At 71.2% G+C, this 47,233-nt stretch carries 42 protein-coding genes; 11 read left to right on the top strand and 31 right to left on the bottom strand.

The genetic code is table 11. The annotated features are described in order from the left end of the window. From ACO1X9_RS07345 to ACO1X9_RS07330, 4 genes are all read right to left on the bottom strand, one after another. A partial coding sequence (locus tag ACO1X9_RS07345; RefSeq protein ID WP_486350170.1) for a flavodoxin-dependent (E)-4-hydroxy-3-methylbut-2-enyl-diphosphate synthase occupies positions 1-247 on the bottom strand: 247 nt, incomplete at its 3' end. 37 nt (positions 248-284) lie between these two features. Further along, positions 285-1,349: an alpha/beta fold hydrolase gene (locus tag ACO1X9_RS07340; RefSeq protein ID WP_486350169.1), complete on the bottom strand. Its 1,065-nt coding sequence runs from the start codon at positions 1,347-1,349 to the stop codon at positions 285-287. Between the two features lie 14 nt (positions 1,350-1,363). After that, a complete protein-coding gene (locus ACO1X9_RS07335) occupies positions 1,364-2,197 on the bottom strand; it encodes an alpha/beta hydrolase (protein ID WP_486350168.1) in 834 nt (277 codons plus the stop codon). Continuing rightward, positions 2,194-2,946 (bottom strand): 3-hydroxybutyrate dehydrogenase, encoded by a 753-nt coding sequence (locus ACO1X9_RS07330; RefSeq protein WP_486350167.1) that lies wholly within the window; start codon positions 2,944-2,946, stop codon positions 2,194-2,196. The genes ACO1X9_RS07335 and ACO1X9_RS07330 overlap by 4 nt, the downstream gene beginning before the upstream one ends. 62 nt (positions 2,947-3,008) lie before the next feature. Here ACO1X9_RS07330 and ACO1X9_RS07325 point away from each other — a divergent pair, with 62 nt between their 5' ends. Beyond that, a complete protein-coding gene (locus tag ACO1X9_RS07325) occupies positions 3,009-3,923 on the top strand; it encodes a LysR family transcriptional regulator (RefSeq protein ID WP_486350166.1) in 915 nt (304 codons plus the stop codon). 4 nt (positions 3,924-3,927) lie between these two features. Here the strand turns inward: ACO1X9_RS07325 and ACO1X9_RS07320 are convergent, their stop codons facing one another. Then, positions 3,928-5,259: a M50 family metallopeptidase gene (locus tag ACO1X9_RS07320; RefSeq protein WP_486350165.1), complete on the bottom strand. Its 1,332-nt coding sequence runs from the start codon at positions 5,257-5,259 to the stop codon at positions 3,928-3,930. A 117-nt stretch (positions 5,260-5,376) separates the two neighbouring features. Between ACO1X9_RS07320 and ACO1X9_RS07315 the strand changes: the two genes are divergently transcribed. After that, positions 5,377-6,603 carry a serine/threonine-protein kinase gene (locus ACO1X9_RS07315; RefSeq protein ID WP_486350164.1) on the top strand — a complete coding sequence of 409 codons (1,227 nt, stop codon included), beginning with the start codon at positions 5,377-5,379 and terminating at the stop codon, positions 6,601-6,603. Between the two features lie 5 nt (positions 6,604-6,608). On the opposite strand, the gene ACO1X9_RS07310 is transcribed toward ACO1X9_RS07315, so the two are convergent. The 5 genes from ACO1X9_RS07310 to ACO1X9_RS07290 are packed head-to-tail and all read right to left on the bottom strand — an operon-like array spanning position 6,609 to position 11,030. Then, a complete protein-coding gene (locus ACO1X9_RS07310; protein WP_486350163.1) occupies positions 6,609-6,995 on the bottom strand; it encodes a VOC family protein in 387 nt (128 codons plus the stop codon). Then, positions 6,992-8,011: a DUF2330 domain-containing protein gene (locus tag ACO1X9_RS07305; protein ID WP_486350162.1), complete on the bottom strand. Its 1,020-nt coding sequence runs from the start codon at positions 8,009-8,011 to the stop codon at positions 6,992-6,994. Before ACO1X9_RS07305 ends, ACO1X9_RS07310 begins: the two co-directional genes overlap by 4 nt. Further along, entirely contained in the window at positions 8,008-9,093 is a 1,086-nt protein-coding gene (gene dxr, locus ACO1X9_RS07300) for a 1-deoxy-D-xylulose-5-phosphate reductoisomerase (protein ID WP_486350161.1), read from the bottom strand. Before dxr ends, ACO1X9_RS07305 begins: the two co-directional genes overlap by 4 nt. A gap of 2 nt (positions 9,094-9,095) precedes the next feature. Next, the gene (locus ACO1X9_RS07295; RefSeq protein WP_486350160.1) at positions 9,096-10,040 is read right to left on the bottom strand and encodes an FKBP-type peptidyl-prolyl cis-trans isomerase; all 945 of its coding nucleotides are present in this window, start codon (positions 10,038-10,040) and stop codon (positions 9,096-9,098) included. A gap of 24 nt (positions 10,041-10,064) precedes the next feature. Beyond that, positions 10,065-11,030 (bottom strand): FKBP-type peptidyl-prolyl cis-trans isomerase, encoded by a 966-nt coding sequence (locus tag ACO1X9_RS07290; RefSeq protein WP_486350159.1) that lies wholly within the window; start codon positions 11,028-11,030, stop codon positions 10,065-10,067. Between the two features lie 50 nt (positions 11,031-11,080). Between ACO1X9_RS07290 and ACO1X9_RS07285 the strand changes: the two genes are divergently transcribed. Continuing rightward, positions 11,081-12,157, top strand: coding sequence for a hypothetical protein (locus ACO1X9_RS07285; RefSeq protein WP_486350158.1), 1,077 nt, complete (start codon positions 11,081-11,083; stop codon positions 12,155-12,157). Between the two features lie 3 nt (positions 12,158-12,160). On the opposite strand, the gene ACO1X9_RS07280 is transcribed toward ACO1X9_RS07285, so the two are convergent. Further along, positions 12,161-12,631: an OsmC family protein gene (locus tag ACO1X9_RS07280; RefSeq protein WP_486350157.1), complete on the bottom strand. Its 471-nt coding sequence runs from the start codon at positions 12,629-12,631 to the stop codon at positions 12,161-12,163. 53 nt (positions 12,632-12,684) lie between these two features. On the opposite strand from ACO1X9_RS07280, the gene gabT reads away from it, so the two are divergent. Further along, positions 12,685-14,025, top strand: coding sequence for a 4-aminobutyrate--2-oxoglutarate transaminase (gene gabT / locus ACO1X9_RS07275; protein WP_486350156.1), 1,341 nt, complete (start codon positions 12,685-12,687; stop codon positions 14,023-14,025). A gap of 64 nt (positions 14,026-14,089) precedes the next feature. On the opposite strand, the gene ACO1X9_RS07270 is transcribed toward gabT, so the two are convergent. The 15 genes from ACO1X9_RS07270 to ACO1X9_RS07200 all read right to left on the bottom strand — a co-directional run bounded on the left by ACO1X9_RS07270 (position 14,090) and on the right by ACO1X9_RS07200 (position 38,352). Further along, the gene (locus tag ACO1X9_RS07270; RefSeq protein ID WP_486350155.1) at positions 14,090-15,046 is read right to left on the bottom strand and encodes an NADP-dependent oxidoreductase; all 957 of its coding nucleotides are present in this window, start codon (positions 15,044-15,046) and stop codon (positions 14,090-14,092) included. 70 nt (positions 15,047-15,116) lie between these two features. Continuing rightward, positions 15,117-15,929: an ABC transporter permease gene (locus ACO1X9_RS07265; protein WP_486350154.1), complete on the bottom strand. Its 813-nt coding sequence runs from the start codon at positions 15,927-15,929 to the stop codon at positions 15,117-15,119. Continuing rightward, positions 15,929-16,855 (bottom strand): ABC transporter permease, encoded by a 927-nt coding sequence (locus tag ACO1X9_RS07260; RefSeq protein ID WP_486350153.1) that lies wholly within the window; start codon positions 16,853-16,855, stop codon positions 15,929-15,931. The genes ACO1X9_RS07265 and ACO1X9_RS07260 overlap by 1 nt, the downstream gene beginning before the upstream one ends. After that, positions 16,855-18,051: an ABC transporter ATP-binding protein gene (locus tag ACO1X9_RS07255; RefSeq protein WP_486350152.1), complete on the bottom strand. Its 1,197-nt coding sequence runs from the start codon at positions 18,049-18,051 to the stop codon at positions 16,855-16,857. The genes ACO1X9_RS07260 and ACO1X9_RS07255 overlap by 1 nt, the downstream gene beginning before the upstream one ends. A 1-nt stretch (position 18,052) precedes the next feature. Further along, positions 18,053-19,264 (bottom strand): ABC transporter substrate-binding protein, encoded by a 1,212-nt coding sequence (locus ACO1X9_RS07250; RefSeq protein WP_486350151.1) that lies wholly within the window; start codon positions 19,262-19,264, stop codon positions 18,053-18,055. Positions 19,265-19,412: 148 nt separating this feature from the next. Then, positions 19,413-22,067, bottom strand: coding sequence for an FtsK/SpoIIIE domain-containing protein (locus tag ACO1X9_RS07245; RefSeq protein WP_486350150.1), 2,655 nt, complete (start codon positions 22,065-22,067; stop codon positions 19,413-19,415). An 87-nt stretch (positions 22,068-22,154) separates the two neighbouring features. Further along, positions 22,155-23,276, bottom strand: a complete 1,122-nt coding sequence (locus tag ACO1X9_RS07240; protein ID WP_486350149.1) for a double zinc ribbon domain-containing protein — start codon at positions 23,274-23,276, stop codon at positions 22,155-22,157. Beyond that, on the bottom strand, positions 23,273-25,582 hold the full coding sequence (locus tag ACO1X9_RS07235) for a transglutaminase-like domain-containing protein (RefSeq protein WP_486350148.1): 2,310 nt from the start codon (positions 25,580-25,582) through the stop codon (positions 23,273-23,275). Before ACO1X9_RS07235 ends, ACO1X9_RS07240 begins: the two co-directional genes overlap by 4 nt. Continuing rightward, on the bottom strand, positions 25,579-27,003 hold the full coding sequence (locus ACO1X9_RS07230; RefSeq protein WP_486350147.1) for a DUF58 domain-containing protein: 1,425 nt from the start codon (positions 27,001-27,003) through the stop codon (positions 25,579-25,581). The genes ACO1X9_RS07235 and ACO1X9_RS07230 overlap by 4 nt, the downstream gene beginning before the upstream one ends. Then, positions 27,000-27,971 (bottom strand): AAA family ATPase, encoded by a 972-nt coding sequence (locus tag ACO1X9_RS07225; protein ID WP_486350146.1) that lies wholly within the window; start codon positions 27,969-27,971, stop codon positions 27,000-27,002. The genes ACO1X9_RS07230 and ACO1X9_RS07225 overlap by 4 nt, the downstream gene beginning before the upstream one ends. Before the next feature lie 48 nt (positions 27,972-28,019). Continuing rightward, positions 28,020-33,917, bottom strand: a complete 5,898-nt coding sequence (locus ACO1X9_RS07220) for an Ig-like domain-containing protein (RefSeq protein WP_486350145.1) — start codon at positions 33,915-33,917, stop codon at positions 28,020-28,022. A gap of 3 nt (positions 33,918-33,920) precedes the next feature. Further along, entirely contained in the window at positions 33,921-35,351 is a 1,431-nt protein-coding gene (locus tag ACO1X9_RS07215; protein ID WP_486350144.1) for a serine/threonine-protein kinase, read from the bottom strand. Between the two features lie 100 nt (positions 35,352-35,451). Further along, positions 35,452-36,276: a PP2C family protein-serine/threonine phosphatase gene (locus tag ACO1X9_RS07210; RefSeq protein ID WP_486350143.1), complete on the bottom strand. Its 825-nt coding sequence runs from the start codon at positions 36,274-36,276 to the stop codon at positions 35,452-35,454. After that, positions 36,273-36,821 carry an FHA domain-containing protein gene (locus ACO1X9_RS07205; RefSeq protein WP_486350142.1) on the bottom strand — a complete coding sequence of 183 codons (549 nt, stop codon included), beginning with the start codon at positions 36,819-36,821 and terminating at the stop codon, positions 36,273-36,275. The genes ACO1X9_RS07210 and ACO1X9_RS07205 overlap by 4 nt, the downstream gene beginning before the upstream one ends. A 94-nt stretch (positions 36,822-36,915) precedes the next feature. Then, positions 36,916-38,352: an aminobutyraldehyde dehydrogenase gene (locus tag ACO1X9_RS07200; protein ID WP_486350141.1), complete on the bottom strand. Its 1,437-nt coding sequence runs from the start codon at positions 38,350-38,352 to the stop codon at positions 36,916-36,918. Between the two features lie 114 nt (positions 38,353-38,466). Between ACO1X9_RS07200 and ACO1X9_RS07195 the strand changes: the two genes are divergently transcribed. From ACO1X9_RS07195 to ACO1X9_RS07175, 5 genes are all read left to right on the top strand, one after another. Further along, entirely contained in the window at positions 38,467-38,931 is a 465-nt protein-coding gene (locus ACO1X9_RS07195) for an Lrp/AsnC family transcriptional regulator (RefSeq protein ID WP_486350140.1), read from the top strand. Positions 38,932-38,957: 26 nt separating this feature from the next. Further along, a complete protein-coding gene (locus ACO1X9_RS07190; RefSeq protein WP_486350139.1) occupies positions 38,958-40,364 on the top strand; it encodes an aspartate aminotransferase family protein in 1,407 nt (468 codons plus the stop codon). Continuing rightward, positions 40,349-41,719, top strand: coding sequence for an NAD(P)/FAD-dependent oxidoreductase (locus ACO1X9_RS07185; RefSeq protein ID WP_486350138.1), 1,371 nt, complete (start codon positions 40,349-40,351; stop codon positions 41,717-41,719). Before ACO1X9_RS07190 ends, ACO1X9_RS07185 begins: the two co-directional genes overlap by 16 nt. A 59-nt stretch (positions 41,720-41,778) precedes the next feature. Further along, positions 41,779-42,354: a YceI family protein gene (locus ACO1X9_RS07180; protein WP_486350137.1), complete on the top strand. Its 576-nt coding sequence runs from the start codon at positions 41,779-41,781 to the stop codon at positions 42,352-42,354. Between the two features lie 76 nt (positions 42,355-42,430). After that, positions 42,431-42,958: a TspO/MBR family protein gene (locus tag ACO1X9_RS07175; RefSeq protein ID WP_486350136.1), complete on the top strand. Its 528-nt coding sequence runs from the start codon at positions 42,431-42,433 to the stop codon at positions 42,956-42,958. Positions 42,959-42,961: 3 nt separating this feature from the next. Here the strand turns inward: ACO1X9_RS07175 and ACO1X9_RS07170 are convergent, their stop codons facing one another. Next, on the bottom strand, positions 42,962-43,921 hold the full coding sequence (locus ACO1X9_RS07170) for an aldo/keto reductase (protein WP_486350135.1): 960 nt from the start codon (positions 43,919-43,921) through the stop codon (positions 42,962-42,964). Positions 43,922-44,027: 106 nt separating this feature from the next. Here ACO1X9_RS07170 and ACO1X9_RS07165 point away from each other — a divergent pair, with 106 nt between their 5' ends. Further along, positions 44,028-44,576 carry a methylated-DNA--[protein]-cysteine S-methyltransferase gene (locus ACO1X9_RS07165; protein ID WP_486350134.1) on the top strand — a complete coding sequence of 183 codons (549 nt, stop codon included), beginning with the start codon at positions 44,028-44,030 and terminating at the stop codon, positions 44,574-44,576. Beyond that, positions 44,573-45,163: a DNA-3-methyladenine glycosylase I gene (locus ACO1X9_RS07160; protein ID WP_486350133.1), complete on the top strand. Its 591-nt coding sequence runs from the start codon at positions 44,573-44,575 to the stop codon at positions 45,161-45,163. The genes ACO1X9_RS07165 and ACO1X9_RS07160 overlap by 4 nt, the downstream gene beginning before the upstream one ends. On the opposite strand, the gene ACO1X9_RS07155 is transcribed toward ACO1X9_RS07160, so the two are convergent. The 4 genes from ACO1X9_RS07155 to ACO1X9_RS07140 all read right to left on the bottom strand — a co-directional run. Next, positions 45,160-45,900, bottom strand: a complete 741-nt coding sequence (locus ACO1X9_RS07155) for a YaaA family protein (RefSeq protein ID WP_486350132.1) — start codon at positions 45,898-45,900, stop codon at positions 45,160-45,162. The genes ACO1X9_RS07160 and ACO1X9_RS07155 overlap by 4 nt on opposite strands. 4 nt (positions 45,901-45,904) lie before the next feature. After that, positions 45,905-46,432, bottom strand: a complete 528-nt coding sequence (locus tag ACO1X9_RS07150; protein WP_486350131.1) for a P-loop nucleotide/nucleoside kinase family protein — start codon at positions 46,430-46,432, stop codon at positions 45,905-45,907. Positions 46,433-46,457: 25 nt separating this feature from the next. Beyond that, the gene (locus ACO1X9_RS07145) at positions 46,458-46,730 is read right to left on the bottom strand and encodes a F0F1 ATP synthase subunit epsilon (RefSeq protein WP_486350130.1); all 273 of its coding nucleotides are present in this window, start codon (positions 46,728-46,730) and stop codon (positions 46,458-46,460) included. Between the two features lie 2 nt (positions 46,731-46,732). After that, a partial coding sequence (locus tag ACO1X9_RS07140) for an ATP synthase beta subunit C-terminal domain-containing protein (RefSeq protein WP_486350129.1) occupies positions 46,733-47,233 on the bottom strand: 501 nt, incomplete at its 5' end.

The raw sequence follows: 47,233 nt of genomic DNA, 5'->3' as shown, positions 1-47,233 counted from the left end.
GCAGCACGTCGGGGTCGTCCTGCGACGGCACCGCGACGCGGACGATGTCGCAGCCCGACGCGGTGAGCTCGGCGATCTGCTGGAGCGTCGCGTTGATGTTCGTGGTGGGCGTCGTCGTCATCGACTGGACGCTCACGGGGGCGTCGCCGCCGACGAGCACCTTGCCCACCTTGATCTGCCGCGACGTCCGACGGGGGGCGAGGGTCTCCGGAGCCGCTTTGGGCATCCCGATGTTGACGGCGGGCACGAGTCCAGCTTAGGTCGCGTACCCGCCGCCCACCGGCTCAGTCGCCCGAGATCTGCCGCACGAGTTCCGCCACGAAGACGTCGGCCTCGTCGAGGTGCGGCGCGTGCCCGGCCTCGGGGAGGGCGACCTCGCGATAGGTGCCGCCGTTCGCGGCGTAGCGGTCGAGCACCGCGCGCGTCTGCGCCTTCATCGGCTGCGGCGGCGCGACCTCGGCGCCGGGCCAACCCGGGATGACCCCGACCTGGCCGAGCATGTTGAGGTCGAAGAACGACGCGTCCGAGACGATCGCGTCCTTGTCGCCGTGGATCCACAGGATCGGCGGCTTCGCGGGGAGGTCGACGATCCCCGAGACGTCGTGGTGCTGCGGCGCCATGGTGTTGAGCACGCCCTTCGTGCCCGCGGCGAAGCCCGGCCAGTTGTCGGACGCCGCGAGGTCGCCGGGATAGTTGTCGACGCCGGTCTTCGTCGAGAGCATCGACGCCACCCAGAGGTCCTCGAGCTCGGCCTGGGCCTCGGGCTTCGCGGTGTACGCGGCACGGAACACACCGCGCGGCGAGGTCTGCTCGACGCTGTCGGCATCCCCCGCCTCGAGGCGCGCGACGAAGTCGGGATTCGCTCCCCCGCCGCCCGTGCCCGCCCCGTCGGCGTCGTTGCGCGCCCCGTCGGGCCCGTGGGTGCCGCCGAAGCCGTACGGCGACACCGGCGCCTCGAGCGTGAGGCTCAGCACCCGCTGGGGTGCGTCGAGCAGCAGCTGCGTCACGACGCCGCCTCCCATGCTCCAGCCGACCAGGTGCACGGCGTCGAGGCCGAGCGCGTCGAGCACGCTCAGCACGTCGTCCGAGAAGTCGCGCAGCCCGCGGGTCGCATCGACGGGCAGGGTCTGCGAGTCGCCGAAGCCCCGCAGGTCGATCGCGAGCGCCCGCACGTCCGACGGCAGCGCGAGCATCGTCGGCTGGTAGAAGTGCGACGACGAGACGTTGCCGTGCACGAAGACGACGGTGCGGGCCGCCTCGCCCGTCGCGGGCCGCTCGAGCACGTTCGCCGTCAGGCGCGGCGTCTCGACCGTGTGGGCGACGATGCCCGGAAGCAGGGTGAGTGTCATGGCGGGTGTCTCCTTCAGCTGAGGGTGGAACGGACGGCATCGGCGACGGCGCCGGCGCCGCGATCGGTGAGCAGGATCGTGTAGTGGTTGACGTCGTCGACGTCGGTCACCGTCATCGTCGGCGCGAGCGGCGGATGTCGGGGCAGGTCCGGGTAGAGACCGCCCGGCTCGTCGAGCAGCCCCCGCGGCGCGCGCAGCAGCGGGGCGGGGATGCTCAAGCCCGCGAGGGCGGCCAGGTGCCACTCGGAGCCGTAGAGGTCGAGCGAGTCGGCCGCGATCGCCTCGAGCGTGCTGGAGGTGCGCAGGTGCGGCGGCTCTCCCACGAGGTCGTAGTCGGCGTACGCCGCGAGATCGGCGCTCACCTCGCCGCCGAACGCGGGATGCTGCCGCCAGAAGTCGCGGTACGCCTCGCGCGACGGGAACTCGCGCGCGAGCCGCTCGGCGATCGGGCCGAGCACGGTACCGGCCAGGTCGTCGTCGGAGACGCCGGGCGGGCGCGTGAGCGGGTAGCCGCCGTCGACGAGCAGGAGCGACGCCACGAGGTCGGGCCGGGCGGCGGCCAGGGCGACCGCGACGAACGCGCCCATCGAGTGGCCGACGACCGGAACGGGCCCGAGGGCGCGCTCGTCGAGCAGCGCGGCGAGGTCGTCGGCGTGATGGCGCAGCCCGGTCGAGGGTGCCAGGTCGCGGCTGCGTCCGCGACCCCGCAGGTCGGGGGCGAGGATGCGGCGCTCGGGGAGGGCCCGGGCGAGGGGCGCCCACACCCGCGACGACGAGGTGATCCCGTGGATCGCGAGCAGCGGCATCCCGTCGACCGGGCCGTACTCGTGCACGTGGAGCGCACTCATCGGGCCGACCAGCCGCCGTCCATGACGTACGACGCGCCCGTCACCATGCCGGCCGTCGGCCCGCACAGCCAGGCGACGAGGTCGGCGACCTCGGCGGGCTCGAGCAGTCGTTTGATCGCGCTCTCGGTGAGCAGGACCTTCTCGACGACCTCCGACTCGGGGATGCCGTGCACGCGCGCCTGATCGGCGATCTGCTTCTCGACGAGCGGGGTGCGCACGTAGCCCGGGTTGACGCAGTTGCTCGTGACGCCGTGAGGGGCACCCTCGAGTGCCGTGACCTTCGAGAGTCCCTCGAGACCGTGCTTCGCCGCCACGTACGCCGACTTGTAGGGGCTCGCACGCAGTCCGTGCACGCTCGAGATGTTGACGATGCGACCCCACCCGTTCGCGTACATCCCGGGCAGCACGGCGCGCGTGAGCAGGAACGGGGCCGTGAGCATGAGGTCGATCATCAGCCGGAAACGCGCGGGCTCGAAGTCCTCGATCGGGCTGACGGTCTGGATGCCCGCGTTGTTGACCACGATGTCGGCGCGCAGGTCGATGGTCGCGAGCGCATCGAGGTCGGAGAGGTCGACGGCCCAGGTCTCGCCGCCGAGCTCGTCCGCGACGCGTGCGGCGGCATCCGCATCGAGGTCGGCGATCACGACGTGCGCCCCGCGGCGCGAGAGCTCGCGGGCGACGGCCTCGCCGATGCCGCTCGCGGCACCGGTGATCAGTGCGCGCCTACCGCGGAGGCCGTCATCGGTCACGAGTGAACGCTATTGCAGCAATGTCGCGCACACGAGCGGTCGAGATGTGCGATTCTGCACACATGACTGCGCAGTTCTCGACCTCCGGCCTCGCCGCCGACGACCTGCTCGTGCTGCTCGCCGTCGCCCGCACGGGACGCTTCGCGACGGCGGGCCGCCAACTCGGAGTCACTCATACGACCGTCGCCCGGCGGGTCGAGGCTCTCGAAGTCGCGCTCCGCGGCAGGGTGCTCGTGCGCGGGAGCGACGGATGGCGCCTCACGCCGCTCGGCGAGCGTGCCGCGGCCGCGGGCGAGGGCGTCGAAGCCGCCGTCGGAGCCCTCGACGCGGGCGGCGGGGAGCTCACGGGCGCGATCCGGCTCTCGGCGACCGACGGATTCAGCGGCTTCGTCGCCGCGCCGGCCATGGCGGAACTGCGGAAGCGGCATCCGGGCGTCTCCCTCCAGGTCGTCGCGCAGACCCGCCAAGCCGCCGTGCACCGGTCGGGCGTCGATCTCGAGGTCGTCGTCGGACGACCCGAGGTGCGCCGCGCGCACGCGGTGCGGCTCGCGGACTACGAGCTCGGCGTGTACGCGACGCGCGAGCTGCTCGCGGAGCACGGCGAGCCGCGCGACGTCGACGACCTCACCGGGAAGCCGCTCGTGTACTTCATCGAGTCGATGCTGCAGGTCGACGTGCTCGACGAGGCGCGCGTCGCGCTCCCCGGCATGGTCGACGCGGTCTCGAGCACGAACGTCTTCGTCCACGTCGAGGCCACGCGTGCCGGGGCGGGCTTCGGGCTGCTGCCGTCGTTCCTCGCCGACCGGGAGCCCGACCTCGTGCGGGTGCTGCGCGACGACGTACGTCCACGCCTGCCCTACTGGCTCGTCGCCCCGCTCGAGGTGTACCGGCTGCCCGTCGTCTCGGCCTACCTGGAGGCGCTGCGCGCGCGGCTCGACGCCGTTCGACCGCAGCTGCTGGGCGAGGTCAGCCGGTAGGGCGTCAGCGCTCGAAGAACTGGATCGGATTGACGATGTCCGCGAAGATCACGAACACCGTGAGCAGTGCGAGGACGCCGGACACCGCCATCGTGACGGGCAGCAGCCGCGCGACATCCACCGGACCCGGGTCGGGGCGCTTGAACAGCTTCGCGATCCCCCGCCTGACGGCCTCGAAGAGCGCGCCCGCGACGTGCCCGCCGTCGAGCGGCAGGAGCGGCACGAGGTTGAAGAGGAAGAGCGCGAGGTTGAGCCCGCCGAGCAGTCCGAGCAGGCTCGCCGCCCGGTCGGCCACGGGCAGCGTCTCGAGGCTCGTGATCTCGCCGGCGAGCCGCCCGATGCCGACGACGCCCACGATCCCCTCGGGGTCGCGCTCCTGCCCGCCGAACGTCGACTGCCCGAGCTCCCAGACGCGCACCGGGAGCGTCGCGATCGAGTAACCGATCCGCTGGGCGCTGTCCCACACATAGGCCGGGACCGCCGTGACGGGCTGCTGCACGTTCTGGAAGGCGTACTCGATGCCGATGAAGCCGACGTCGCGGTAGACGAACTGGTCGCCGTCGAGCACGTACTCCCCGTCGGCGTCGACGACGGGGCGCGGCGTGAGCAGGGGCGTGACCTCGAGGTCGACCCGCTCGCCGTCACGCAGCACCGTGATCGGCACCGCCTCGCCGGCGGACGCGGTGATGACCGACGACACCGTGCGGTAGTCGACGACGTCCTGACCGTCGATCTCGACGATCGTGTCGCCCGGCAGGATGCCCGCCTCGGCGGCGGGTGCCGCGGGATCGCTCGGGCTGCACTCGTCGCGCCCGCTGTCGGCGGCGACGACGCACTCGTTGACGGCGGCGATCGTCGTCGACACCTGAGGGATGCCGAAACCGACGAGCACGATGCCGAAGAACACGAACGCGAGCACGAGGTTCATGAACGGCCCGCCGAGCATGATGACGATGCGCTTCGGCACCGGCAGCTTGTAGAAGACCCGATCCTCCTGACCCGCCGGGATGCCCTCGTGCGCGGCCGTGCGGGCGTCCTGCACGAGCGTGTCGAAGAAGCCGGTGGATGCCGTGCGCGGCTTGCCGCCGGTGCGTGCCGGCGGGAACATCCCGGCCATCGAGATGTAGCCGCCGAGCGGGATGAGCTTGAGCCCGTACTCGGTCTCGCCCCTCCGGCGCGAGAACACGGTCTTGCCGAAGCCGATCATGTACTGGCCGACCCGCACGCCGAAGAGCTTCGCGGGGACGAGATGGCCGATCTCGTGCAGACCGATCGAGACGACGAGCCCGACGAGCACGATGACGACGCCGAGTATGTACAGCAGGACCGACTCCACGGAGGTCACAGTACGGCAGGCGGACCGCACGGATGCCGAGCGCAGCCCTGTGAGGATGCTGGATGCCCGCCGCGCAAGCCCCCGCGTTCTCGGAGCACCCCGCGCGACGATGGCGGGATGGACATCGGCGACCTCCTGGACGATCGCTACGAGCTCCGGGCCCTCCTGGGCTCCGGCGGCACGGCGACCGTCTACCGTGCGCACGACCGCGAACTGGAGCGCGCGGTCGCGATCAAGGTGTTCGGTCCGACCTCCGAGCTCAGCGACCCGGGCCGCCGCCGCCTCGAGGCCCGCGCGCTCGCGACCCTGCGGCATCCCGCGATCGTCGCCATCTTCGACGCGCGCCTGGAGGCGGATCCCCCCTACCTGGTGCTCGAGTACGTCGAGGGGCCGACGCTCGCCGCGACCCTGACGCGCGGCCCGCTCGACGGCGATCGCGCGCGACGCATCGCCGCCGCGGCTGCGGCCGGCCTCGCCCGAGCGCACGCGGAAGGCATCGTGCACCGCGACGTCAAGCCCGCCAACCTCCTGCTCCCGCTGGACGGCGAGGTGGCGGCCCGGCTGCTCGACTTCGGGATCGCGCAGTCGCTCGGCGACCCCCGCCACACGACGGCCGGAACGGTGGTGGGTTCCGCGTGGTATCTCAGCCCCGAGCAGGCGCGCGGCCAGGACATCGGCCCCGCGTCCGACGTCTACTCGCTCGGACTCGTGCTCATCGAATGCCTCACGGGTCGCCCCGCGTTCCCCGGATCGACGCCGGAGTCCGTCGCGGCGCGGCTGCTCGCCGGACCACGACTCGCAGACCCTGAGCTCGCGGCGGAAGCGCCCCTCCTCGCGCGCATGACCGCCCTCGAGGCGCACGACCGCCCCGACGCCGCCGAGGTCGCCGAGTTGCTCGCCGCGCCCGCGCCGACCCGCGTGCTGCGCGCCGCCGCAGACGTGCCGACCGAGGCGCTCGCGCCGACCGAAGCGCTCGTGCCGACCGAAGCGCTCGTGCCGACCGAAGCCGTGCACGTCGCGACCCAGCGCGTTCGGGAGGCCGAGGCGCGGCGGGGCCCGAAGAAGCCTCGTCGCCGGATCCCTCGCGCCGCGATCATCGCGTCGGCACTCGGGCTGGCGGGGGTCCTCGTCGGAGCGGCCGGCATCGGGTCACTGCTCTCGGGAACCGGCACGACCGGCCCCGAGCTCAAGACGCGCCCGTCGATCGCGCCCGTCGAGGATGTCCCGCCGGACGACAGCGGTCCCGACGATCCCGGGCCGGGGAACGGACCGGGGAACGGGCCGGGCAACGGCAACGGGAACCCGGGCGACAACGGCAACGGCAACGGGCCGAAAGACGACTGAGCGCGTCAGTCGCCCTGGATCGCGAGGATGTGCACACCCTCCGGGTCGCGGATCCACCCGACGCGCTCGCCCCACGGCATGTCGGCGGCCGGCGCGACCGTCGCTCCCCCGTGGTCCGGCGCGGCGGCCAGCACGGCATCCAGGTCGTCGACGTAGACGCACAGGTCGACGGGATGCCCGCTCGTCGGAAAGGCCGACTCGCCGTAGGCGCTCACGCCGGTGCCGTCGGCGAGACCGAGTGTCGAGTCGCCGACCTGCAGCGTGAGGTAGACGGCGTCGCCCTCCTCCGGGAAGCGATAGGCCGGCGTGCCTCCGAGCACGTTCTCGTAGAACCCGGTCGTGGCCGCGAGGTCGCGGCAGGCCAGGATCGGGAAGAGCTCGCGACGGCTCATGAGCGCTTGGCCCCCACGATGCCGATCACGGTCACGATCGCGAGGCCCGAGACCACGAGGAAGCCGATCAGGATCCAGCCCACCGGGATGCCGAACACGCCGACGGGGACGCTCACGTGGTACTCGGTGCCGGTGGTCTCATCGCTCAGCGCGTCGCGGAACTCGAGGTCGCCGAGGATCTGGGAGGACGGCTCGGAGAAGTAGAGCTCGAACACCGTGAGATACGCGCCGAACCGATCCACCTCGGAGCCGGACACGGGCGCCGCCCACGAGGTGAACGACGAGTCGGGCTCGGCCCCCGAGCCGACGAACGAGACGCGCTGCCGGTGGTCGTCGAAGACATAGAGCCGCACCGTCTGGGGCGAGGTCGCGGCGCGCGAGAGCTCGAGTGGATACACGGGCTCCACGGTCTCGAACCGGAAGCGCAGCGGGTCGAGGTCGCCGTCGAGCGGCGCATCACCCGTCAGCTTGAGCGCCACGAAGAACCAGCCGCGCTCGACATAGCCCTGCAGCAGCGGCGTCACCTCGGGCGACAGGTCGTAGGAGTTCTCGGCGAGCCAGGTCTCGAGCCCCGCGGTGTCCGAGGCGGCGAGCGCCACCGCCTCGATCGGGCCGAGCTGCACGCGGTCGAGCACCTCGGGCGGCGCTCCGGCGGTCGCACCGTCGCCGAGCCCGTGGAACGTCCACCAGTCGGGCTCCTCGACGCGACGCGGGGTCGTCACGCGGTCGAGCGCCTCGAAGTCGCCGAGGTCGCCGAGCGAGACGGTCGCGGGCGACGGCGTCGGGAAGACGAGCCCCGTCTCGGTGCCGGCGCTCAGCACCCCCAGCAGGAGGTCGAGCTGCTGCACGCCGTCCCTCCAGGTGACGATCGCGTGCTCCTGGCCCACCGACACCTCGGACCCGGAGGGCGGGGCAGCAGCGCCGCAGGCGCACGCGGCAGCCGGTGCCACGGGCGCGATGACGAGCCCGAGCGCCACGAGCGTGGCGACCAGCAGACGACGGAGCCGGGCGGTCACCCCGCCAGCATGGCATCCGCGGTGCGTCGTGCCCAGAGCTCCGCGTCGAGCACGCCCTCGAGCGTGAGCTCGTCGGGCTCATGTGCGTCGACGACGCGCTCCACGGTGTCGACGATCGCGAGGTAGCCGATCCTGCCCGCGTGGAACGCCGCGACGGCCTGCTCGTTCGCCGCGTTGAACACCGCGGGGTAGGTCGCCCCGGCCGTGCCGACGCGCTTCGCGAGGGCGACCGCGGGGAACGCCGTATCGTCGAGCGGCTCGAAGGTCCAGGACTGCGCGCGCGTCCAGTCGATCGGAGTGCCGACGTCGGGCACTCGATCCGGCCAGCCGAGCCCGAGGGCGATCGGCAGCCGCATGTCGGGCGGCGAGGCCTGGGCGATCGTCGAGCCGTCGGTGAACTCGACCATCGAGTGCACGATCGACTGCGGATGCACCACGACCTCGATGCGCTCGTAGGGCACGTCGAAGAGCAGGTGGGCCTCGATGACCTCGAGTCCCTTGTTCACGAGCGTCGCCGAGTTGGTGGTGACCATGAGGCCCATGTCCCAGGTGGGATGCGCGAGCGCCTCGCTCGGGGTGACGTCGGCGAGCTCTGCCCGCGTGCGGCCGCGGAACGGCCCCCCGGATGCCGTCACGACGAGCCGCCGCACCTCCCCCGGGGTGCCGGAGCGGAGCGCCTGCGCGAGCGCCGAATGCTCCGAATCCACGGGCACGATCTGCCCGGGAGCGGCGGCGGCCTTCACGAGGTCGCCGCCGACGATGAGGCTCTCCTTGTTCGCGAGCGCGAGCGTCGCCCCCGCCTCGAGCGCCGCGAGCGTCGGGCCGAGCCCCACCGAGCCGGTGATGCCGTTGAGCACGACGTCGGCCGGCGTGTCGCGCACGAGCTGCACGGCCTCGTCGGCGCCGAGCGCCCAGCGCGTGACACCGGTCGCTGCCGCCTGCGACTCGAGCGTCAGCCGATCCGACCCCGCGGCGAGACCGACGAGCTCGAACCGATCCGGATTCGCAGCGATGACCTCGAGAGCCTGGGTGCCGATCGAACCGGTCGACCCGAGCACGATGACGCGACGCGGGGCGCTCACCGTCAGCCGGCCGACGACGTCTCGACGATGTCGATGAGGAAGACGAGCGTGTACGGCTGGAGCGGGTGGCCCTCCTGTGCGCCGTAGCCGAGCGCGGGCGGCATCGTCACGATCACCCGCGACCCCACCTTCTGCCCGATCAGCGCCTGCGAGAAGCCCTGCACGACACCCTGCACCGAGAAGGTCGCCGGCGTCTTGCTGTAGCTCTCGTCGAAGATCTCGCCCGTCTCCCAGGCGGTGCCGAGGTAGTTCACGGTGACCTCGTCGGCCGGTCCGACCACGGCGCCGTCACCCTCCTCGAGCACGGCGATCCGGAGGTCGGACACGGGGTCGGTCGCCGGCAGCGTGACGGTCGGCGCATCCTCCGTGCCCCCGACCTCCGGCAGGCCGGTCGTCCAGGCGGCGTCGCCCACGACATCCACGACCCACACGATCGAGTCGTCGGCGCCGAGCCCGAACTGCGAACCCGCCTCGCCGAAGCCCTCGTCGGCGGGGATCACGCTCACCACGCGGCTGCCGACGGCGAGGCAGCCGAGGGTCTTGGCGAAGCCCGGGTTGACGAAGTCGACGCTCGCGCGGAGATACTCGGCCGTCTCACCCTCGGCCCAGCCGAAGGCGTCGATGCGCTCACCGGTTGCGCCGTTGTAGAAGGCGTAGGCGATCTGGATGAGCGCGCCGGGCTCGGACTCGCCCGCGTCGATGAGGATGGCGCGCTCCGTCTCGTCGACGGCGAGCGGCCCCGTGAAGGTCACCTCCGGCTCGGAACCGAAGTCGCCTGCGACGTCGACGCTCTCGACGGCACCGCCCGTGGGCGTCTCGCACACCGCGGTCTCGGCGACCGGGTCCTGGCCCGAGTCGGTCGGGTCGGGCTCGGGCGCCCCCGCACAGCCCGCGAGCACGAGCGCTGACGCGAGGACGAGGGGCAGGACGAGAAGATTTCGGCGCACGGGGATTCCTTGTCGACCGCCGACTCAGGCCGGCGCGGATGTCGTGGCGAGGATGTCGACCACGTAGACCACCGTATCCGTCCCCGAGACGCCGGAACTGGGAGAGCCTGTGGAGCCGAATCCGTCGGCGGGAGGGACGACGATGACGACGCGCGAGCCCACGGTGCGCCCGAGGAGCGACGCGTCCACCCCGGGGAGCACCGTGAGGAGAGACCGGGGAGAGTCGCCCCAGGTCTCGTCGAACACCTCCCCGGTGCGCCAGTTGACGGCCTGCAGCTGCAGGAGGATCTCGTCGCCCGCGACGACGACCGCGCCCTCGCCCTCGAGCACGACCGCCGACTGCAGCGTCGACGGCGGGTCGACGTCGGGGATGCCGACCGTGGGGCGGCCGTCGGGAGCGAACCGGAGCCGTAGTTCGGGGAAGCCGGCCGGGAGCTCGGACGGGGTACCCGCCGCCTGGAGCGGAAGGATCGCGAGCACATCCACGACGAACACGACGTCGTCGCCCGGGCCGATCGAGAGTTCGGGCTGACCGGCGGTGCCGTAGGCCTCCTCCGACGGCACGACGCCCACGACGCGGCTGCCCGCCGGGGTGCAGCGGATCGTCGAGAGCAGCCCCGGCAGTGCGGCACCTTCCTGCAGCAGCACGCGGGCGTTCGCCGTGCCGGGACCCTGGTCACCGCTCGTCGCGTTGAGCATCGTGATCGTCACCTCGACGAGGTCGCCCTGCTGCGCGGTCTCTCCGGCGCCCTCGAGCAGCACGGTGCGCTCGACCCGATCGACCGAGAACGGGCCCTCGGCGGAGACCACCGGCGACGCGCCGAGTGCGCCGCTCACGCTCACGGCCTCGGACGCCGGGCCGGCGCTCGCGCAGACCTCGGCCGCGTCGGTCGGAGCGGGGGTCTCGAGGGTCGGCGGGGTGACGGCGCACCCGGCGAGCGCGAGCACGGCGAGCACCGCAGCGGACGGGGCGGCGAGGAGTCGGAGCACGATGATCCATCCTCCCCGACCGGTGCGCGGCGCAGCCGTAGGCTGCCGGTATGGGATTCAGCGTGCCGCCCGGGCTGCCGCCGTCGGCCGCCCTGCCGCTCGCCTCCGAGGAGGGGGCGCCGGCACCCGTGCCGCCTCGCCGACGACGGGTCTGGCCGGTGTTCGTCGGGCTGTCGGCGCTCGCGACCGCGGTGGCCGTCGCGGTCCCGATCGCGACCTGGACCCCCGCCGACACCCAGTACCTGCACGACACCTACGTCGCGTGGTCGCAACCCGTCTCCGACGAGGTCGCGGCGATCGCGCAGACGACGGGCATGAGCCGCGAGGGCGAGCTCGTCTACCGCGCGTCGCGGCCCTCCGTCGAGGACAGCGACGTCTTCAACGAGCACTGCGCGCTCGAGGGCGGCGCGGTGCTCGGCTGCTACGCCGCGGGCACGATCTACGTCTACGACGTGACGGACGAGCGCCTCGCCGGCACCGTCGAGGTCACCGCGGCGCACGAGATGCTGCACGCCGCCTACGAGCGGTTGAGCGATGAGGAGCGGGAGCTCGTCGACGCGCTCGTCACCGAGTACATCGCGACGATCGCCGACGACGACCCGATCTATCAGGACCTCGCGCTCTACGCCCCCGAGCAGCTCGCCGACGAATGGCACTCGCGGCTCGGCACCGAGTTCGCCGAACTCCCCTCGGGGCTCGAGGAGCACTACGCGCGCTGGTTCGACGACCGCGCGCTCGTCGTCGAACTCCACGTGCAGGCGAACGCCGCCTTCCGCGCGCTGCAAGACCAGATCGACGCTCTCGTCGTCGAGGTCGACGCGCTCGGGCCGGCGATCGACACCCGCATCGTCGCCTACGAGTCCGCCTCCGCGCAGTACGCCGCCGACGTCGCGTCGTTCAACACGCGGGCGGAGAACGGGTCGTTCACCTCCCAGGCGCAGTTCGACCGCGAACGCGGGGCCCTCGTCGCCCGGGGCGACGCGCTCGATGCCGAGGTGGCCGCGATCAACGCCCAGGTCGCGCACTACAACGACCTCGTCGCCCAGCTCACCGCCCTCGATGCCGACTACGCCGAGTTGTACAGCGCCCTCGATCCGACCGCCGACCCGGAGACCGTCAGCTCCTGATCGTCAGCCCGCGACCCGCGTGGTGGGCTCGTGACGCACCGGGAAGTTCACGCTCGACGCGATGAAACACAACCGGTTCGCCTCGGCGTGCAACGACTGCGCGAGCTCCGGGTCGCCCGCCCGGATCGTCACCACGGGACGCAGCACCACCTCGGTGAAGCGGCCCGCGCCGTCCGGGGTCGTCGTGAGCGTGCCCTCCGCGGCATCCTCGTACGCCGTCACGACGATCCCGTTCGCGACGGCGACGTAGAGGTAGCTCATGAGGTGGCAGCCGGCCAGGGCGGCGATGAGCTGCTCCTCGGGGTTCCAACGGTCGGCGTCGCCGTGGAACACGCGCGCCGCCGACGCCTGCAGATCGGGCTTGCCCGGCACCGAGACGACGTGGTCGCGCCCGTAGGCGCGCGTCGCCGACGTTCCGGAGCCGCGGTCGCCCGTCCAGACGAGGGAGGCCACGAAGCGGTGATCGGCGTTCATGGGCGGGGCTCCTCACACGGTGGGATGGGTCGGTGCGGTTCTAGAATCGGTGCATGACCGACACGCTCGCCCCCACCACGGTAGTTCCCACGGAACGCAGGGTGGTCACCGCGATCCCGGGCCCCCGCTCCGTGGAACTGCAGGAGCGGCGACGGGCGGTCGTCTCGGACGGCGTCTCCTCCGCCCTCCCGGTCTTCATCGAGAAGGCGCACGGCGCGATCCTCGTGGATGTCGACGGCAACGCCTTCCTCGACCTCGGTGCGGGCATCGGCGTGACGACGATCGGACACACCGACGACGCCGTGGTCGCCGCCGCTCGCGAGCAGCTGGGCGACGTCATCCACACGCTCTTCACGATCACCCCCTACGAGGAGTACGTCCGGGTCGCGGAGCTGCTGGCCGAGCACACCCCCGGCACGCACGCGAAGAAGACGGTGCTCGTGAACTCGGGGGCCGAGGCCGTCGAGAACGGCGTCAAGATCGCGCGCAAGTACACCGGCCGGTCGGGCATCGCGGTGCTCGAGCACGCGTACCACGGCCGCACGAACCTCACGATGGCGATGAACTTCAAGGCCATGCCGTACTCGGTGGGCTTCGGTCCGTTCGCCGGTGACGTCTACCGGGCCCCGAACTCGTACCCTCTGCACGACGGGCTGTCCGGCGCCGACGCCGCGGCCCGCACGATCTCCTACCTGGAGAAGACCGTCGGCGCGGCCGACCTCGCGTGCCTCGTCGTCGAGCCCATCCAGGGCGAGGGCGGCTTCGTCGTGCCGGCCTCCGGGTACCTCCCGGCGCTGCAGGAGTGGTGCACCGCGAACGGCATCGTGTTCATCGCCGACGAGATCCAGTCGGGCATGGCGCGCACCGGCCGCTACTTCGCCTCCGAGCACTTCGGGCTCGTGCCCGACATGGTGCTCTCGGCGAAGGGCATCGCGGGCGGTCTTCCGCTCGCCGGCGTCACGGGACGCGCCGAGATCATGGATGCCGCCCAGCCCGGCGGACTCGGCGGCACGTTCGGCGGCAACCCCGTCGCGTGCGCGGCGGCCGTGGCCGTGTTCGAACGTATCGAGCAGGACGGACTCCTCGCCGAGGCCGACCGCATCGAGCGCGTGCTGCGTCCGGGACTCGAGGCGCTCCAGGCGAAGCACCCGGTCATCGCCGAGGTGCGCGGCATCGGCGCGATGATCGCCATCGAGCTGGCCGACCCCGACACGCACGCGCCGCGCGCCGACATCGTGAACGCCGTCGCCGCCGCCGCGGCGCAACAGGGCCTGCTCGTGCTCACCGCGGGCACCTACGGCAACGTGCTGCGCTTCCTGCCGAGCCTCGCCATCACCGACGCGCAGCTCGCCGACGCCCTCACGGTGCTCGAGGAGTGCTTCGCCGCCGTGTGACTGCACGGTTAAGTGCACAATGCCTCCGGACGACGCAGCAATGTGCAACTAACCCGACAAAACCCTACGGCTCGAGCACGACCTTGCCGCCGGCGTGGCCCGTCACGAGCTGCTCGTAGGCGGCACGGGCGTCCTCGAGGGGGTAGCTGCGCGCGACGTCGACGTGGATGCGGTCGGTCGCGAGCAGTTCGGCGAGAGTGAGCCGGGCGGCATCCCGGATCGCGGTGCCCGGATCGGCGCCCGCTCCCCCGCCGATCGCCTTCCCACCCGCGGCGAGTACCGTGTCGAACTGCGCGTTCGCGATCGTGACGAGGCGCGCGGGATCGGCGAGCAGGTCGAGCGAGACGGCGACGGCTTCGTCGGTGCCCACGGTGTCGATTGCGGCATCCACCCCGCCGGGCGCGAGGGCGCGCACCCGATCGAGCAACCCCGCGCCGTAGACCACCGGCTCGACACCGAGCGCGCGGAGCCCGTCGTGGTTGCGCTCGGATGCCGTGCCGATCACGCGCGCGCCGCGGAGGAGGGCGAGTTGCGCGACGAGCCAGCCGACCGCCCCGCTCGCACTGTGCAGCAGCAGCGTCTCGCCCTCACCGACCGCGACGGACTCGAGGGCGTGCACCGCCGTCGTGCCGTTGGCGAGCAGGCCCGACGCCTCGGCGAACGACGCTCCCGCCGGCTTGCGGAGCAGCAGGCTCGCCTTCACGGTGAGTTCCGACGCCTGCGCGCCGCGCAGCTTGGTGCCGAAGACCTCGTCGCCGACCGCCAGCGGCTCGCCCTCGAGCCCGACGGCCTCCTCACCGACAGCCGTGACGACGCCCGCCGCCTCGCTGCCGAGCCGGACGGGGAGCTTCGCGGGGTCGGAGCCCGCGGCGCCCTCGGCCTGCTTCGCGTCCCAGCGGTTGAGTGCCGCAGCGCGCACCGCGATCGTCACCTCGCCGGGTCCGGGCGCACGCGACTCCACGTCGATCACGGAGATGACCTCGGTTCCGCCGTAGGCGGTCGCCGCGACTGCACGCACCATGCTGTGATTCAACCCGAACGGCACGGGAGATGCTGGGAGATGCCCTCAGAGCCCCGGTCAGCCCCGCGCGTCAGCCCCGCGCGAGTCGTTTCTCGCGGGCGGCGCGAGCGAGCTGCGAGCCGATCACGAGCACGATCGCGAGGATGAAGACCGCACTCGCGACGACGTTCGCCTCCGCAGGCATGCCGCGCGCGGCCGCCGTGTACACGTAGAGCGGGAACGTCTCGGCGGCACCGGCGTTGAAGTTCGTGATGATGTAGTCGTCGAACGACAGCGCGAACGACAGCAGCGCCGCGGCGACGATGCCCGGCAGCAGGAGCGGGAACGTCACCCGCCACCACACCTGGGCGGGACTCGCGTAGAGGTCGCGGCCCGCCTCCTCGATCGCCGGGTCGAGGCTCGAGACACGGGCCCGCACGGTGACGACGACGAAGCTGATGCAGAACAGCACGTGGGCCAGGATGATCGTGCCGATGCCCTTCGGGATGCCCGCCGCGAGGAACTGCGCCGCGAGGCCCGCACCCATGACGACCTCGGGTGTCGCCATCGGCAGGAAGATGAGCAGCGTCGCGGCGGACCGGAAGCGGAAGCGGTACCGCACGAGCGCGATCGCGATCGCCGTGCCGAGCACCGTGGCTCCGACCGTCGCGACCGCGCCGACGAGGATGCTCGAACCGAAGGCGGCGCACACCGCGCCGTTCTCGACGACGCACACCGACGTCCAGTTGTCGAGCGTGAACCCGCGCCAGACGATGTTCGACTTCACGGTGTCGTTGAACGAGAAGACGATCGTGTAGACGATGGGCGTCAGCAGCAGCACGAAGGCGAGCACCGCGTAGATGGTGAGGCCGACCGACCCCACGCCGAACCGCACGCCGCGCATCAGACGAGATCCTTCGTGCCGGCGCGGCGCACGTACAAACCGACGAGCAGCAGGATGACGGCCATGAGCGTGATCGAGAGCGCGGCGGCCGTGGGATAGGCCTGCACGTCGAGGAACCAGGTCTCGATGACGTTGCCGACCATGGAGGTCTCGGACGAGCCGAGGAAGTCGGAGCTCGCATTGATGTAGTCGCCCGACGCGGGGATGAAGGTCAGCAGCGTGCCGGACACGACACCCGGCATCGACAGCGGCAGCGTGACGCGGAAGAACGTCGTGATCGGGCTCGCGTAGAGATCACCGCCGGCCTCGACGTAACGCAGGTCGAGTCGCTCGAGCGAGGTGTAGATCGGGAGCGTCATGAACGGGATGAAGTTGTAGGCGAGGCCGAAGATCACCGCGAACGGGGTTCCGGTGATCCGCGCGTCGTCGGGGAGGATCGTGAGCGACTGCAGCACGGTCACGACGGGGCCGTTGTCGGAGAGGATCTGCTTCCAGGCGAACGTGCGCAGCAGGAAGCTGATGAAGAACGGCGCGATGACGAGCACGAGCAGCAGAGCCTGGAGCAGCTTGAACCGTCGCAGCTTGACGCCGATGAAGTAGGCGAGCGGGTAGCCGATGAGGAGCGCGATCGCCGTCGCCGCGAGGGCGTAGAGGAACGAGCGCACGATCTGCGGCCAGAACTGCGTGATCGCCTCGGTGTAGTTCTCCCAGCGGAACGCGTTGACGTACATCCCGGGCGAGCCGAAGCCCATCGGATCGGGTGCCTGGAAGCTCGTGATGACGAGTGACACGAACGGCACGACGAAGAACAGCGCGAGGTAGGCGAAACCGGGCAGCAGGAGCACGAGCGCGACGGGGCTCCTCCGGGTCGGCGCGACGTCGACGTCGACCGCACCGGGGGCGGCCCCGAAGGCACCGAACGCCATCAGGCGTCCTCGAGCTCGGCCTCGATGCGCTTGCGCTGCGCGATGGCGATCGCCTGCGTGTCGTCGTCCGGGTCGAAACGCGGCTCGTCGGCCGGTTCGTCGGCGAGACCGAAACCGTGATCGACCGACCAGGTCACCCACACCTCAGCGCCGTCGGACACGGCCGGCCCGCTCGCCAGGTTCTGCGCGAACACCGTGATCGAGCCGAGGCCCGGAACGCCGACGAGATACTGCGTGCTGACTCCGCTGAACGAGACGTCGTGCACGCGACCGGGGCCGAGCACGTTCACGCCCGCCTCCGGCGCCGGCTCGGTCGTGTGCAGGCGCAGCTTCTCGGGGCGGACGCCGATCGTCACATCGCCCGCATGCCGCTGCGCACGGTCGCGCGGCACCGCGACCCTGCGGCCCGCGACGTCGACGACGATCGTGTCGCCCTTCGACGAGACCACCGGACCCGTGAAGAGGTTGGACTGGCCGAGGAAGTTCGCCACGAACGCCGTGCGCGGGAGCTCGTAGAGCTCCGCGGGTGCGCCGAGCTGCTCGATCCGACCCTTGTTCATCACCGCGATCGTGTCGGCCATCGTCATGGCCTCCTCCTGGTCGTGCGTGACGTGGAGGAACGTGATGCCGACCTCGGTCTGGATGTCCTTGAGCTCGACCTGCATCTGACGACGCAGCTTCAGATCGAGCGCACCGAGCGGCTCGTCGAGCAGCAGCAGCGCCGGACGGTTCACGACCGCGCGCGCGAGCGCGACGCGCTGTTGCTGACCACCGGAGAGCTGCGCGGGCTTGCGGGCCGCGACGTGCTCGAGCTCGACCATCCGCAGCGCTTCGCGGGCACGCGCGAGGGCATCCTTCGCCCCCTGCCGCCGCAGGCCGAACGCGACGTTCTCGAGGATCGTCATGTGCGGGAACAGCGCGTAGCTCTGGAACACCGTGTTGACCGGCCGCTTGTGAGGCGGCATGCGCGTGATGTCCTTGTCGCCGAGGAGCACGCGGCCCTGCGTCGGCGACTCGAGGCCCGCGACGATGCGCAGGGTCGTCGTCTTGCCGCACCCCGACGGTCCGAGCAGGGCGAAGAACGAACCCGCGGGGATCGTGAGATTCAACTCCTGCAGCGCCGTGAAGCCGGGGAACCGCTTGCTGACGCTGTCGAGCTCGAGGTCGGCTCCCGACGGAGCCGTCCCCGCGCTCACGTCAGGCACCCACGAGAACGGACTGGAACGCCGTGCTGAACGACTGCTCCTCGGCGCCCGAGAGCGGCCGGAACGTCTTCACCTGGGAGAGGGTCTCCTCGTTGGGGAAGATGAGCTGGTTCTCGGCGGCTTCGGGGTCGATCGCGACCGCCGCTTCGCGCGCGCCGACGACCGGCGTGATGTAGTTCACCCAGAGGGCGACCTCCGCCGCGACCTCGGGCTCGTAGTAGTAGTCGATGAGGGTCTCGGCGTTCTTCTTGCGCGGCGAGCCGATCGGGATCTGCAGGTTGTCGTTCCACAGCGTGCCGCCGGACTCCGGGATCGCGAACTCGAAGAGGTCGCTGCCGAGCTCGCCGTTGACGAGCGTCACGTCGCCCGACCAGACGATGCCGGCCACGGCGTCGCCGTTGATCAGGTCTTGCGTGTACGAGTTGCCCCGCACCGCGCCGATCTGACCGCTCGTGACCTTCTCGCGGAAGATGTCGAGAGCGTTGTTGAAGTCGTCCTCGTCGAAGTCGCCCGAGATGTCGACGCCCTGGTCGAGCAGGATGAGGCCCATCGTGTCGCGCATCTCGCTGAGCACGACGATGCGGCCGGCGAGCTCCGGCGCCCAGAGGTCTTCGAGGGTGCGCAGACCGTTCGGCAGCGCCTCCTTGTTCCAGCACAGGCCGGCGAACCCGCCCTGCCACGGCAGCGAGAACTTGCGACCCGGGTCGAAGCCGACGTTCAGCAGATCGGGGAAGAGGTTCGCCTTGTTCGGGATGTTGGCGTCGTCGAGTTCCTGCACGAAGCCGAGGCCGATGAGGCGGCCCGCCATCCAGTCGGTGAGCGTGATGAGGTCGGCACCGATGTCTTGGCCGAGGGCGAGCTGGTCGCGCACGGTCGCGAAGTACTCGTTGTTGTCGTTGATGTCGACCTTGTAGTCGACCGCGATGCCGGTGCGCTCGCTGAACGCCTCGAGCGTCGGGTAGCCGCCGGCCTCGTCTTCGTCCATGTAGCCGGGCCAGTTCGCCCAGGTGACGTTCTTGTCGGAATCCGACTGGTCGGTGGCCGGGCCCGGCGCACCGGACGTGCCGGGCGCACAGGCGGCCAGCGCGAGGGCGGTGGCACCGCCGACGCCGCCGGCGAGCACCGCTCGACGGGAGACCTGCGAGGCGCGAGCCTGCTGGACGAGGCGACGGATCAGCGGATCCTCGGGGAGCGTGCGGGTCATGGGGTCTCCTTCCGGCTGACCCCGATCCTGGCACAGCGACGACCCCTGACGGAACTATTCGCCGGTTCCGTCACACAGATTTTACGTTTTCCGCTGTCATTCGGCCCGTCAACTGCGGATTCGATAGCAATGCGGCATCACCGCCGCGTCATCCGTCGGTGGCGACGTCGAGCACCGCGCGGCGAACCCGTCCCTGCTCGACGAGCCAGACCTCGCCGTCGCGGAGTGGTGGCGGCATCCCCCGCGACCGCGTGAGCGTGCGCAGCTCCGCGGGAGAGCACCCGTGGATCACGAGCGGGAGCTCTCGTCGTGCTCGGGCGAGCTCCGCCCAGTCTGCCTGCCAGGCGTCGGGGTCGCCGAGCACGACCGTGCGTCCCGGATCGACGGTCGGGCCGTCATCGGGGACGCCGAGCACGCGCACCCGCACGCGGTCTCGGTTCCAGAGGTCGACGAGCTCCCCCGGCCGCGCGGCGACGATCGCGAGTTCACCGCGGGCAGGGACCCGGGCGACGGCGGGTGGAGGCACGGCGAGCTCGCACCGCACGGTGTCCGGGGGCAGCGCCACCTGGACGGCGGCACCCTCCCAGGATCCGGCACCCGGCGACGCGTGGGGATCGAACAGTGCGCCGTCGCCTCCCGCGAGCACGTGCTCGTCGCGACCGCCGAGGCGCAGGAGGAGTCGCGACCCGAAGAGGGGCGCGAGCGCGTGCACGGGTGCCGCGAGGCGGCGGACGGCGGCGGCGACGCGGATGCCGCGGGCCGGGGCTTCGCGCAGGAGCCGGGCGAAGAGCTCGGCGAGTTCGACGGCGTGGTCGGAGCCGCACCGCGTGAGCGTCAGGTCGAGGTCGTCGGCGAGCAGGACGGCGCCGTCGGGGAGAGCGCCGGCCTCGGTGAGCACGGCCCACAGCCCGACCGGATCGGCCGGGAGCCACCGCGCCGCCTCACCCGCGCCCGCAGCGAGCGACGCGAGCGCGGTCGTGCGACCCGCCCCCGTCGCCCCGAGCACGAGGAGGTGCCCGTCGCGGGCGCGCAGCGCAGCCGTCGGCTGCCGCTGCTCCGCGGGGAGGTCGAGGAGCCCGAACGGGATGCCCTCCCCCGCCGGCGGGAGTGCGTCGTGCGGCACGACAGCGGGCAGCGGGTCGCACCACGGGCGCGGAGCGCCACCCGCGGGGGTCGCGGCGGCGAGGCGTGCGACGTCGGCGCCATCCGCGAGAGCGATCTGCACCGTGCGACGCACGCCCGAGCCGTCGACGACGACCGCCCTGCCCTTGGGCGAGGCCGGAAGTCGGGCCGCGGCATCGTCGCCGAGGAGCCCGAGGCTGTCGCCCCGGTCGGCGACGCGAAGGGCGACGCGCACCGCGATGTTGGCGAGCACCGCATCCCGCACGACACCGGCAGGCCTCTGCGTGCACAGCACCAGGTGCACCCCCAGCGATCGCCCGCGCGCGGCGAGGTCGGCGAACAAGGTGTGCAGGTCGGCACGCTCGGCGAGCAGTGCGGCGAACTCGTCGACCACGACCACGAGTCGCGCGAGGACGCCCGGTGCCAGCTCGTCGATCGCGCGGACGCCGGCCGCGGCGAGCACGCGCTCGCGGCGCAGCACCTCGGCGCGCAGGGACTCGATCGCCCGGCGGGCGAGACGCTCGTCGAGATCGCTGAGGGTGCCGAGCACGTGCGGAAGGCCGTCGAGTGAGGCGAACGCGGCCCCGCCTTTGAAATCGACGAGTACGAACGAGACGTCGGCGGGAGAACGCCCCGACGCCATGCCGAGCACCCACGAGACGAGCAGTTCGCTCTTGCCCGACCCGGTCGTGCCCGCCACGACCGCGTGCGGCCCGTCGGCGACGAGATCGAGGATGAATGCGCCCCTGCCGTCGACGCCGAGCGGCGCCGAGAGCCCGGTGCGCGGGAGCCCGGTGTCGGCGAGGAGGGTCGACAGCGCGACCGACGGAGGAAGCTCGCCGCCCGGCGCGGAGAGCCCCGCCGAACGGGCCGCCTCGGTCAGCGAGGACGCGACACGATGGGCGGCGACTCGCGTCGTCGCGTCGGAACGAAGCGCCTCGAGGGGAGATGCTCCCGGCTCGGGTGGCGACGCCCACGTGATCGACAGCTCGCGATCAGCGACCCTCCAGCGGTAGGCGCCGGACGGGCCGGAGTCGACGGCATGCGGAAGGGAGCACGTCCAGCGCTCGTCGACGGGCGCCACGAGCGTCGCCTCCCCGGGAGAGAGCCGCGCCGCGAGCCGCAGCGCGAGCGTGCGCGCCGCGGCGGCCGACGCGACCCGCGGACCCGCGACCGCGAAGGATCCGGCTGCGGGGCGGAGCACCGGCGCCCCGGGCAGGAGGGCGACCTCGCGCCGCAGCTCGACGAGCGCGGGGGCGACGTCGGCGCGATCGATGCCCGCGAGCTCGACCCCGCTCGGGACGTCGCCGCGTGTCACCGCGAACACCGTCGCCTCACCGCGCCCCCAGGCCGGCTCGAAGGACACGAATGACCGTCGACGCGCGAGCTCCGCAGCGCACGCCCTGAGCGCCAGGTCGCGCGCGGCCGACAGCTCCCCCTGGAAGCGTGCGATGGACTCGCGACGCGCCCGTCGCCGCTGCCGCCGCCCGTCGGCGAAGGTCGCGACGGCGATGACCGGGCCGAGCCCCGCCATCAGCAACATGAACGGAGAGCCGGTGACCGTGAAGAGCGCCACCGAGACGACCACCGGCGCGATCGTCGCGACCACGGGGAAGGCGGTGCGAGGCGGTTCACCCGCGGCGACGGGGCCCGGGATGCGGACGGCCGGCGAATCGATCACGAGGACAGCGTTGTCGACGACATCCTTCGGCGACCTGCGCCGACCGCGATCGGTGGATGGCTGCCGCGCGGGCGCTGCGGGGAGGGATCAGCTGACGACGAAGAACTGCTCGCCGATGTCGACGCGCGTGCCCCGGGCCACGAAGTAGCGTCGACCGGGCTCGCAGCGCTTCGGCTCGAGGTCGGGTTGCCGCACGGTCGATCCGTTCGTCGAATAGCGATCGCTCACCCAGAACCGGCCGCTGTCCTGACCGAACTCGAGGTGCGTCTTCGACACCGACTTGCCGGCGTCGAAGATGGTCACGAGCTGGTCGACGAACTCCCCCGGCTGGGCGGCCGGGTTGCGACCGACGAGGCCGGCGCCCGACACCGTGACGCTCTCGCCGGTGCTGAACTGCAGCACGAAGCGCTCCTCGGGAAGTGCCCCGGCGACGATGCGCGTCGCCTCGAGATCGATCGTGGCGCCACGCGAGTCCTTCCCCCACGGGAACGGATCGGGGACCTCCCGGAGCGGCTTCTTGGGCGCGGGTGCGCCGCCGAAGAGCGCGTCGCGCGGCGGGACCGCGATCTGCCCCGTCTGAGGTTCAGGATCGGGTTCGGGCGCGGGTTCGGGTTCGGGTTCGGGGGCGGGCTCGGGTTCGGGTTCGGGTTCCGGTTCCGGTTCCGGTTCCGGTTCCGGTTCGAGGATGGCTTGGGCCTCGGGTTCCGCCTCGGGTTCCGGCTCCGGCTCCGGCTCCGAGATGGGCTCCGGCTCCGGGATGGCCTCCGCCTCGGGCTCGGGCTCGGGCTCCGGCTCCGGCTCGGGCTCGGGCTCCGGCTCGGGCTCCGGCTCGGGCTTCGCGCTGATCTCGCCCTCGGAGACCGACTTCCGAACCGGGGCGGCGTCGGAGAGGTCGGGGGCGAAGGCGGACAGCGGTGGGCGCGGCTCCGACACGCTCAGCACGAAGCCGCACTCGCCGCAGAAGACATCGTCCTCATCGACCGGCTCCTCGCACTGAGGGCAGGTGTACTCGCTCTCCTTCGCGGACGCGATGACCGGGAGCGACGGCGGCGTCGGGTCGGGCTCGGAGCTGAACTGGAGCGACGTCGCCGTCGCCGGGATCGGCACCCGCGGGCGCGGTGCGAAGGCGGGGACATCGACGGGTCGACCGCACTCGCCGCAGAACAGAGCGCCCTCGGGGAGGGCGGTTCCGCAGGCTTTGCAGTTCATCGTTCCCTCCTTTCGCGCCGCAGCAGACTCCGAACACTATAGGCACCGAGGGATCGGAGGGAGATCAGAGCTCGAAGTCGCTGCCGCCGGGTGAGCCCCAGATCGAGGGACGCGCGGAGGTCGGCGACGGCATCCCAGACACGGTCGGCGTCGACCTCGTCGGCGCTCTCCGGAGCGAAGACCGCGCGGTCGGCGACGGCAGCGAGAACGCGCGACGGGAGCCCGCCGGCGACGGCCGCGAGCTCCGAGCGGGTGGCCGCGGGCGGTGCGTCGTAGCCGTGGTCGATCACGGCGTCGGCGAACTCGTCCCACCCACCGCGGATGCGTTGCACGACCGTGGACGCCGTACGCCGCAGACGTCGGCGGCGGGCCTTGGCCACGACGATGAGCAGGAAAGGCGCGAGCACGATCGCGAGCACGATCAGGCTGATGCCGACGGCGCGCGCGACCGCGAGCAGCACGACGAGCAGCGGGTCGAGCACGTCCGGATCCTCCTGCGTGCTGTCGGGCGCGTTCTGCTCGGCCTGCGGGTCGGGACGGTCCGGCGGCGGCGGGACGATCGACGGCGGGCGCGCGACCTGGCTGTCCTCCTCGGGCTCCTCCTCCGGGATCGGGCGCTCCTCGGGTACCGGATCGATGGCGACCCAGCCGTATTGCGCGGTGTCGACCTCGATCCAGGCCGTGACGTCGTCGCCGCGCACGACACCCTCGTCGGGCGCGAAGCCGAAGACGACGCGCGCGGGGAAACCGAGCTGACGTGCCATGAGCGCCGCGGCGACCGCATACTGCTCCGCATCGCCGATCATGCGCGACGCGGTGACGAGCTCGACGAGACGATCGGCGGCGTGACCGGAGCGGCTCGGCGGCTCGTCCTCGTCGAGCCCGTGGCTGATGTAGCCGTCGGTGCGCAGCGCCTCGAGCATCGCGGCCAGCCGGGCTCCCGGATCGGTGAGCGCGCGCACGCGTTCCTCGAGGTAGAGGGCGAGCTCCTCCGGCAGTTCCGCGATCCGCGGCACCTCCGCGCTCCCCGGCGTGACGTCGGAGAGCTGGGATGCCGTGGGCTGGTCGGGAAGCACGGCCTCGAGTCGGTACGTGTCACCTGCGGCGAGGCCGCCCAGCACCGCGGCAGTGCCGCTCGTGTCGTTGTAATAGAAGGCGTCGGTGAGTGTCACGGGCCGCGAGCCCGAGAAGGCGATCGACTCGAAGGCCCCGACGGTCGGCACCCAGACGCCGGAGTACCCGACGACTTCGACGTCGACCGCCACCGGGTCGCCCTCGACCTCCGACTGATCGACGGACTGCGGGATGCGCACGAACGTTCCCGAGGCGCTGTCGATCGTCGCACTGCCGACGGCGTAGACGACGCCGTCGTAGCTGTCGAGCGTCGCGATCCGCAGCCGCGCGTCGTCGGGGAGCCCCTCGACGCGGAGCAGGACGGCGTCGACACGATCGTCGCGCAGGTAGCGGCGGAAGCCCGCGAGCGGGCTCGCGTAGTCGCGCGGGTCGAACGGTTGCACGACGGCCGTCCGCAGCACGTCGCGCTCGCCCGTCACCGGCAGCGCGGCCGACACGGCGATCGAGGAGGCCCCCGCGACGGCGAGGATCAGTCCGCCCGCGACGATCGTGCGGATGCCGAGCACGGCATCGCCTGCGGTCTCGAGCGGGCGACCGTCGGCGTCGGGCGTCGAGCGGGCGAGGGTCGAGATCGCCGCGCGACGCCGACGCCAGCGCTGCAACACGAGGAAGACGAGCACGGCGGCCAGGAGTCCGAGGGCGAGCGGGATGGGCCAGAGCGCCTCGTCGGGTCCGAACGCGATCGCGACGAGGAAGACGACGATCGGAGGAATGACGGAGAGTTCGGGGAATCGCGCGCGCGTCGCGATCGTGACGGAGACGAGGGTCGACGCGTAGAGCAGCACGAACGCCGGCACGAGCAGCGCTTGGTAGTCGCCGACCGGGAGGGTGATCGTGAGCAATTGCTTCCAGCCGAACACGATCGCTCCGGCGAGGTCGACCACGCCCTCCCAGCTCGGCAGCACCCCGGCGATCGCGCGGGCCGGGATGGCGAGCGGCACCCCGGCGACGAACAGGACGACCACGGCAGCGAGCAACACGACGAACGACGGCCAGCGGAAGCGCGCCCCCAGGAGCGCCACGAGCGTGCCCGAGAGCACCGCGCCGACGGCCATCACGACGAAGGAGCTGTCGCGGTAGACGGGCCAGAACGTCGCGGCGGCGATGCCGGTCATCGTCCAGATCAGGACGACATCGAGGATCGTGCCGCGGACCGTGCGCGGGGGCCTCACGCGACGGCCGCCGTTCGGGCGAGCGCGACGCGCAGGTCTTCGAGGTAGCCGATCGTGAGCACGCTGAGCCCCGCGACGCGACGGAATCCGGGAACCGCGTCGGGGTCGCAGACGATCGCGACGACGCCGACGTCGACGGGGAACGAGTGCGAGGCCGCGCGCAACTCGGACGGCGTCGCGAGCGACCCGCAGACGAGGAACGCGACGGAGATGCCGACGTTGTCCTCGGCGGCGATGCGTCCCACGTCGCGGATACCGAGGGCCGCGCTCGCGACCTCGACGACCGCGAGATCGTCGAGCAGGCGGGCGGGTACGTGCGTCGCGAGGGGACGCACGGCGTAGGTCTTGCGCTTGGCGAACTCGGGCGTGATCGTGCTGACGACGACGGAGACGGTGCGACCGTCGCGGATCGCACGCACACCGAGCGACCCGGCGACGCTCACCGCGAGCTCGAACTCCTCCTCGCTCGCGTAGTCCGACGTGGCGAGCGACAGCGCGACGACGAGGTGGCTGCGGCGGGTCTGCTCGAACTGCCGCACCATGTAGGTGCCCGTCTTCGCGGTCGACTTCCAGTGGATGTAGCGACGCTCATCACCCGCCTGGTATTCGCGCAGGGCGTGGAACGCGACGTCGCTCGAGGTGAGGTCGCGCGTCGGCGAGCCCTCGAGGTCGCGGATCAGACCGGTCGACGTCGACGGGATGCCGACAGTGCGCGGGTGCACGACCAGTTCTTCGGTCTCGGTCCAGACGAGTTCGCGACGGACGAGGCCGATCGGGTCGGCGCGCACCGTGCGAACGGGTCCGATCGGGATGACTCCGCGGCGCAGGGTCGGGACGGCGAACTCGTTCGTGAACGAGGCGCCGGCCCTGAGGCTCGGCATCGCGAGCTCGGCGAGGCCGACGCCGACCGGGATCTCGACCTTCACCCCGAGAACCCGACGCCCCGTCGGGTTGCGCAGCGTGACGGCCCCGCGGGCGGGGTCGCCGACGACGACTCGACGGTGCGGGAGGTCGAGACCCACACGGAACGGCGAGCGGCCGATGAGGTAGAGCGCCGCGATCACCGCGAGCACGATCCCGGCCCAGCCGACGGCGACGAGCTCCATCCAGCCCAGGGTGTAGCCCGCGAGCAACGCCGCCGGGATCACCCCCAGCATGACCCAGCCGAGCGGCGTGACGACCGCCGCGACGCGACTTCCGACGCGGGCCGTCGTCTCCCCCGCGACGGCGAGGAACCGTACGACGGCGACCACGGCGTCCGCGAGCACACCGGTACGCGCACCCACGATGCGGGTGCGCGTGTTGGCGAGGCCGGCGGTGCCGGACTGCGTGAGCGGATCCGCGCGCGTCGCCGTCGTGATCCGCGGACCACGACGGCTGCGCGACGCGCGGCTCTGCCGCTTGGGACGGGGTGCGCTCACACGGCCTGCCGGTCGCTCGGCGGCGCGGTCTCGAGCAGGAGCTGGCCGATGATGCCCGACGTCGTGACGCCGTCGAACTCGGCCTCCGGGTCGAGCATGAGGCGGTGCGCGAGCACGGGCTCCGCGAGCGACTTCACGTCGTCGGGGATGACGTAGTGCCGTCCGCTCGCGGCCGCGAGGGTCTTCGCGCTGCGGATGAGGGCGAGAGCGCCGCGCACGCTCACTCCGAGGCGCACCTCGGTCGCCGTGCGCGTGGCTTCCACGAGCCGCGACACGTAGTCGTTGACGCTCGGGTCGACATGCACCTGCCGGGCGAGCGCGGCCATCTCGAGCACGGCATCCGCGGTCACGACGGGGCTGAGCGTCACCTCGTGCGCCTTGACGTCGGACCCCTCGAGGATGCGCAGGGTCGAGGCGTGGTCGGGATAGCCGATCGACGCCTTCAGCAGGAAACGGTCGAGCTGTGCTTCGGGGAGCCGGTAGGTGCCGGCCTGCTCGATCGGATTCTGGGTCGCGATGACCATGAACGGCGACGAGGCGGGATGCGTCTCGCCGTCGACCGTGACGCGACCCTCCTCCATCACCTCGAGGAGCGCCGCCTGCGTCTTCGGCGACGCGCGGTTGATCTCGTCGGCGAGCACGATGTTGGCGAAGATCGGCCCTCGGTGGAATTCGAAGGTCTGCGTCTTCTGGTCGTACACGCTCACGCCCGTGATGTCGCCGGGCAGGAGGTCGGGGGTGAACTGGATGCGGTTGTGGGTTCCGGCGACGCTCTGGGCGATCGCGCGCGCCATCGACGTCTTGCCGGTGCCCGGGAAGTCCTCGAGCAGCAGGTGACCCTCGCTGAACAGCGCGACGAGGCCGAGCCGGATGACGAAGGTCTTGCCCAGGAGCACCTGTTCGACGTTGGCGACGAGGCGCCCGAAGGTCTCCTGGAACGCGGAGGCCTGCTCGGGGGTCATGGTCATGCTCGGTGTCCTTCCGGGACGGACTGGCGGGGCGGGGCGATCGATCGACTAGTAGTCGAACGAGGAATAGCTTCGTTCATAGGTCGTGTCGTTGGCGGTGATGCGGACGCGCAGGTCGGCGCCGAGCAGTCCGGTGTCGCACGAGCCGGTCTCGGGCATGGGCGCCCAGCCATCGGCGTTGTTGCCGGGCGAGCAGCGGTAGTCGACGGCCGTGTAGCCGGGACCCGGGATGCTCGTCCAGCTCCACGCGCCGCTCAGCAGGTCCGCGTCGTGGACGAGCCCCGCGGGCGTCGAGTTGCGCACGGGCGTGCCCAGCGCGAACGCGGGAGACCACGACGTGCTGCACAACGTCGCCTCGGGATACGCGCGACACGCCTTCACGTAGACCGTGAGCGGCTGCCCGTAGTGGCTCGCGTTGCTCGACGTGAGGTACGACCCGAGCGGGAGGATCGCGCTCTCGCTGCCGCCCTCGCCGATCTTGAACGTGAACGTGTCGGCATCCGTCGAACCGCTCGAGATGCCGAAAGCGGTGAGCCGCGCGTCGAAGAACTCGCCGCCGACGCCGTTCTCTTCGATGGGCGCCGTGATCGATGTGACCTGACCGGGCACGGCGCGCGGCGTCACCTGCACGGGCGACGCCGGCGTGCAGCCCTGGCCGTTGTAGGCGAACACCCAGATCGTGTAGGTCTGGTTCGCCGACAGGCCGCCGAAGCTGGGCGAGGTCGTGCCGGCGCCGAGCGCCTGGCTGCCGCCGGGCGGGCTGACGCTCGGCGCGCCGTTCTCGACGCCCGTGACGGTGCACACCGGCGTCGAGCCGTCGCTGCGCACGAGCGCGTAGTACTTCGTCACCGGTGCGCCGTTGTCGCCGAACACGCCCGCCCACGACGCGCTCGCGGTCGAGCCGTCGGTGATCGAGGCCGATGCGGAGACGGTCGGACCGGCGAGTGTCGGCGGACCCGCCGGCACCCCGACGCCGCTCGCCTGATTCCAGGTGGCGAGCGAGTTCGGCGCGCTGTTGCGAGCGCTCACCGAGAAGCCGACGGCGCTGGCGTTCGGGATCGCCGGGCCACTCAGGTTCGCGGTGTACAGCGTCCCCACCGGGTCGGACGGGTTCACCGTGACGACCTGCTGGAGCGGGCCCACCGTCACGACGTACTGCTCGATCGGGCTCCCGCCCGCGTCGGCGGGCTTGCGCCAGATCACCCGGAGACCCTGGTCGAGCGGCGTCGAGTCGAGTGCGGTGGGCGGCGGCGGGATGACGTCTGACCAGATCGAGCCGGACAGCGCGGTCGACGCGGAGGGACCGATCGCGTTGATCGCGACGACCGAGAGCCGCACGGCGTTGCCGGGCCCGTTGCCCGGCGTCGTGAGCGCGCAGTTCACCGAGCTCGTGCACTCCGTGACGGAGAGCACCTCGTCGGTGGCCACCGAGGTCATGGTGACCTCGTAGCGCTCGATCGGCGAGTTGTTGAACACGCCCGGCGACCAGGAGAGCTTGAGCAGGCGGTCGCCGAACTCGCTCACGGCGACACCGGTGACGGCATCCGGAACGTCCTGCACCGAGATCGTGATCGTGCCCCAGACATAGCGATCGCGATCCTGCGTCGCGTCGGCGACCTGGTACTGGAGGCTCGTATCGATCGGGGCCGCGGTCGACGCCACGGTGACCGTCAGTCGAGACCGGTCGGCGCTCGGGGTGATGGTGACGCCCTCCGGGATCGCGGCGCCGTCGAGTCCGCGGATGTCGACGACCTGCAACGGCTCCCCGGGGAACGGGTTGTTCACCTCGTCGTTCGCGAGCACGTCGATCGTCGTCGTCGTGCCCCGCGGCGTGACCGAACTGTCGGCGACCGGCGTCACGAGCGGCAGGGTCGACGGCACGACTTCGAGTCGGATGCGTCCCGCCCGCCCCTGATTGGCGTCGTCGTTGACGGTGAGCGTGATGTCGGTGACGGTGCCCTTGGCGACGCTGTTCGACGCCCGCAGCACGAGACGCTGGCCGTTGAGCTCGAAGCTGAAGCCCTCCGGGAGCGGGTCGATGACCGCGTACTCGAGCTCGTCGATGTCGTCGTACGGGTAGTTGGTGAGCCGGACGAGGTCGAGCTCTTTCGTCTGACCCGGCTCGAAGGTCACGTCGGCGCCGATGAAGACGGGCGGCTGGTTCTCGCGCGGCTGTACGTCGATCGGGAGGGTCAGGATGGCGCGGCGGCCGTTCGGGTCGCTCGCGCTCGCACCGTCGGTGACCTCGAACGTGATCGACGCAGGCCCGAAGTAGAGATCCGCCGACGTGTAGACGAGGGTGTTGGCGTCGACGACGAGGTCGTCGCCGTTGGAGTGCGTCGCGCGCACCGTGCTCGAGTCGGTGAGCCGCACGCCCTGACCGCGCAGCGTGATGACGTAGTCGTTCAGGTCGATCGTGAGCGGCTGCTCGCTGGCGACCGTGAGGAGCGGCGCCGTGCGGTCGAGTTGCGGCAGCGCGTCGTCGTATCCGGGCACCCAGATGAAGGCGAACGATCGGATCGAGTCGTCGTCGGGGTGGGAGACCGAGAACGGGATGATCTGGCTCTCGTCGCCGATCACGACGCGGATGTGCTTGTCGGAGAGCAACTCGGCGGTCGTCGTGAAGCCCGGGAGCAGCGCGACGCCGAGATCGCCCACATCACCGTCGGCGAAGAACACGTTGTCGAGCACATCGACGTCGACGGTCGACCTGTCGACGACGTCGCTCGCGGTGAGCACGGTGTCCTCGGCGAGCGGGTACGACAGCGGCGCGTCCGGGTCGACGCGCACGCTCACGAAGTTCTGGCTCGTGCCCCCGTACTCGTTCTGAATGGTGTAGATCACCGAGTACTCGCCCGGCTCGTCGGGCGGTGTGATGTCGAGCACGGCGTCGTCGACGATCTCGACCGTCGTCCCCTCCGAATTGGGAATGGCCGACACGACACGCAGCGGGCTGCCGTCGGGATCGGAGTCGTTCGCCAGCACCTGGACGCTCACGGTGCGATCGGGGCGCACCGAGACCGTGTCGGCGTTCGCGACCGGGTTGCGCGCGCCATCCAGTCGCGGGCTGATGCCCACGCGCACGGTGCCCTCGGCACGGGCTCCCAGGCTGTCGACCAGCGCGTAGGTGAACTGGTCGGTGCCGGAGGAGTACTCACCCGCCTCGAACTCGATGAAGGTCGACCCCGTGCTCAGCACGGAGCCCTTCTCGGGGTTGCTCGTGATGCCGATGAGCTGCACCGAGTCGCCGTCGGGATCGACGCCGCTCAGGGGGATCTGGATGCGCACCGTCTCGCCCGCGAGCACGCGAGCGGTCACGCGCCGTGGCACCGGCGGGTTGTTCGTCGCCTCGTTCTCCTCGCGCACGGAGATCGTGACGCGGCCCTCCGCGCGCTGGCCGCCCGACTCGATGCTGTAGACCGCGACGTAGTTGCCCGCGGTCTCGGGCGCGAGATAGCGGAGCCTGTCGCCCGACACGAAGAGCAGACCCGCATCGTCGGGCAGCTGCTCGGCGAGTTCGGCGAGGAGGGTGATCGGCTTGCCTTCGGGCTGCTCGTCGTTGTCGAGCACGGGGATGTCGACGACGTCGCCGACCCGCACGGTCGCCGTGTCGTCGAGCGCCACGGGGGGCTGGAGCTGGTCGGGCTCGGGGATCTCCACGACGGTGATCGTGCCCACGGCGTCCGCCAGACCGTTGCTGATGCGATAGCCGACGTCGACGCTGCGACCCTCGAGCGGCGCCGTGAGCGTGATGCGCACCTGACGCTGGTCGAGCACTTCGGCACGCACGCCCACCGCGTCGTTCGAGACTCCGGTCACGACGAGCACGCCACCGGCGGGGTCGATGTCGGTCGTCGTCGGATCGACCGTGTCGCTCGAGAGCGTCGTGATGAAGACCGTGCGCGGCACCGTGATCGGTCGGGTGTTGGCGTCCGGCGGCGCCGCGACGTCGATGCGCAGGAGGCCCGTCGCCGTCTGGTCGCCATCGGTCACGGTGAACTCGACGTAGTGCGTGCGCACCTCGTCGCTCACGAAGGTGAAGGTCCCCGCCTCGAAGCTCGGAGTGATGGTCGCACCCGCGCGCTCGGGAACGGCGTTGAGCCGAAGGGTGCCGTTGCCGCCCCGCACGTGCGACATCGGACGGACGGTGATCTCCTGCCCCGCCGTCGCGAGCGCGACCCAGGGCTCGATGACGATGGGGAGCTGCCCCGCCGGGCTCACACCGATCGAGAGGCTGCCGCTGGACTCCCCGGCACCGTCGGTGACGACGAGGGTCACCGACTTGAGGTCGCCGCCCTGCCCGGAGTCGGAGAAGACGACGACGCCGTCGGGCTTGTGGCTCACCTGATCGGGCGCCGGCGTCGCCGCCGTCGTCAGGTAGAAGGCATCGCCGTCGGGGTCGACCCAGTCGCCCAGCACCTGTGTCGTCACGCGTCCCCCGGCGGCGACCTCGGTGCGGGTGGTGCGCATCTGCACCGGCGGCGAGTTCTCCGAGTCGTCGCGCACCGTCACGGTGACGGTCGCGGTGGCCGTACCGCCCCGGCCGTCGCTGATCGTGTACCGGAACGAGATGGTGCCCCGCGCCGCGTCGGTGAGGGTGAGCTGGAGTTGTTGGTTGCGGGTCACCAGGTCGAGGCGCCCGAGGTCCTCATCGAGGGGGTCGACCTGCGCGATCACGAGCACGTCGGCGTTCGGGTCGTAGTCGTTGAGCAGCACGGGCAGCACGGTCGCGCGGCCCGGCCGAGCGCCGAACGCGTCGTCGAGGGCGACGGGCGGCCGCTGCTCCTCTTCGACGGTCGGCGGAACGTTCTCGTCGTTCTGCTCGACCTCCTCGTCCGGGTCCTCGACGAGGAGGTCGTCCCAGTTGTCGATCAGCTGCGCGTCGTCCTGCACGGCCCACGTGCTGCCGCGCCGTACGTCGTTGAGCACGACCCGGTCGACGTTGACGGCGAAGTCGAGCGTGCCGGAGGTCGGGCCCTCGAGCGACAGCGTGACGCCCTCGCCGTCGCCCGCGCAGCGGCGCCACGCGCTGCCGGAGGACCACGCGCCGTACTCGCACCCGTCGACCCGGAGCGGTCGGGCGGGGGCGCCGTCCTCGCCTTCGACGAGGGGCACGACCGCGGCGCCGCTGAGCGGGACGGAGAGCAGGCTGCCGTCGATGCCGAGCAACAGACGATCGCCGTCATCCGAGGCTTCTTGCGGGACGACCGCACCGCCCGGGGCCACGAAGTCCGCGAGATCGACGATGCCGCGCTCGAGCGCCACCCGACGCCCTGCCTCGTCGATGACCGCCCAGCTGCTGCCGACCGACGTGACCTGCACCGCTTCGGCATCCGGCAGTCCCGCGGTCCAGGTCGCGTCGACCGTGTCGGTGCGCGCGGCGTCGACCCGGAACACCTCGTCGAGGTCGGCGGAATAGGCGAACAGCGTGCCGTCGGGTGCGACGCTCACGACGGAGTCGAGGCCGAGGCTCAGCGACGTGGGCTGAGCCGCGTCGAAGTCCTGCAATTCGGGGATCGGTACGATCCAGAGTTCCCCGGTGCCCGCGGCATGGATGACGACGCGCGTCCCGGCGAGGAACACCTGGGCGTCTTCGGGCGGCAGCGCCGTCGACTCCCCCAGCGTCGACGTCGCGGGGTCGACGAGCTGCACGGTCGCGTTGGCGTGGTCGACGACGAGCACGGTGGTGCCCTGCTGCACGACCTCGAGGTCGGTGCCCGCCGTGCGCACGACGGAGTTGAGCTCGAGCACCTCCGGATTCGCGCGGCCCACCGCCTGGAGGGTGCCGTTGGCGACCCAGACCGAGCCGTCGCCGAGGTCGAGCTTCTGCGCGGTGTATCCCGTGGACGTGATCGCGAAGCCCGCCACGAGAGCGGCGACCACGGTGCCGCTCGTCGCCGTGGCAACGAGCGAGCGGTGTGCCGCGATCCAGGATCGGATGCTCATCGTTCACTCATCCGAGACGTCGACGCACTTCTCCGCGCTCTGACCGCCGGTCTTGCCCTGGCGGTTGACGGTCACCGCGACACACACCGTCTCGCCCGGGGCCGCGTCGACGACGAAGCGCGGCTGCGCCTGGGTGGCGGTGCGGATCCCGCCGACCTCGATCTCGTAGAGGTCTCCCGTCGCGATGCCCGGGTCGGGCCAGGAGAACTCGACCGTGCCGTCGGTCTCGCGGGCGGAGATGTCGGTGACGACGGGGATGCCGTCGTCGGTGGAGGCGCGCAGGAGCACGACGAGCGCCGTCGCCCCGAGCGCCATGACGAGCACGGCCGAGGCGATGAGGAGCCACGTGACGGCCTGCACGCCGCGCTGAGGGGCGGCGGGTCTGCTGTGCGAGAAGCGCCGCGGCGGGGGCGTCGCCTCGCGCACCGTGCCGATTCCCGCGTACTCCCCTGCGCCCGCCGCGCGACGCCGCCGACGCCGAGGCGACGGGGCGTTGCCGGCACCGGGAACGGGGCGCAGGCGCGTGCGGTCTTCGAGGTCGGCGACCGTGCCGAGCGCCCACTCGTCCATGGCGACCTCGAGCGGCGTCTGCGGCACGCCGAGCTCGGCCTCGATGGTCTGCAGTTCGCGCACGAGTTCGATGACGCTCGCCGGGCGGTTCTCGGGGCGCCGGGACATCGCACGACGCAGCAGGGCTTCGAGGCTCGCCGGAACGTCGGTGCGGCCGATCGCCTGCGGCTTGGCGCGCGCGATCCGAGCCATGAGGTCGCTGCTGCTGTTGGAACCGTTCGGGTCTTCGAACGGTGAGCGTCCGGCCAGCAGCGAGTACACGGTCGCGGCGAGCGCCCACACCTCGCTGCCGATCGTGCCGGAGGTCTCGTCGAGCAGCACTTCCGGGGCCGACCACGGGATCGACAGGCCGACGGAGTCCTCCTCGCGCTGCGACGTGAGCGTCGAGGCGATGCCGAAGTCGGACAACACGGGGTGCCCGTACGCGGTCATGAGGATGTTGGAGGGCTTGATGTCTCGGTGCAGCACGCCCGCGCGGTGGGCGGTCTCGATCGCCGAGCCGATCTTCACCGCGACGCGCAACACCTCGGGCACCGGGATGCGCTCACGCCGGTAGCGCTCCGACAGGCTCGACGAGCACAGCTCCATGACGAGATACGGTCGGCCGTCGCTCGACACGCTCGCCTCGTACACGGTCAGGATCGAGGGGTGCGCCGAGAGCTGCGCCATGAGGTTCGCCTCGGCTTGGAACATCTGGCGCACCTGATCGTTGACGACCTCGCTCAGCATGACCTTGACGGCGACCTGACGACGCGGCATGTTCTGCTCATAGAGGAACACGTCGGCGAAGCCGCCGGAGCCCAGGATGTGGACGTAGGAGAATCCGGGCAGCACCGGGGGCTGGGAGGGCAGGCGCCTCGCCATGAAGACCCCCCTTCTCCATGCGCGGGTCGCCCTATTCTAGGTGGACGATCTGCGGAAGACCGCCGCTCGAACGGGGGTTTCCGCAGGACCGCGGGGGATGCTACGCGCCGTCTGCGCTGTCCTTGCGCGGCTTCGGCGCGGGCGTCGCGACGTCGATCACGACGACGGTGACGTTGTCGCGACCGCCCGCCGCGAGCGCAGCATCCATGAGCACGTCCGCGGTCTCCGCCGCGGAGCCGCCGTCGGCGAGCACGCTCCGGATGCGGGCGTCATCGAGCTCCTTGGTGAGCCCGTCGGAACACAGGAGCAGCCGCATCCCGGGCTGCACCGGCAGCATCCACACATCGGGATGTGGGTCGTCGCGGAAGCCGACGGCGCGCGTGATGACGTTGCTCTCGGGGTGGTCCTCGGCATCGTCCGCGTGGAGCAGGCCGGCGTCGACGAGTTCTTGTACGACCGAGTGATCGCGCGTGACCCGGCGGAACTCGCCGTCGCCCCAGCTGTAGACGCGACTGTCGCCGATGTTGAACACCGCGAAGTGGGGTTCGCCGTCCTGGAGCGCGAGGATCGCCCCCGTCACCGTCGTCCCCGCGCCGATCGGGATGTGGGCCGAGAACTCGTCGATGTCTCCCGCCGCGGCGGCCAGTGCCTCGTCGAGACGACCGAGTTCGACGTAGTCCTGGTCGGCCTCCCCTCGCAGCGCCGCGAGGCGCTCGACGACGGCGGCGCTGGCCCTGTCGCCCGCGGCATGACCGCCCATCCCGTCGGCGACGGCGAACACCGGAGGCCCGACGAGCACGCTGTCTTCGTTGACGGTGCGCTTCCGACCGACGTCGCTGCGCCCCGCCCAGTCGAGCACGAAGCCGCGACGGCGCCCCGGGACGGCGAGCTTGTAGCCGGTGCGGTCACGGCCGACGCTGCTCACGAGACCTCCCCCTCGTCGACGGCGGGGTCGAGGATGTCGAGGACGGCGCCGTCGCCGAGATCGATGCGGGTGCCGGGCACGACGACCACGGACTCCCCGCGGATGAGCGTGCGTGGGGCCGAGCGGGGCAGCCGCACGACGGTGCCGTTGGTCGAGCGCATGTCGCTCGCGATGAGGGAGCCGCCGACGACGCGCAGCTCGAGGTGCGTCGCGGAGAGCTCGCGGCTGGGAGACGGGAACGTCACGAGCCTCGGCGGCGGTCCGGTGTGGATGCGCGGGGGGCTCGGCTTGCGGCCGAGGTAGACGGGACCGTCGATGGGCAGTTCGGTGCCGTTCGCGAGGCGTGCCCGGAAGGGCGGCGATGTCGAGGGGCCAGGCTCGTCGATGTCGGTCGACGGGACGACGGGGGCGAGCGCGGGTGGGAGGACCGTCGGCACGGCGCGGGGTTCGGGCTGCGGTGGTTCGACCAGCGCCGGCGGTGCGGGCGCGGTCCCGCGCACGACGGTGTCGTCGAGGTCGTCCGTGGCCGGTTCGGGCTGCGGCATGCGCGGAACCGCGAGACGTGTGTCGTCGAGGTCACCGTGCACTCGACTATCTAACGCCCTCCGCGCGGCAGTCGCCCACCGCCGCGCGCAGGAGTCACTCGGCGATATAGCTCATGACGTGCTTGATGCGCGTGTAGTCCTCGAAGCCGTACATCGAGAGGTCCTTGCCGTAGCCGGAGTGCTTGAAGCCGCCATGCGGCATCTCGGCGACGAGCGGGATGTGGGTGTTGATCCACACGCAACCGAAGTCGAGGTGCTTCGCGAAGCGCATCGCGCGACCGTGGTCGGACGTCCACACACTCGACGAGAGGCCGTACTCGACGCCGTTCGCCCACGCGAGGGCCTCGGCTTCGTCGGAGAACGTCTGCACCGTGATGACGGGGCCGAAGATCTCGTTCTGGATGGCGTCGTCGTCCTGCTTCAGCGCGTCGACGATCGTCGGCTCGATGAAGTAGCCCTTGCCGTCTTTGCGGCCACCGCCCGTCACGACGTTCGCGTGCGACGGGAGGCCGTTCAGCATCCCGAGCACGCGCTCCATCTGGTGGATGTTGTTGACCGGGCCGAAGAACGTGTCCGGGTCTTTCGGGTCGCCGGTGGAGACGTTGTCCGCGACGTAGGCGGCGAGCGCGGCGACGAACGCGTCGTGCGCATCACGGTGCACGAGCACGCGCGTCGCCGCCGTGCAGTCCTGACCGGCGTTGAAGTAGCCCGCGATCGCGATCCCCTCCGCCGCCTTGGCCATGTCGGCATCCGGGAACACGATGACGGGCGCCTTGCCGCCGAGCTCGAGGTGCACGCGCTTGAGATCGGCGGAGGCCGCCTTCGCGACCTCCATGCCGGCACGCACCGAACCGGTGATCGACACCATCTGCGGCGTCTTGTGGTCGATCATGAGTCCGCCGGTCGTGCGGTCGCCCGTGATCACGTTGAGCACGCCCTTCGGTAGGAACTCCGCCGCGATCTCGGCGAGCAGGAGCGTCGACTGCGGTGTCGTGTCGCTCGGCTTGAGCACCGTCGTGTTGCCGGCGGCGATCGCCGGCGCGATCTTCCACACGGCCATGTTGAGCGGATAGTTCCACGGGGTCACCTGGCCGATGACGCCGATCGGCTCGCGACGGATCGACGACGTGTGGTCCTTCATGTACTCGGCTGTGGCGCGGCCCTCGAGGTTGCGAGCGGCGCCTGCGAAGAAGCGGAGCTGGTCGACGGAGAGCGAGATCTCGTCATCGACGAGGGTCGTACGCGGCTTCCCCGTGTCCTGCGACTCGAGGTCGGCGAACTCGTCGGCACGCTTCTCCATCTCGTCGGCGATGCGGAACAGCGCGAGCTGCCGCTCGGCCGGGATCGACTCGCCCCACTCCTCGAACGCCGCGGCGGCCGCGGCATAGGCGGCGTCGACGTCGGCCGCACCCGAGACGGGTGAGGTCGCGTAGGTCTCCTCCGACGCGGGGTCGACGACGGGGAAGGAGCTGTCGCCCTTCGCGTCGACGTACTCACCGTTGATGAAATTCTTGAGCGTGCGGTCGGCCATGCGCCCACCCTACTTCGCGCGGCAACCGATAGAAACTGCGGATTTCGTCACTCAGAGGGCTCCCAGATTGCGGATTCGCTTGAATGACCCCTCCCAGGCTGCCATGATCGGAACATGGCGCGCGCGAAGACGGTAGCGCTCGACGACGTCTCCAAGGGGATCATCGAGCAGCTCCAGGAGGACGGCCGACGGTCGTACGCCGAGATCGGCAAGGCCGTCGGACTCTCCGAGGCGGCGGTGCGCCAGCGCGTTCAGAAGCTCACGGATGCCGGCGTCATGCAGGTCGTGGCGGTCACCGATCCGATGCAGCTCGGCTTCTACCGTCAGGCCATGATCGGCCTCAAGGTGACCGGCGACACGGTGAGTGTCGCGGAGGAGCTCGGACGCATTCCGGCGATCGACTACGTCGTGCTCACGGCGGGCAGCTTCGACATCCTCGCCGAGGTCGTCTGCGAGTCGGACGACGACCTCATCGAGCTGCTCAACCAGCGCATCCGCACGATCGACGGCGTGCTGTCGACCGAGACGTTCGTCTACCTCAAACTCCACAAGCAGTTCTACAACTGGGGCACTCGGTAGCCACCGGCTACGAAGGGAAACACGCCATGACGATCTCCGAACAGACGATTCCGGCCGACCTCGACCACTCCGCGCTGCAGCAGAAGGCGAAAGATCACCTCTGGATGCACTTCTCGCGCCAGTCGGTGCTCGAGGAGCACGGCGTGCCGATCATCGTCAAGGGCGAGGGGCACCACATCTGGGACTCCGCCGGCAAGAAGTACATCGACGGCCTGTCGGGGCTCTTCGTCGTCAACGCGGGCCACGGCCGGAAGCGGCTCGCCGCCGCCGCCGCGAAGCAGGCGGAGGAACTCGCGTTCTTCCCGATCTGGTCGTACGCGCACCCGAACGCGATCGAGCTCGCCGACCGACTCGCCGACTACGCGCCCGGCGACCTCAACCGGGTCTTCTTCTCGACCGGAGGCGGCGAGGCGGTCGAGACCGCGTTCAAACTCGCGAAGTACTACTGGAAGCTCCAGGGCCAGCCGACCAAGACGAAGGTCATCTCGCGTTTCGTCGCTTACCACGGCACGCCGCAGGGCGCGCTCGCGATCACCGGCATCCCCGCCATGAAGGCGATGTTCGAACCGGTCACGCCGGGCGGGTTCCGGGTGCCGAACACCAACGCGTACCGCGCCGAGGAGATGGGCTTCCCGGGCGGCACCGAGGAGGAGTTCGGCCTCTGGGCGGCGAACCGCATCGAGGAGATGATCCAGTTCGAGGGAGCCGACACGGTCGCGGCGGTGTTCCTCGAACCGGTGCAGAACTCGGGTGGATGCTTCCCGCCGCCGAAGGGGTATTTCCAGCGCGTGCGCGAGATCTGCGACAAGTACGACGTCCTGCTCGTCTCGGACGAGGTCATCTGCGCCTTCGGCCGCGTCGGCCACATGTTCGCCTGCGACGCCTACGGCTACGTACCCGACATGATCACGTGCGCGAAGGCGATGACCTCGGGCTACTCCCCCATCGGCGCGACGATCGTCTCCGACAAGGTGTACGAGCCGTTCCGCCACGGGTCGACAGCCTTCTACCACGGCTACACGTTCGGCGGACACCCGGTCTCGTCGGCGGTCGCGCTCGAGAATCTCGACATCTTCGAGGAGGAGGGCCTCAACGAGCGCGTGCGGACGCTGTCGCCGGTCTTCCGCGCGAAGCTCGAGACGCTGCTCGACCTGCCGATCGTCGGCGACGTGCGCGGTGACGGGTACTTCTTCGGCATCGAACTCGTCAAGGACAAGGCGACGAAGACGACCTTCGACGACGCCGAGTCGGAGCGACTGCTGCGCGGCTTCCTGTCCAAGGCGCTCTACGAGGCGGGACTCTACTGCCGCGCCGACGACCGCGGCGACCCCGTCGTGCAGCTCGCCCCGCCGCTCACGATCGGCGAGCCCGAGTTCGACGAGATCACCCAGATCCTGCGCGGCGTGCTGAGCGAGGCGTGGACGAAGCTGTAGGCGTCGACCACTCGGGGCTGTCGTTCTGGCACGAGACCGCGGGCGACCTGGCGCCGCGCGCGGGGCTCGACGGCGACGTGGAGGCGGACGTCGCGATCGTCGGGGCCGGCCTCACCGGGTTGTGGACGGCGTGGTACCTGCTCGACCGCGATCCGTCACTGCGCATCGTCGTGCTCGAGAAGGAGATCGCGGGCTTCGGCGCGTCGGGCCGTAACGGCGGGTGGTGCAGCGCGCTCTTCCCCCGTTCGACCGGGTCGCTCGAGCGTGCGCACGGTCGCGACGCGGCGCTCGCGATGCGGCGCGCGATGATCGGCACGATCGGCGAGGTCGGGCGAGTGCTCGAGTCGACCGGCATCCGGGCCGACTTCGTGCGCGGCGGCACGCTCGCCTACGCGCGGTCGGCCGTGCAGCGGCGCGCGGCCCTGAGCGAGATCGCCCAGGCGGACGCCTACGGGGTCGACGAGGTCGAATGGCGGGGCGCCGACGAGGTGGGTGCCGCGGGCGCCCTCGGAGCGGCGTTCGATCGCCACTGCGCGAGCCTGCACCCGGCGAAGCTCGTGCGCGGACTCGCGGCGGCGCTCGAGTCTCGCGGCGCGCGCGTCCTGGAGCAGACCGCGGTGACCGGTATCGCGACCGGGCGGGTGACGACGACCCGGGGCGTCGTCACCGCGGAGCACGTCGTGCTGGCGACCGAGGGCTATACCGCGACCTTCCCCGCGACGCACCGCCGCATCCTGCCCCTCTACTCGCTCATGATCGCAACGGAGCCGCTGCCGACGTCGTTCTGGGACTCAGCGCGGGTCGAGCGCGGCCAGACGTTCACCGACTACCGCCACCTCCTCGTCTACGGGCAGCGCACGGCCGATGACAGGATCGCGTTCGGCGGACGGGGCGCGCGCTACCACTGGGGTAGCGCCATCCGACCGGAGTACGACCGCGTGCCGCGCGTGTTCGAGCACCTGCGGCGCGCGCTCGTCGACCTCTTCCCCGGCGCGGCGGAGGCGTCGGTCACCCACCGCTGGGGAGGTCCGCTCGGGGTGCCGCGGGATTGGCACGCCTCCGTCGGCTACGACGCGACGACGCGCATCGGGCGCGCCGGCGGCTACGTGGGCGACGGGTTGTCGACGACGAACCTCGCCGGGCGCACCCTCGCCGATCTGATCACCGGCGAAGACACCGAACTCACCCGTCTGCCCTGGGTCGGACACGAGTCGCCGAGCTGGGAACCCGAGCCGCTGCGCTTCCTGGGGGCGAACGCCGGGATGCTCGCGATGTCGGACGCCGACGCCGAGGAGCGCATCACGGGTCGCGGGTCGCTCGTCGCCCGCGCCATGGGGCCGCTCGTCGGCCACTGAGTCGGCGCGCGCGCGTCGCGATCGGGAATATCGTTGACGTGTCATGCATTATGGATGACATGGCAACTACAGAGACACTGTCCACCCATCCCGCCTTCGTCGCCGGCACCTGGAGGCTCGACCCGACGCACGCCGAGATCTCCTTCACCGTGAAGCACCTCGCGATCTCGAAGGTGCGCGGCACCTTCGAGACCTTCGACGTGACGATCGTCACGGCCCCCGACGACGCCGACGGCATCCACACGATCGACGCGACGATCGACATCGCCTCGGTCAACACCAACCAGGCGCAGCGCGACGCGCACCTCCGCACGAGCGACTTCTTCCTCGTCGACGAGCATCCGACCGCGACCTTCCACTCGACCGGCGGCAGCTGGGACGGCGACGACTTCACGATCGTCGGCGACCTCACGCTGCGCGGAGTCACCCGCGAGATCACGCTCACGGGCGAGCTCGGCGGCATCGCGACCGACGGCTACGGCAACACCCGGGCCGGCGCCTCCGCCACGACGACCATCAACCGCCACGACTTCGGCGTGAGCTGGAACGCCGCCCTCGAAGCCGGCGGTCTCACCCTGGGCGACGACGTCAAGATCGAGATCGACCTCCAGGTCATCCTCCAGCCCACCGACTGACCGGTTCGCCGAAGGTGCGCGGGGGCGGACGTCAAGCCCCCGCGGCCCCGGCCGCATGCTGCTCTAGCGTCGGAGCATGACGACTCCCGCCGCGGCCACGTCCCGCCCCTCGCCCGTGCGCTCCGCGCTTGTGCTCGTCGCGTTCCTCGCCATCGCCTACGCCGTCGCGGGGCTCGGCAGTCTCGCCACCATCACCCATGTCGACGGCTGGTACGCCGACGCCGAGAAGGTGTTCTGGACTCCGCCGAACGTCGTCTTCGGGCCCGTGTGGACGGTGCTCTACGGCCTCATGTCGGTCGCGGCGTGGCTCGTCTGGCGCGAGCGCCACCGCGTCGACGTCCGACGCCCGCTGACGCTCTACGTCGTGCAACTGGTGCTCAACGCGCTCTGGACCCCCGTGTTCTTCGCGCTGTTCCCCGCCGTCGGCGTCGCCGCACTGTGGATCGCGGCCGCGATCATCGTCGCCCTCGACGTGCTCGTGCTGCTGACGATGCTGTCGTTCTGGCGCGTGCGGCGACTCGCGGCCGTGCTGCTCATCCCGTACTGGGCGTGGGTGCTCTACGCGACGACGCTCAACATCGGCGACGCGATCCTCAACGGCTGACGGTCAGGCGCGCGGGAACAACGCGTCGATCTCGGCGACCTCCGCCTCGGTCGGCCGCCAGGCCGTGCCCGCCGCCGCGTTCGCCCGGATCTGCTCCGGCCTGGTCGCGCCCGCGATGACGCTCGAGAGCGCCGGACGCGCGAGCAACCACCCGAAGGTCACCTCGAGCAGTCCGACGCCGCGGGCCTCGGCGAAGGCTGCGAGCGCCTCGATGGCATGCCAGGGCGCCTTCTCGTGCACTTCGGGCCGTTGGCGACCGATGCGGCTGTCGGCGGGCAGCGTGTCGCGCGAGAACTTGCCGGTGAAGAGCCCGTTGGCGAGCGGGAAGTAGGGCAGGAACCCGAGACCCAGACGCTCGACGGCGGGGAGGACATCGATCTCCGCACCACGGGCGAGGAGGCTGTAGTGGTTCTGCGCGCTCGTGAATCGTGCCCCGCCGAGCCGGGCGGCTTCGGCATCCGCCTCGGCGAGCTGCGCGCCGTCGAAGTTGGAGTTTCCGATCGCCGCGATCTTGCCCTCGTGGACGAGTTCGTCGAGAGCTTCGAGGGTCTCCGCGATCGGCGTCGCCGGGTCGGGACTGTGCAGCTGATACAGGTCGATACGCTCGATCCCGAGTCGCGACAGCGAACCCTCGACCGCAGCGCGCACATAGGCGCGCCCGCCCTTCGGACCGACCTCGGCGATCGGGCTCGGGTACTCGGAGTGGCCGAACTTCGTCGCGATGACGGCCTCATCCCGATGATCGCGGAGCGCTGCGCCGAGGCGGGTCTCGCTCAGTCCGTACTCCGCGCCGTAGATGTCGGCCGTGTCGAAGAACGTCACCCCCGCCTCGAGCGCCGCGTGCACGACGGCGTCGGTACCCTCCTGATCGAAGGTGAGAGTGCCGGGTCGCCCGAGGTTGTTGCAGCCGAGGCCGACGACGCTCACGAGGGGTCCGGCGTGTCCGAGGGTGCGCTTCTCCATCAGCCCAGCCTAGGAGTCGTCCTCCCCAGCCGCCCGGCCGGCCAGGGTCTGCGCAATGTCCGATTCCCGCGAACTGCGGTCGGTGGCGCCGTCTACGCTCGGACCCATGAGCACCTCCGCAGCCCCCGTCGCCCTCCGTCGCATGCCGAGCCCGATCGGTCGCCTCGAGGTCGTCGGCGACGGCTCGGCGATCGTCGGGCTCTCGATCGAACGCGACGGGATGCTGCCGCACGACGAGTTCCCCGAGGCCCCGGATGCCGTCGTCGACGCCGCGATCGCCCAGCTCGAGCAGTACTTCGCGGGCGAGCGACGCGACTTCGACGTGCCGGTCCGACTCGGCGGCACCGAGTTCCAGCGCGCGGTGTGGGCGCAGATCTCCGACCTCGGATTCGGCGAGATCGCGTCGTACGGCGACCTCGGCCGGGGCACGGGACGCGCCACGGCGGGCCGCGCCGTCGGCGGCGCCGTCGGGGCGAACCCGGTGCCGATCCTCGTGCCGTGCCACCGCATCCTCGGCAGTTCGGGCATGATCACGGGCTACAGCGGCGGCGAGGGCATCCCCACCAAGTCCTGGCTGCTCGCGCACGAAGGCATCCCTCACCGAGTCCCCCGAGGCGGAACGGCCGTCGAGCTCGACCTCTCCGTGCTCGCGTGAGCCGACCCGAGCTGATCGTCGGCGACGACGGTCGGGCACGCTGCGGCTGGATCGGCACCGACGACGAGTACCGCCGGTATCACGACGAGGAGTGGGGCACCCCGCTGCACGGCGACCGGGCCGTGTTCGAGAAGATCTCGCTCGAGGGCTTCCAGGCGGGGCTCTCCTGGATCACGATCCTGCGTCGCCGCCCCGGGTTCCGAGAGGCCTTCGACGGCTTCGACATCGACGCCGTCGCCGACTACGACGAGTCCGACGTCGAGCGTCTGATGCTCGACGAGCGCATCATCCGAAATCGCGCGAAAGTGCTCGCGACGATCGGCAATGCTCGCGCCACCCGCGAGCTCACCGCCGACGACCCCGGAGCGCTCGACCGGGTCGTCTGGTCGTTCGCACCCACCGACTCCCGCCCCCGTCCGCGCACGTGGGGCGACATCCCCGCCGTGACGCCGGAATCCGAGGCGCTCAGCAAGCACCTGAAGAAGCTGGGCTTCCGGTTCGTCGGGCCGACGACGATGTACGCCCTCATGCAGTCGGCGGGGCTCGTCGACGATCACCTCGAGGGCTGCTGGCGCGCGACGGCCTAGACGACGAGGTCGAGCTCGCCCGGCGCGCCGCGCTCGAGGCGGATGCCTTCCCGAGACGCCCACCGGAACAGTGAGTCCACGTCGGGGTGGTCGATCCCCGACAGCAGCAGGCGCCGCGCGAAGGCACCCTTGCCCTTCTTGTTGAAGTGGTTGAGCGCGCGTCTCCGGCCGTCGCCGTCGTCCGCCATCACTCGCACGTAGACGGCGTCGTCCCGCCGCGGGATCGGCAGGAGCGCCGCGTACCCCTCGGAGCGCAGATCGACGATGAGTCCCGGGCGCACGGCGAGCACGCCGGCCGCGGGTGCCCAGGCCTTGCGCAGTGTCGTCCCGGGGAGCCGCGAGTCGTGCGAGAGACGGTAGGCGGGGATGAGGTCGAGCGCTCCGGTCAGTCCGAACAGCGCAGAGCCGATCGCGAGATGCTCCCCCGCGAATCGGCGCGCCTCCTCGGGGAGCGACCCCGCATCCAACTCCTCGAAGAGCACGCCGTCGTAGCGATCGATCGCGGGCATCGTCGGCGACGTGCCGATGACGCGGTTGCGGACGGCCTCGGTCGCGCTCGACGGTCCGAGCTTGAGCATCGCGGCCGCGGCACCGAGGTTGCGCGAGAGGGCCCTCAGCGCGGCGAGCACCCGTCTGCGTGCCGACGTCAGCTCGGGGAACGACAGCGTCGCGAGGTCGGGCGGCGGGCCGCTCCCGCCGTCGCGCTTGGTCTCCGACGGCGGCAGGAGGATGAGCAACTCGTCAGCCTCGCACGAACGCGACCACCTGGTCGACGAGTGTCGGAACCGGATGCACGGAGTCGACGGTGATGCGCGGCACGGCGCCGGACTCGCCACCCCACGCCTCCCACTCGTCGAGACTCTGCTCGACGGCATGCCACGTGGGCTCGGCGATGTGCGCGAGCTGGCGACCGCGGGCCTCGAGGCGTGCGCGGTGCACGTCCGCATCGGAGCACACGACCTCGACGAAGCGGATCGGGATGCCACGGCGCGCCGCGAGCCGCACCCACTGCTCGCGCGCGGGCTCGACTGCGTTGACCGCGTCGACGACGATGCCACCACCCCCCGAGACGACGGACTCCGCGATCGTCTCGGCGACGAGGTAGGCCGCGAGCCCGGTCGGCTGGTCGGCGTCGATGCCCGCCGAGAGGATCGCGGACTCGATCGGGTCGACCGACACGACCGGAAGCGCGAGACGCGCGCCGACGGCCTCGGCGACGGTGGACTTACCTGTGCCGGGAAGGCCGGCCATCACGACGAGCATGCTCATCCCCCGAACCCTGACGCGGCGGGCGTCAGGAGACGAGCGTAGCCTGGCCGGCGACGATCGTGACGGTGTCGTTCTGCACCGAGAGGAAGCCGTCGTCCGCGTTCGCGGTGATGACGGCGCCCTCGACCGGCGTGATGCGCACCTCACCCGCGGCGAGCACCGCCAGGATCGGCTCGTGACCGGCGAGGAGGCCGATCTCACCTTCGGTGGTGCGCGCGACGACCTGCTTCGCCTCGCCCGACCACACCTCGTGGTCGGCGGCGACGACACTCACCGTCAGCGACTTGGCGTCGGCCATGCTCAGCCGTTCTCCTTCTGGATCCGGTCCCAGGCCTTCTCGACGTCGGAGATGCCGCCGACGTTGAAGAACGCCTGCTCGGCCACGTGGTCGAAGTCGCCCTTGACGATCGCGTCGAACGACTCGATCGTCTCCTTGAGCGGCACGGTCGAGCCCTCGACGCCGGTGAACTTCTTCGCCATGTAGGTGTTCTGCGAGAGGAACTGCTGGATGCGGCGCGCACGCGACACCGTGATCTTGTCCTCCTCGGAGAGCTCGTCGACACCGAGGATGGCGATGATCTCCTGGAGTTCCTTGTTCTTCTGCAGGATCGCCTTGACGGCGATCGCGACGCGGTAGTGGTCTTCGCCCAAGTAGCGGGGGTCGAGGATGCGCGAGGTCGACGACAGCGGGTCGACGGCCGGGTAGAGACCCTTCGACGCGATCTCACGCGAGAGCTCGGTCGTCGCGTCGAGGTGCGCGAAGGTCGTGGCCGGCGCCGGGTCGGTGTAGTCGTCGGCGGG

Source organism: Pseudolysinimonas sp., assembly GCF_057350545.1.
This window is presented reverse-complemented; position numbering and strand designations above follow the sequence as displayed.

Excerpts from the sequence above, each read along its gene's own strand:
- ACO1X9_RS07340 (WP_486350169.1), bottom strand. The coding sequence starts at position 1,349 with ATGACACTCACCCTGCTTCCGGGCATCGTCGCCCACACGGTCGAGACG.
- ACO1X9_RS07335 (WP_486350168.1), bottom strand. The coding sequence starts at position 2,197 with ATGAGTGCGCTCCACGTGCACGAGTACGGCCCGGTCGACGGGATGCCG.
- ACO1X9_RS07325 (WP_486350166.1), top strand. The coding sequence starts at position 3,009 with ATGACTGCGCAGTTCTCGACCTCCGGCCTCGCCGCCGACGACCTGCTC.
- ACO1X9_RS07315 (WP_486350164.1), top strand. The coding sequence starts at position 5,377 with ATGGACATCGGCGACCTCCTGGACGATCGCTACGAGCTCCGGGCCCTC.
- ACO1X9_RS07310 (WP_486350163.1), bottom strand. The coding sequence starts at position 6,995 with ATGAGCCGTCGCGAGCTCTTCCCGATCCTGGCCTGCCGCGACCTCGCG.
- ACO1X9_RS07285 (WP_486350158.1), top strand. The coding sequence starts at position 11,081 with ATGGGATTCAGCGTGCCGCCCGGGCTGCCGCCGTCGGCCGCCCTGCCG.
- ACO1X9_RS07280 (WP_486350157.1), bottom strand. The coding sequence starts at position 12,631 with ATGAACGCCGATCACCGCTTCGTGGCCTCCCTCGTCTGGACGGGCGAC.
- gabT (WP_486350156.1), top strand. The coding sequence starts at position 12,685 with ATGACCGACACGCTCGCCCCCACCACGGTAGTTCCCACGGAACGCAGG.
- ACO1X9_RS07270 (WP_486350155.1), bottom strand. The coding sequence starts at position 15,046 with ATGGTGCGTGCAGTCGCGGCGACCGCCTACGGCGGAACCGAGGTCATC.
- ACO1X9_RS07265 (WP_486350154.1), bottom strand. The coding sequence starts at position 15,929 with ATGCGCGGCGTGCGGTTCGGCGTGGGGTCGGTCGGCCTCACCATCTAC.
- ACO1X9_RS07260 (WP_486350153.1), bottom strand. The coding sequence starts at position 16,855 with ATGGCGTTCGGTGCCTTCGGGGCCGCCCCCGGTGCGGTCGACGTCGAC.
- ACO1X9_RS07250 (WP_486350151.1), bottom strand. The coding sequence starts at position 19,264 with ATGACCCGCACGCTCCCCGAGGATCCGCTGATCCGTCGCCTCGTCCAG.
- ACO1X9_RS07240 (WP_486350149.1), bottom strand. The coding sequence starts at position 23,276 with ATGAACTGCAAAGCCTGCGGAACCGCCCTCCCCGAGGGCGCTCTGTTC.
- ACO1X9_RS07225 (WP_486350146.1), bottom strand. The coding sequence starts at position 27,971 with ATGACCATGACCCCCGAGCAGGCCTCCGCGTTCCAGGAGACCTTCGGG.
- ACO1X9_RS07220 (WP_486350145.1), bottom strand. The coding sequence starts at position 33,917 with ATGAGCATCCGATCCTGGATCGCGGCACACCGCTCGCTCGTTGCCACG.
- ACO1X9_RS07215 (WP_486350144.1), bottom strand. The coding sequence starts at position 35,351 with ATGGCGAGGCGCCTGCCCTCCCAGCCCCCGGTGCTGCCCGGATTCTCC.
- ACO1X9_RS07205 (WP_486350142.1), bottom strand. The coding sequence starts at position 36,821 with ATGCCGCAGCCCGAACCGGCCACGGACGACCTCGACGACACCGTCGTG.
- ACO1X9_RS07200 (WP_486350141.1), bottom strand. The coding sequence starts at position 38,352 with ATGGCCGACCGCACGCTCAAGAATTTCATCAACGGTGAGTACGTCGAC.
- ACO1X9_RS07195 (WP_486350140.1), top strand. The coding sequence starts at position 38,467 with ATGGCGCGCGCGAAGACGGTAGCGCTCGACGACGTCTCCAAGGGGATC.
- ACO1X9_RS07190 (WP_486350139.1), top strand. The coding sequence starts at position 38,958 with ATGACGATCTCCGAACAGACGATTCCGGCCGACCTCGACCACTCCGCG.
- ACO1X9_RS07180 (WP_486350137.1), top strand. The coding sequence starts at position 41,779 with ATGGCAACTACAGAGACACTGTCCACCCATCCCGCCTTCGTCGCCGGC.
- ACO1X9_RS07175 (WP_486350136.1), top strand. The coding sequence starts at position 42,431 with ATGACGACTCCCGCCGCGGCCACGTCCCGCCCCTCGCCCGTGCGCTCC.
- ACO1X9_RS07170 (WP_486350135.1), bottom strand. The coding sequence starts at position 43,921 with ATGGAGAAGCGCACCCTCGGACACGCCGGACCCCTCGTGAGCGTCGTC.
- ACO1X9_RS07165 (WP_486350134.1), top strand. The coding sequence starts at position 44,028 with ATGAGCACCTCCGCAGCCCCCGTCGCCCTCCGTCGCATGCCGAGCCCG.
- ACO1X9_RS07150 (WP_486350131.1), bottom strand. The coding sequence starts at position 46,432 with ATGAGCATGCTCGTCGTGATGGCCGGCCTTCCCGGCACAGGTAAGTCC.
- ACO1X9_RS07145 (WP_486350130.1), bottom strand. The coding sequence starts at position 46,730 with ATGGCCGACGCCAAGTCGCTGACGGTGAGTGTCGTCGCCGCCGACCAC.